At 43.5% G+C, this 57671-nt stretch carries 42 protein-coding genes (1 of these 42 running past the window's edge); 23 read left to right on the top strand and 19 right to left on the bottom strand.

Annotation, left to right across the window (positions count from 1 at the left end):
• Positions 1-116: 116 nt before the first annotated feature.
• On the top strand, positions 117-506 hold the full coding sequence (locus LZF95_RS18030; RefSeq protein ID WP_368670789.1) for a PIN domain-containing protein: 390 nt from the start codon (positions 117-119) through the stop codon (positions 504-506).
• Positions 507-538: 32 nt separating this feature from the next.
• On the opposite strand, the gene murF is transcribed toward LZF95_RS18030, so the two are convergent.
• Positions 539-1834: a UDP-N-acetylmuramoyl-tripeptide--D-alanyl-D-alanine ligase gene (gene murF / locus LZF95_RS18035; RefSeq protein WP_233756425.1), complete on the bottom strand. Its 1296-nt coding sequence runs from the start codon at positions 1832-1834 to the stop codon at positions 539-541.
• Positions 1835-1927: 93 nt separating this feature from the next.
• On the opposite strand from murF, the gene LZF95_RS18040 reads away from it, so the two are divergent.
• The 9 genes from LZF95_RS18040 to LZF95_RS18080 all read left to right on the top strand — a co-directional run bounded on the left by LZF95_RS18040 (position 1928) and on the right by LZF95_RS18080 (position 15217).
• Positions 1928-4012, top strand: coding sequence for a T9SS type A sorting domain-containing protein (locus LZF95_RS18040; RefSeq protein ID WP_233756426.1), 2085 nt, complete (start codon positions 1928-1930; stop codon positions 4010-4012).
• A 63-nt stretch (positions 4013-4075) separates the two neighbouring features.
• Positions 4076-5782 (top strand): amidohydrolase, encoded by a 1707-nt coding sequence (locus tag LZF95_RS18045; RefSeq protein WP_233756427.1) that lies wholly within the window; start codon positions 4076-4078, stop codon positions 5780-5782.
• A 481-nt stretch (positions 5783-6263) separates the two neighbouring features.
• Positions 6264-9197 (top strand): prolyl oligopeptidase family serine peptidase, encoded by a 2934-nt coding sequence (locus LZF95_RS18050; RefSeq protein WP_233756428.1) that lies wholly within the window; start codon positions 6264-6266, stop codon positions 9195-9197.
• A gap of 138 nt (positions 9198-9335) precedes the next feature.
• Entirely contained in the window at positions 9336-9917 is a 582-nt protein-coding gene (locus tag LZF95_RS18055) for a hypothetical protein (protein WP_233756429.1), read from the top strand.
• Positions 9918-10038: 121 nt separating this feature from the next.
• Entirely contained in the window at positions 10039-11430 is a 1392-nt protein-coding gene (locus tag LZF95_RS18060) for a mercuric reductase (protein WP_233756430.1), read from the top strand.
• Between the two features lie 140 nt (positions 11431-11570).
• A complete protein-coding gene (locus LZF95_RS18065) occupies positions 11571-12353 on the top strand; it encodes a hypothetical protein (RefSeq protein ID WP_233756431.1) in 783 nt (260 codons plus the stop codon).
• 11 nt (positions 12354-12364) lie between these two features.
• On the top strand, positions 12365-12916 hold the full coding sequence (locus LZF95_RS18070) for a lipocalin family protein (RefSeq protein ID WP_233756432.1): 552 nt from the start codon (positions 12365-12367) through the stop codon (positions 12914-12916).
• 210 nt (positions 12917-13126) lie between these two features.
• On the top strand, positions 13127-13693 hold the full coding sequence (locus tag LZF95_RS18075; RefSeq protein ID WP_233756433.1) for an NfeD family protein: 567 nt from the start codon (positions 13127-13129) through the stop codon (positions 13691-13693).
• A gap of 12 nt (positions 13694-13705) precedes the next feature.
• Positions 13706-15217 carry a flotillin family protein gene (locus tag LZF95_RS18080; RefSeq protein ID WP_233756434.1) on the top strand — a complete coding sequence of 504 codons (1512 nt, stop codon included), beginning with the start codon at positions 13706-13708 and terminating at the stop codon, positions 15215-15217.
• 84 nt (positions 15218-15301) lie between these two features.
• On the opposite strand, the gene LZF95_RS18085 is transcribed toward LZF95_RS18080, so the two are convergent.
• Complete coding sequence (locus LZF95_RS18085) at positions 15302-17008, bottom strand: M14 family metallopeptidase (RefSeq protein ID WP_233756503.1); 1707 nt, start codon at positions 17006-17008, stop codon at positions 15302-15304.
• Positions 17009-17047: 39 nt separating this feature from the next.
• A complete protein-coding gene (locus LZF95_RS18090; protein ID WP_233756435.1) occupies positions 17048-18655 on the bottom strand; it encodes a M14 family metallopeptidase in 1608 nt (535 codons plus the stop codon).
• A gap of 426 nt (positions 18656-19081) precedes the next feature.
• Between LZF95_RS18090 and LZF95_RS18095 the strand changes: the two genes are divergently transcribed.
• The 5 genes from LZF95_RS18095 to LZF95_RS18115 all read left to right on the top strand — a co-directional run bounded on the left by LZF95_RS18095 (position 19082) and on the right by LZF95_RS18115 (position 24502).
• A complete protein-coding gene (locus LZF95_RS18095; RefSeq protein WP_233756436.1) occupies positions 19082-19909 on the top strand; it encodes a universal stress protein in 828 nt (275 codons plus the stop codon).
• Positions 19910-19912: 3 nt separating this feature from the next.
• Positions 19913-21157 (top strand): cation:proton antiporter, encoded by a 1245-nt coding sequence (locus LZF95_RS18100; protein WP_233756437.1) that lies wholly within the window; start codon positions 19913-19915, stop codon positions 21155-21157.
• Between the two features lie 149 nt (positions 21158-21306).
• A complete protein-coding gene (locus LZF95_RS18105; RefSeq protein ID WP_233756438.1) occupies positions 21307-21804 on the top strand; it encodes a DUF4168 domain-containing protein in 498 nt (165 codons plus the stop codon).
• A gap of 155 nt (positions 21805-21959) precedes the next feature.
• Positions 21960-23000: a ferrochelatase gene (hemH, locus tag LZF95_RS18110; RefSeq protein ID WP_233756439.1), complete on the top strand. Its 1041-nt coding sequence runs from the start codon at positions 21960-21962 to the stop codon at positions 22998-23000.
• Between the two features lie 338 nt (positions 23001-23338).
• A complete protein-coding gene (locus LZF95_RS18115) occupies positions 23339-24502 on the top strand; it encodes an AIR synthase related protein (RefSeq protein ID WP_233756440.1) in 1164 nt (387 codons plus the stop codon).
• Here LZF95_RS18115 and LZF95_RS27590 read toward each other — a convergent pair.
• A complete protein-coding gene (locus tag LZF95_RS27590; protein ID WP_262912268.1) occupies positions 24499-24630 on the bottom strand; it encodes a hypothetical protein in 132 nt (43 codons plus the stop codon). The two genes, LZF95_RS18115 and LZF95_RS27590, sit on opposite strands and share 4 nt — an antisense overlap.
• Before the next feature lie 61 nt (positions 24631-24691).
• Between LZF95_RS27590 and LZF95_RS18120 the strand changes: the two genes are divergently transcribed.
• The 3 genes from LZF95_RS18120 to LZF95_RS18130 all read left to right on the top strand — a co-directional run bounded on the left by LZF95_RS18120 (position 24692) and on the right by LZF95_RS18130 (position 27462).
• The gene (locus tag LZF95_RS18120; protein WP_233756441.1) at positions 24692-26041 is read left to right on the top strand and encodes a neutral/alkaline non-lysosomal ceramidase N-terminal domain-containing protein; all 1350 of its coding nucleotides are present in this window, start codon (positions 24692-24694) and stop codon (positions 26039-26041) included.
• Positions 26042-26232: 191 nt separating this feature from the next.
• Positions 26233-26511, top strand: coding sequence for a DUF983 domain-containing protein (locus LZF95_RS18125; RefSeq protein ID WP_233756442.1), 279 nt, complete (start codon positions 26233-26235; stop codon positions 26509-26511).
• Positions 26512-26571: 60 nt separating this feature from the next.
• Entirely contained in the window at positions 26572-27462 is an 891-nt protein-coding gene (locus tag LZF95_RS18130) for an AraC family transcriptional regulator (protein WP_233756443.1), read from the top strand.
• Here LZF95_RS18130 and LZF95_RS18135 read toward each other — a convergent pair.
• The gene (locus LZF95_RS18135) at positions 27454-28047 is read right to left on the bottom strand and encodes a methyltransferase domain-containing protein (RefSeq protein ID WP_233756444.1); all 594 of its coding nucleotides are present in this window, start codon (positions 28045-28047) and stop codon (positions 27454-27456) included. The genes LZF95_RS18130 and LZF95_RS18135 overlap by 9 nt on opposite strands.
• 39 nt (positions 28048-28086) lie before the next feature.
• On the opposite strand from LZF95_RS18135, the gene LZF95_RS18140 reads away from it, so the two are divergent.
• Complete coding sequence (locus LZF95_RS18140; protein WP_233756445.1) at positions 28087-29445, top strand: acyl-CoA dehydrogenase family protein; 1359 nt, start codon at positions 28087-28089, stop codon at positions 29443-29445.
• Here LZF95_RS18140 and LZF95_RS18145 read toward each other — a convergent pair.
• Positions 29442-30281: a hypothetical protein gene (locus tag LZF95_RS18145; protein WP_233756446.1), complete on the bottom strand. Its 840-nt coding sequence runs from the start codon at positions 30279-30281 to the stop codon at positions 29442-29444. The genes LZF95_RS18140 and LZF95_RS18145 overlap by 4 nt on opposite strands.
• Before the next feature lie 234 nt (positions 30282-30515).
• Between LZF95_RS18145 and LZF95_RS18150 the strand changes: the two genes are divergently transcribed.
• Entirely contained in the window at positions 30516-31154 is a 639-nt protein-coding gene (locus LZF95_RS18150) for a GDSL-type esterase/lipase family protein (RefSeq protein WP_233756447.1), read from the top strand.
• Between the two features lie 1606 nt (positions 31155-32760).
• Complete coding sequence (locus tag LZF95_RS18155; protein WP_233756448.1) at positions 32761-35199, top strand: DNA-binding transcriptional activator; 2439 nt, start codon at positions 32761-32763, stop codon at positions 35197-35199.
• A 61-nt stretch (positions 35200-35260) separates the two neighbouring features.
• Here the strand turns inward: LZF95_RS18155 and LZF95_RS18160 are convergent, their stop codons facing one another.
• The 13 genes from LZF95_RS18160 to LZF95_RS18220 form a co-directional block, all read right to left on the bottom strand.
• Positions 35261-37465 (bottom strand): hypothetical protein, encoded by a 2205-nt coding sequence (locus tag LZF95_RS18160; RefSeq protein ID WP_233756449.1) that lies wholly within the window; start codon positions 37463-37465, stop codon positions 35261-35263.
• Between the two features lie 161 nt (positions 37466-37626).
• The gene (locus LZF95_RS18165) at positions 37627-38442 is read right to left on the bottom strand and encodes a DUF3823 domain-containing protein (RefSeq protein WP_233756450.1); all 816 of its coding nucleotides are present in this window, start codon (positions 38440-38442) and stop codon (positions 37627-37629) included.
• Between the two features lie 30 nt (positions 38443-38472).
• Positions 38473-40530: a RagB/SusD family nutrient uptake outer membrane protein gene (locus LZF95_RS18170; RefSeq protein WP_233756451.1), complete on the bottom strand. Its 2058-nt coding sequence runs from the start codon at positions 40528-40530 to the stop codon at positions 38473-38475.
• Between the two features lie 43 nt (positions 40531-40573).
• Positions 40574-43765 carry a TonB-dependent receptor gene (locus LZF95_RS18175; RefSeq protein WP_233756452.1) on the bottom strand — a complete coding sequence of 1064 codons (3192 nt, stop codon included), beginning with the start codon at positions 43763-43765 and terminating at the stop codon, positions 40574-40576.
• Positions 43766-43911: 146 nt separating this feature from the next.
• Positions 43912-45342, bottom strand: a complete 1431-nt coding sequence (locus LZF95_RS18180; protein WP_233756453.1) for a glycoside hydrolase family 76 protein — start codon at positions 45340-45342, stop codon at positions 43912-43914.
• Between the two features lie 33 nt (positions 45343-45375).
• On the bottom strand, positions 45376-47187 hold the full coding sequence (locus LZF95_RS18185; protein ID WP_233756454.1) for a carboxypeptidase regulatory-like domain-containing protein: 1812 nt from the start codon (positions 47185-47187) through the stop codon (positions 45376-45378).
• 507 nt (positions 47188-47694) lie between these two features.
• On the bottom strand, positions 47695-48567 hold the full coding sequence (gene atpG / locus LZF95_RS18190; RefSeq protein ID WP_233756455.1) for an ATP synthase F1 subunit gamma: 873 nt from the start codon (positions 48565-48567) through the stop codon (positions 47695-47697).
• A 65-nt stretch (positions 48568-48632) separates the two neighbouring features.
• The gene (gene atpA / locus LZF95_RS18195; protein WP_233756456.1) at positions 48633-50210 is read right to left on the bottom strand and encodes a F0F1 ATP synthase subunit alpha; all 1578 of its coding nucleotides are present in this window, start codon (positions 50208-50210) and stop codon (positions 48633-48635) included.
• 23 nt (positions 50211-50233) lie between these two features.
• Positions 50234-50791: an ATP synthase F1 subunit delta gene (gene atpH / locus LZF95_RS18200; RefSeq protein WP_233756457.1), complete on the bottom strand. Its 558-nt coding sequence runs from the start codon at positions 50789-50791 to the stop codon at positions 50234-50236.
• A gap of 9 nt (positions 50792-50800) precedes the next feature.
• Entirely contained in the window at positions 50801-51295 is a 495-nt protein-coding gene (locus tag LZF95_RS18205; protein WP_233756458.1) for a F0F1 ATP synthase subunit B, read from the bottom strand.
• A 72-nt stretch (positions 51296-51367) separates the two neighbouring features.
• Positions 51368-51628: an ATP synthase F0 subunit C gene (gene atpE, locus LZF95_RS18210; protein ID WP_092894836.1), complete on the bottom strand. Its 261-nt coding sequence runs from the start codon at positions 51626-51628 to the stop codon at positions 51368-51370.
• Between the two features lie 37 nt (positions 51629-51665).
• Positions 51666-52709 (bottom strand): F0F1 ATP synthase subunit A, encoded by a 1044-nt coding sequence (atpB, locus tag LZF95_RS18215; RefSeq protein WP_233756459.1) that lies wholly within the window; start codon positions 52707-52709, stop codon positions 51666-51668.
• Positions 52710-53155: 446 nt separating this feature from the next.
• On the bottom strand, positions 53156-53383 hold the full coding sequence (locus tag LZF95_RS18220; RefSeq protein WP_233756460.1) for an AtpZ/AtpI family protein: 228 nt from the start codon (positions 53381-53383) through the stop codon (positions 53156-53158).
• Between the two features lie 145 nt (positions 53384-53528).
• Here LZF95_RS18220 and LZF95_RS18225 point away from each other — a divergent pair, with 145 nt between their 5' ends.
• Complete coding sequence (locus LZF95_RS18225; protein WP_233756461.1) at positions 53529-56150, top strand: gliding motility protein; 2622 nt, start codon at positions 53529-53531, stop codon at positions 56148-56150.
• A 3-nt stretch (positions 56151-56153) separates the two neighbouring features.
• Positions 56154-57671: the 5' portion of a penicillin-binding protein 1A gene (locus LZF95_RS18230; protein WP_233756462.1), read on the top strand. It continues 789 nt past the right edge of the window; only the first 1518 of its 2307 coding nucleotides appear in the window; its start codon is at positions 56154-56156; its stop codon lies beyond the right edge, outside the window.

Genomic DNA, 57671 nt, shown 5'->3' on the forward strand with positions numbered 1-57671 from the left:
TTCTCTCCTGACAAAAACTGTTTTAATACTTTTTTCTTGAATGCTGATTCTTGTTCTTTCATACTGCTCTATCTTAAAAACTTTAACTAATTTTCAAAGTCTTAGACAGAGTTTAGATTACAGTCTCTACGTTATTAACTAGGGATCCATTTTCGGAAAAATCAAGTGCGGTTTTTCTTTTGGCTGTAAATGGAGATATTTCAATCTTCCTTTCAAGTCTCATGATTTCTAATTCATTTTACATTGCTAGAAAAGAAATCGGGAAAGAAATAGCAATAAAGTCTATACTTCAGATTTTGGAATATTGCCAGATTCTTTCTGTTGGGGATACCGAAATAAGAAATGCCTTCCGAAATGGATTTACAGACTTTGAAGATGGAATTCAATTCGAAACCGCAATTCAAAATCCAGCCATTGAGGCTATCATTACAAGGAATACAAAAGACTATAAATCATCTACTCTTCCCGTATATACTCCTGAAACTTTTCTCCAACTTTTTAAATAATCACGAGAAATTCAATTTCCAGAAAGTCATTTTCAAATAAAATCCACCAAGCCTTCCAGCTTCATACCTCTGCTGCCTTTGATCAGGATCAGATAATCCTCCAGTTTACTGTCAGCAAGCCAATTTCTGAAGGAAAATGGATCCGGAAAATACAAGGCCTTTGGCGCTTTGGTAAGAGCTGAGACAATCAGGTTTCCTGTAAAACAAACTTTATCTATTTCATATTCACTGATGATTTCTCCCAGCCTGGCATGCTCAGCCTCCGCATGCTTTCCCAATTCAAACATATCCCCCAGAATCAACATCTTGTGCTTTTTCCCGGTCATCTGTCCAAAAGTCCGGATAGCTACTTCCATACTGGATGGATTGGCATTATATGCATCCAAAATAATCAGATTGCTACGCTTCTCAATCAATTGAGACCGCATATTGGCTGGTTTATAATCTACTATAGCCTGAACAGCCTTCCGCATCTCCACCCCAAAAAACTTCCCAACCGTAAGTGCAGCCGCAATATTCCCGAAATTGTACGCCCCAATTAAGTGACTTAGATATACCTCCTCACTTTCTTCTGCTGAAAACTTCACAAAGGGATTGGCTTCCTGAAAAGTCACCTCACAAAAGTCCCCCGCTGCGGGATAAAGAATGGGATTTTCAAACCTCTTGCTCAAGTTGGACAGAATAGGATCCTGGGAATTGATAAAAACCTTCCCTCCACTCTCTTTCAAAAACTGAAACAATTCAGTCTTCGTCCTTAGCACACCTTCCGGCCCGCCCATACCTTCCAGATGAGCCCGGCCAATATTGGTGATCACTCCGTGAGTAGGTTCAGCTATTACGCAAAGCTCAGCGATGTCTCCCGGCTTATTGGCTCCCATTTCCACGATTGCGATTTCAGCTTCATCTCCTATGGCCAACAAAGTCAACGGCAAGCCTATGTGGTTATTCAGATTCCCAACAGTCGCTGCGGTTTTGAATTTCTTGCTCAATACAGCCTTCATCAATTCCTTGGTGGTCGTTTTCCCATTTGATCCGGTCAAGCCTATGATCGGAATTGTTAAATTCCTGCGATGATAATTGGCCAGATCCTGAAGCATCTTCAAAGCATCCTCTGCCAAAAAATAGCGCTCATCGTCCTCCACAAAACACTTGACATCATCGACCACCACGGCTGAAGCGCCCATTTCCAACGCTTGTGGGGCAAATGCGTTCGCATCAAAATTTGGTCCCTTGAGGGCAAAAAACAGATTGCCCTTTTCGATCTTGCGGGTATCTGTACAGGCTCCTGTACTATTTTTGAAAAGGGTATATAATATGGAGATATTCATCGTTTCTCAAGAAATTAATCCCAAAATAAAGGAATCATTCACATCTTTGAAGTGCGACTTACGTTTAATTTTTGACTTTCCCTTTCCCCATTCATGAGAGTATTCTTTATTATCACTTTTCTACTTATCAATTTCCAACTGAATGCACAGGAAATCTATCGACTAGATCAAGCTCCCCAGGTGGAAATAAACCGACAAAAACTTTCTTCTCCCTTCGCTGGGGGAATCAATTCCGCTCAATTCCAGACCATTGATCTCACGGCAGATGGGATAGAAGAATGGGTGACTTGGGACATCAATTCCCGACAACTGCTGGTTTTCAAAAAAGAAGGTGAAACCTTCACACACCTTCCAGAGCTCAGTTATTATTTTCCAGGCGATATCAGTGGTTTTTTGGTTTTGGCAGATTTTGACCGAGATGGCAAGAAGGACATTTTTACCTCCACTGCCCTAGGAATCAAAGCCTACAGAAACACATCAAATGGATCTCAGATTTCCTGGGAAATTGCCCAGGACTTCCTGAAACTAGATGGTTCAGGTAATATCCAAACCAATAACCTGGACACCCCTTTGATTCAAGACCTAGATGGGGATGGAGACTTGGATTTAGTGATTTTCAATTTTGCCGGAGGGGATTACATGGAGTTTTATAAAAACACCAGTATAGAGCGGAAAGGTACTGCTGATATTGATGGATTTGCATTTGCCATCACCCACTGGGGCAATTTTGAATTTTGCGGCTGTGGGGAGATTTCTTTTGGAAAAACATGCCTGGGCCAGGATCTAAACGGCAGGAAACTTTATGACGAAAACGGCAAAATACTTCATGCCGGGGGACACTCCCTCCTATATCAGGACTTGGATCATGATGGCATCAATGACCTTTTGCTCGGTCGGGATGAGTGCGACATTCTATATTTCCTCCCCAATTCCGGCACAAACGAAACGCCAATCTTCACCACATCCAGCAACGAACTGCCAGGGTTTGGCGAGTTGCCCAAATTTCCCATTTTCCATATTGGAAAGGTTTTGGAGGATGATTTGATTGTCTCGCTCAACACCAGTGAACCAGCAGTGAATTATTCCATTGATTTTGAAAGGTCTATCGTAAGAATCGATTCCGAGGGCAGATCCAACACTACTTTTTTACAAGATCAGATGATCGATCTGGGAGAAAACGCACGACCTATTTTCCTTGGGAATAAGCTTAATGGAGAGCTTCTAGTCACTGCCAATGTGCTGGAAAATGGTCAAATAAAATCCCAGCGCTCAAGGTTTCAGGTATTCAACGGAGAGTTTACGCTTACTGAAGGTGAATATATCAATCTTTCCCAGCTTAATCTGGTTGATGCCCAGTACATACACTTCAGAGATCAAAAGGGGGAACTGCATGTATTAGCCTCAGGCATTGATTACAATGAAAGCATTCCTACCCAGGTAATTTATGATCTGAACGATATGGGGGAGCCTCCCCTTGTTTTCCCCGGATATACGCCGAGACGTGGGGATTTCTTGCAGTTTTTCAATTATCAGCAGCAAGACTACCTTCTGGTAGCTGCGCAAAATGGAGGCCTGGATCTTTACCGTTTCGATTTTGAGGACTATTCTGCAGCCCTTATTCAATCAGATTTCTTAGGTTTCACCGATAATCCTGCCAATAGAAATCTAGCGGTGGCAGTAGAAAACCTCCCAAATCCAAACCTCTATGCAATAGATCAAAACGGCCTACTCAGGAAAATTGAAGATTTTATGAATTCATCTATCTCTCAGGATATATTGGTAAAAATCGGTAATAGAAACCTGCCTACCAAACTAGGGAGAGACACTTGGATTACTCTAGTCGAGGCTCCACTGGGAGGATCCCCTGATTTAATTCTAGGCACTAGAGGGGGAGGCTTGATCTACCTCAGTTCGGACAATTCAGATCCGATTCCAGATGGGGAATACCAGTTTAAACTCTATCCTAATCCAACGGAAAGCCCTCTCAAAATTATCACAAACGCTTCAGCCAATGTACAGATGATCAATGCCATGGGACAGGTTTTGCTGACTGATCTCTCTGTACCCGCTAATACCGAAGTAGAACTTCAAGTTGGCCTTTTACCTCCCGGCCTATATATTTTGGTTTTTGATTTTGAAGGTAAGGCCACCAAGTCAGGGAAGTTCTGGGTCAGGTAATTACAGGATCGGCTTCCCTCCTTCTTTAAAAAAACGTAGCTTTCTGGACAGAACTATAAATCCATGAAAGCATTTTACCTACTAGGGATTCTGGGGCTTTTCCTCATTTCCTGCTCTTCAGAGAAGGGCGAACCAGCAGATCTAATTTTCACCAATGGCATTATTTACACCGTAAATGATACCCAACCCAAAGCTCAAGCTGTCGCCGTGAAAAACGGAATGATACTAGCCGTCGGAACTGCCGAAGAAATCGAAATACACAAGACTGAAAATACAGAAGTGATCGACCTTCAAGGCAAAACCATGACCCCGGGCATTATTGAATCACACGCTCACCTGATGGGGATCGGCTATAACAAACTGGAACTGGATCTGATGTATGTAAAATCATACGAGGAATTGGTAGAAAAAGTAGAAGAAGCCATCGCCAAGGCTAAGCCAGGAGAATGGATCACAGGACGCGGCTGGCATCAGGACAAATGGATCGAGAAACCAGAAAAGATGGTGAAAGGATTTCAGACCAATGATCAACTGAATGAAGTATCCCCCGACAACCCTGTTTATCTGTCCCATGCGAGTGGCCATGCCGCTTTTGCCAATGGAAAAGCGCTGGAACTGGCCGGAATCATCAACTTAAAAGGTGAAAGACCCGGTGAGGTTGAGGGAGGGGAAATCATTCTGGATGAATTGGGAAATCCGACTGGAATTCTTTCCGAAAAAGCAGCTGGGCTGGTAGCCAAATTGATCCCTGCTGAGACTCCTGAAAGAGCAGAGCAGGCACTTACGCTGGCTCTACAGGAACTTAACGAAAAAGGCATTACAAGTTTCCACGATGCCGGAAGCGGGCAGAATGTGATTGATTTGATTCAGAAATTCAAAAATGAAGGCAAGCTTACCGTCCGCCAATATGTGATGCTGACAGGTACGCAGCCCGCTCTTTTGGAGGAATGGTATCAAAAAGGCCCAATGATCGATACTGCGGATCACTTACTGACAGTACGTTCGATCAAACTCAACTGTGATGGCGCACTTGGTTCCCGTGGTGCCTGGCTTCTGGAAGATTATTCAGATCGTCCAGGACATAGAGGCCATGAGACTTTACCTATGTCGGTTGTTTCTGAAGTATCCGAAAAAGCCATTCCCACAGGCTTTCAGGTTTGCTCCCATGCCATCGGCGATAGGGCCAACCAAGAGATTCTTGATCGGTATGAAGCTGCTTTTGAGAGCTTCCCGGATGCTGAAAACCTAAGATTCCGCATAGAACATGCCCAGCATATCCACCCAGATGATATCCCTAGATTTGGGGAATTAGGTGTAATAGCAGCCATGCAGGCTATCCATCTGAGTTCGGATAGACCCTGGGCAATAGATAGATTGGGTGAGAAAAGGATTATTGACGGTGCCTATGTATGGCAGAAACTGATGCAAACTGGAGCCGTGGTTACTAATGGAACGGATGCGCCAGTAGAGCCAGTGGATCCTATCCCGTCATTTTATGCTTCTGTGACCCGCAAAACCTTACAAGGACTGCCAGAGGGAGGCTACGAAGGAGATCAGAAAATGACAAGGGAAGAGGCATTAAAGGCTTATACTTTGGATGGTGCCTATGCGGAGTTTGAAGAGGATTTTAAGGGATCAATTGAAGTAGGCAAAGCAGCTGATTTCACCATATTCGACAGGAATATCATGGAAATACCAGAAGACGAAATTTTAGAGACCAAAGTCGCTATGACGGTGGTAGGCGGAAAAGTGGTGTATAGTAAGAAGTAATCAGTGGTCAATGGTCAGTGGTCAGTGGTCAGTGGTCAGTGGTCAGTGGTCAGTGGTCAGTGGTCAGTGGTCAGTTAAGCCAAGACGAAAGCAGGTCAAATTAAGTTGTGTCGCTCATACGGAGCCGCACCAATTACTTTCCTGTCAATTATCTACAAAGATATAGCTCCTATGAGCACATAAGGCAGGCTACCGAAACTGATAATTATCAATCCAAGCGGGCCGACATCCCTGCAACATAAAAGCGGAAAGTAGCATTAAAAAACCCAAAGGGTGGATGCCTACAGTCCGCACACCGTTAAAAATTCTAACTACACCTTATTTCAATACCCGTAAACCCATTTTAACCCTCAGACTCATTATTTTTCCCTATTTTCAAATCTGAAGAAATCAATTTAAAAGCTGGGACGAATATATACAGCGTGAGATTCCCCGTCCGGAGACAGGCATTAATGACAGTTAAAACTCAAATTTTCAGCAGATGAAACAACACTTTACCTTTTTATGGCTTTTTTGCCTATTGTCCAGCGTGGCGATAGCTCAGGAAGAAACCCCGAAACCCATTACATGGAAGGACATCCCCACTTGGAAATATATGCAGGGCGGCACATTCAACATTTCCCCTGACGGAAAATGGATCGCCTATGGAATGGTCACGCTGGAAGACGATGGAGAAATTATCCTCCAATACGTCAATGACCCGGATTCCACACAAACGTTCAAAATCGGTTTCACCAACTATCCTTCCATCGCATTCAGCGAGGACAGTAAGTGGATCGCATTCAAGGAGCATCCTACCTTCAAGGAAAAAGAAGCCAATAAAAAATCAAAAGGCAAGCCTCTTCACGACAAGGTTACCTTGATCAAACTTGGCTCAGACGACAAAGAAGACAAGAAGACCTTTGAAAATGTCAGCAATTTTTCATTTAACGGAGAGGCCTCATCAGTCTTGGCAATCAACCTGACCAAAGATGGAGGTGGGGATGCCAAGGGCTCTGACCTTCTGATTTACCATCTTGCCTCTAAAAAGGCACAAAACATCGGAAATGTAGCTGAGTTTTCCTTCAATAAAAGCGGAAAATACCTGACCTATTCCGTGGATGCTGCCAACCAAACGGGTAATGGCATTTACTTATTGGACTTGACCAACAACAGCACTTCTGTGCTGGACTCTGATAAGGCTTCTTACAAATCCATCAGCTGGACAGAAAAAGGTGATGCCTTTGCAGCCTTGAAACTGGTCAAAGACAAAAAATACAAGCAGGATCAAGGGAAATTGGTAGGAGTTAAAAACCTAACTTCTCCAGCAGTTACTGTGTATGATCCTGCCGCCGATTCTACAGGTTTTTCAAAAGAATATACCATTAGTCCAAATCGACGTCCGATGTGGTCTGAAGATTTAACAAGGCTATTTTACGGGATCCATCCTTTGGTATTGGCCAAAAAGGAGGAAATAAAGAAAGAACTGGATAAGGACTCAGTGGCAGCCGCCGAGTCAGAAGCTATCAAAAAGATCATGTCTGATACTTCCCTGACTTCAGTGGCAGACCTGAAAAAAGCACTTTCCAAATTAGATTCCGGAAAAGTATCCAAGAAGGAAAACGATGCCGACAAACCTGACATGACCATCTGGCACTGGAACGACAGCCGACTTCAGTCACGTCAGCAAGTTCTGGAAAACCAAGACAAAAACTACAGCTTTTATGCAATGTATGATGTAGCTGCGGGCAAGCATATCCAGCTTCAGGATAGCAGCATGCGGGATCTAAGTATTCTCGACAAACAGAAATATGCAATAGGTTCAGACAATCAATCCTATGAATTGCAAAACAACCTTGACGGACAGAACTATCGTGACTTTTATATTGTAGATCTGAAAACCGGTGAGAAAAAAACACTCTTTACCAACTTTTATCTTCCTGGCTACACCTCCTACCCACGTAGCTCACCCGATGGCAGCAAGCTGATTTATGGAAAAGACGGAAACTACTATGCGTATGACATTGCCAGCGGTCAGGAAACTAACCTCACCGGCGACCTACCAGTAACATTCGTCAATGAAGAAGATGATCATAATGTGAAAAAACCACTTCAAAGCTCTCTAGGCTGGAGCAGTGATAGTCAATATGTGCTGGTACGGGATGGATGGGATATCTGGCAGATCCCGGTAACAGGTAAAACAAAAGCTGTAAATCTTACCCAAAACGGAAGAACGGATAAAATCAGATACCAGTATAGATTCTCACTGGATCCGGATGAAAAAGGGATAGACCTCAATAAACCCCAATATTTCAGAACATATGGGGAATGGACCAAAAAGAGCGGGATTTCCCAAATCAATCCTGCTAAAAATGGGTTAAAGCCAGGAGCCGCTCCTCTGATATGGGAAGATGCAGCCATCGGCAATCTTCGAAAGGCAAAAAAAGCTTCGGTTTATTTCTTCCACAAAGAAGATTTCAACACACCTGACCAAACTTATGTAACCGATGCCACACTTTCTTCTCCACAGAAAATCACGAAAAATGCCCCTGAGGCGGGTAAATTCTCATGGTCATCAGGTACCCGATTGGTTGATTATGTCTCTGACAAAGGCGATACACTTCAAGGAGCATTGTTTCTTCCTGCAAACTACAAGGAGGGTAAAAAATATCCGACCGTAGTATATTACTACGAAAAACTATCTCAGACACGACACAGCTGGTCTAACCCTGGCTTTAGTGGTACCGGCTGGAATCCCAATTTATATACCAGCAATGGCTATGCGGTTTTCATTCCAGACATCGTCTATACCATGGATGATCCGGGCATGTCAGCGGTATGGTGTGTCATTCCGGCTGTCAAAGCAGCTATAGCAACAGGCATCATCGACGAAAATAACATAGGAATACACGGACATTCTTGGGGAGGTTACCAAACCTCATTCCTGATCACACAGACCGATATGTTCAAAGCCGCAGCAGCAGGGGCGCCATTGACGAATATGATCTCCATGTATGACCTGATCTATTGGAATTCCGGAGGAGGAAACATGTCTATCTTCGAAGCTTCTCAGGGAAGGTTTACTGGCGGGCCATGGGAAAACTGGGAAGCTTATGAGCGGAATAGCCCGGTGTATCATGTCAAAAATGTAAAAACCCCCCTTCTCATGCTTCACAATGACAAGGACGGAGCCGTGGATTTCACGCAAGGGATTGAATATTATTCTGCCTTAAGAAGGCTGAAAAAGCCGGTGATCCTGGTACAATACAAAGGAGAAAACCATGGACTAGGTAAACTCGAAAACCGCAAAGATTATTCGGTAAGAATGATGGAATTCTTTGACCATCATCTGAAAGGCCTAGAAGCACCCGACTGGATGTCCAAGGGAATAAACCGCTTAGACCTGGATGAACATCTGGAAATGAGAAAATTCTAACGCGGGAGGAGCTGTAAAAGGCTCCTCTTTTTTGTGAAGAGGTGGATCAATTTCACCTCTCATCATCATCATGTTTGTGATAAGCCACACTTTCGCTTTCTTTAAACCAAAATTGCCTAAAAGCGGATAATTAAAAACATGTCAGAAACCTCCGGAGAAAAAAATATCAACTCAGAATTTGATTTTACCAAGCTATCTTCAATTTGTTATCAGGACGATGACCCCAGCTATCATAAGCATTTAGAGACCTATACCTATGATGCTGACTTAGACACTGTTTGGGATGCCTATGTCTCCATTTCACCCGAAAAAGCATGGAGTGGGAAAATGATCCATTTTCATAGATTGTACAATAGGGCTACAGAAGAAGAGGTTTTCCCAGGTCAGGTATATACCGGGGGAATGGGACAAGGACAAGTCCTTATCTTAAACCTCCATGTATTCAAGGGAGCTATCAAATTGCAGGTAGGCCACGAAGTCAAAGAAATAAACAGGAAGAAAAGATTGATCCGAATCTGTTATCTGGAAAACTCAAAATCCGAAGGTTCGCAGTTTATCACTTTCAAATCTTTACCAGATGGAAAAACCTATGTTTCCCATAAGACCTTCTATAGGAGTGGGTCCATGTTTCGCGACAAAATCATCTACCCGTATTTCCATACCAAAGCAATTAACGAGTTCCATGGAAATGTCAGCAAATGGGTGGATTCGAAGATTTAAGTCAAGATTACTCTATTAACCGCTAACCGCAGGGGATCTGGAATAGCAAACTTCCTTTTTTATTTGACTTTCAGTTTGTAACTTCTATAAAAATGAAGTTCAAGCATAAAACTTTTTGGCCATGCCTAAACAGAAAACAGAAACTTTTGACGCAATAATAATAGGAGCCGGACAAGCAGGAAATCCGCTTGCCTTTGCTTTGGCCAATGAAAAATGGAAAGTCGCTGTGGTGGAAAAGGCAGCAGTAGGGGGAACCTGCGTCAATACCGGATGCACTCCTACCAAAGCTTATGTAGCAAGCGCAAGAGCCGCCTGGGCAATTTCCAACGCGCCAAATTTGGGAATCCAATTACCCAAACCGCCCAAAGTGGATCTTAAAGCCATCCGGCTAAGGAAAGATAAGCTGGTCAGTGCATCCAGGCTTGGAATTAAAAAATCCCTTACCGATTCCCCCCAAATTACCCTGATCCGCGGAACAGCCACATTCATGGACAGGATCAGCTTGAAGGTAGGTTCCAGAGTATTAAAATCTTCCAAAATTTTCATTAACGTAGGTGCCAGGACACGGATTCCAGAGGGATTTGAAGCAATGGAATACCTGACAAATTCGACCATTTTACAGCTTGACAAAATCCCGGATCACCTGATCATCATAGGCGGAAGCTACATAGGTCTGGAATTTGCGCAGATTTTTAAAAGGTTTGGTTCGAAGGTGACCGTACTGGAAATGGGAAACTATCTGATATCCAGAGAAGATCAGGATACTTCTGAGTTGGTCAGAGGGATTTTAGAAAAGGAAAACATCAAGGTCATCTGTGGTGCTAAATGTCTCCTGGGAAAAAATTCAAAATCCGGAGGCGTAACTGTCACTTTTCAACGAGAAGATTCTGAGAAGAAAATAAGTGGCTCGCACTTGCTGATTGCCACAGGAAGAACGCCCAATTCAGATTTGTTAAACTCTGAAAAAGCAGGCCTTCAGTTGGATAAAAGAGGATATATAGAGGTGAATCCCAAACTTGAAACGAATGTAGAGGGGATCTTTGCTCTGGGAGATTGCAATGGAAAAGGAGCATTTACGCATACATCTTACAATGACTTTGAGATTGTGCAGGATCAGCTTTTCGGAGAAAAGAAAAGAACATTAAAAGACCGGATCACCAACTATGCGCTTTACATCGATCCCCCGCTGGGACGGGCGGGCATGACTCTAGAGCAAGCCAAGGCATCAGGCAAGAAACTCCTGTTTGCAAGCATGCCAATGGGGGAGATCTCCCGGGCAAAGGAGAAGGGAGAAACCTATGGAAAGATGGAGGTCATTGTGGATGCGGATTCAGAACAGATTATGGGAGCAGCGGTTTTGGGAACGGGAGGGGATGAAATCATCGGAAGTTTTCTGACAGCGATGTATGGAAAAATCAGCTATAAAACCCTTATGAATTCAGTGCAGACACATCCTACAGTGACCGAACTTATCCCCACTCTTCTCCAGCAGCTGAAGCCATTAGAAGAGTAATTTACAATACCGACTGAGGGTCTAACAAACTGTAGCCCCAGAAATGCTGTCGATCAAAAGAGTTCCTCCTCAAACCAGCATGCATGACGTCAGACAGGATCGGAACAGGAATGTGACCGATAAAATCAAAATATAAACCCATGAAAGCATCGCATAAAATCTACTCCATCATCAACCTGATAGTTTTGCTTGCGGTTATTTGCTGGAACTATTGGGTAAATGCTAAAGGGCTGAATGGAAATACCGTGAGCTCGCTCAGTGAGGAATATCAAAATCTATTTACTCCTGCAGGCTATGCCTTTTCTATATGGGGACTGATCTTTCTCTCACTCATGGTTCAGGCTGTATTCTTCATTATCAGAGCCTTCAACCCATCCAAAGACTCAGATTTTCTGACCCAAATCGGCCCATATTTGATCATGGCGAACATATGCAACGGACTGTGGCTATATATGTGGCTCATGGAAAATACAGGCATCAGTGTGATTGTCATGCTGGGGATACTAGCCTCATTGGTTATCGTAATACTCAATACCAACATGGAAAGATGGAATGCTCCCCGTCCTATAATATTCTGGCTCTGGTGGCCCATTGCACTTTACAGTGGCTGGATCGCCGTAGCCACCATTGCGAACATTTCCGCCTATCTGGCTAAAACAGGCTGGGGTTATGCTGATGAAATCACCTGGACGATTGTGATGATTGTAGTAGCTGTGCTCCTGAATCTCTTTATGATAGCGACAAGAAACCTCAGGGAATTCGCTTCCGTGGGAATTTGGGCTTTGGTTGCTATCGCAGTAAGGCATTGGGGAAGTATTCCCGCTTTACAATGGACAGCACTTGGTGGAGCAATCATCCTGTTCCTTGCTGCCGGCTACCATGGCTACTTAAATAGAAAAACCGCACCATTTAAACTTAACTAAACCAACCTTACATGAGAACTTTAAACAATTCTGAAAAATTTGCACTGGCAATGCCAATCCTAACTGCCGCGGGTATTTTGCTGTTGTCCCAATCAAGCAAAGCACAAGATCTGGAAACCGTACCCTATGTAGATCTGGAGAAGTATGTGGGTGAATGGTATGAGATTGCCTCCATTCCCCAATCCTTTCAAAAGGGCTGTACCTCCACAAAAGCAATTTATACTGCCAATGAAGACGGCACTATCCAGGTAGAAAATACATGTTATCTGCCAGCTAAAGGCAAAACTAAAACTGCCAAGGCCAAGGCTTTTGTAGAAGATGGGTCTGGAAATGCCAAACTGAATGTACAGTTTTTCTGGCCCTTTAAAGGAAAATACTGGGTCATTGAATTAGCTAAAGATTATTCATACGCAGTAGTAGGCCATCCGAACCGAAAATATTTGTGGGTTCTTTCGAGGACTCCAGAAATGGATGGAAATCTTTATCATCAACTTCTCGAAAGTTCCGCTGAAAAAGGCTTTGATATCAGCAAACTCGAAAAAACAATTCAAACTGTATCCTAAACAAGTTGAAATCCCGGAAATTAAATCTCCGGGATTTTTTATTCCCGCCTAAATCCTACCTAGATATTTTGGTTCACCAAATCATTGAGCAATTGAGAATTTAGCTTAGGCACCTTTAAATACCCCTGATTTATTCCAAAACAGAAAGTAAGTAATTAAAGTTTTTTTGATATTTTGAGCCTAGTTAAGACGGCTATAACCTATATCGACATGGAATTTTTGGATGGATTGGATCCTCAACTCAAGCTTTTCTGGTATATCGCTATACCTGTTTCATTGGTTTTCGTACTCCAGACGATCTTGACATTTGTAGGATCTGGAGGCTCAGACGGCATCGAAGCTGATTTTGATGGAGATTTGGATGGTGCTGAAGCTCCTTTCCAGCTTTTCTCTTTGCGCAACCTGATCAATTTCTTGCTTGGGTTCAGCTGGGCAGGGATTTCTTTCTACACGATCATCCCTAATTACCCCCTAATCCTGCTAATCAGTTTGGTCATCGGATTTGCTTTTGTTTACTCCTTTTTTCTGATAATTAAGCAAATTCAAAAGCTGGGAGAAGACAACACTTTTCGCCTGGAAAAAACATTGAATAAAATTGCTGATGTCTATCTGGCCATCCCCGGCAATATGCAAGGTAAGGGAAAAATCATGGTAAGCCTGAATGGTTCTGTGCGCGAACTTGATGCCATGACCGAAAAAAACAAAATAGAAACAAATGCTACCGTAAGGATCTTACGGGTAGAAAGTGGCAATATCCTCATCGTAGAAAAGCTTTAAACCAATTCTTTTATGGATCCATTAATTCTTATTGTCGTTGCGACAGTTGTTGTCTTCGTGACTATACTGGCACTTGTCTCCCGTTATAAGCGCTGTCCTTCTGACAAAATACTTGTCGTCTATGGAAAAACAGGTGGTACCTCAGCCAGATGTATTCATGGAGGAGGAGCATTCATCTGGCCTGTTATTCAGGATTATGCTTATCTGGATTTGAAACCGATTTCCATCGAAGCTAATCTGACCAATGCACTAAGCCGTCAGAATATTAGGGTGGACGTGCCCTGTAGATTCACTATTGCTATTTCTACAGACACTGACACGATGAACACCGCTGCTGAGCGTTTACTAGGCTTGGCCCACGAGCAAATACAGGAGCTTTCAAAAGACATTCTTTTTGGTCAGTTGCGTTTGGTTATTGCCACGATGACCATTGAAGAAATCAACTCTGACAGGGATAAATTTCTTGAAAGTATCTCCAAGAACGTGGATAGCGAACTGAAGAAAATCGGATTGAAACTGATAAACGTCAACGTAACGGATATCAAAGACGAATCGGGGTACATCGAGGCTCTTGGGAAAGAAGCTGCCGCAAAGGCAATCAACGAGGCAAAAATCTCGGTAGCTGAGCAAGAGAAAATCGGTGAAACGGGAAAAGCCCTTGCAGATCGGGAAAAAGACGTGCAGATCGCAGACACCCAGCGTGACCGCGATGTAAAAATAGCGATAACCAATAAAAACCGGGAAGTAAGTATTGCGGAGGCAGTAAAAGACGAGAGTATCGGTAAAGCAGAAGCGCAACGGGACACTCGTGTAAAAACATCGGAGGCAAATGCCATTGCCATCAAAGGGGAAAATGAAGCCAAAATCTCCATTGCCCAATCGGATGCACAACGTAGAGAAAAAGAAGCAGAGGCTTTGAGGATAGCGCTTGCTTCTGAAAAAGTCCAAAGTGCAAGGGCTCTAGAAGAAGCCTATCTAGCGGAGCAAAAAGCAGAAACGGCCAGAGCGGAAAGAGAACGTTCCACTCAAAATGCCAACGTGGTGATACCTGCGGAGATTGCAAAACAACGGGCAATCATCGATGCTCAAGCAGAGGCTGAACGTATCAGAGAACAGGCAAAAGGTGAGGCTGATGCGATCTATGCAAAGATGGAAGCTGAGGCAAAAGGGCTTTTTGAAATATTGACCAAACAAGCGGAAGGCTACCGGAAAGTTGTTAGTGCTGCGGGCGGAGACCCTACCAAAGCATTCCAATTACTCTTGATTGAAAAACTGCCTGAACTGGTAAAAACCCAAGTGGAAGCGGTGAAAAACATCAAGATCGATAAGATCACAGTTTGGGATTCGGGTCAGAGTGAAAACGGAAACGGCTCCACAGCTAATTTTGTCTCCGGAATGATGAAGACAGTTCCCCCTCTAAATGAATTGTTCAACATGGCGGGCTTGAATCTGCCTACTTACCTGAAAGGAGATGACTTAGAAGAGCCGTCCCAAACCAAAGAGGAGCCGAAATCTGAAGAGTAACAGCAACCTACCAGTCAAAAAAATAGAGGCCAGATTAAAAAAATCGGCCTCTATTTGGTAAGAGTTATGTTAAATTGTCAACCTTCATTTATTTTTCTTCCAACTTGCTTTGCCTCCTTTTGCGGAGTCCACGGTGATGGAATAATCAGCTCCTGAGGACACAACCCACCTCACTTTTACACCAGTCATCCCAGGGATGTTATCCACAGCGATTTTTTCAGGTGAGTTCTTCTGCTCCTTGACTTTGTTGAAATCTTCGTCTTCAACCACAAACCCCGCAAGTACTTTTACTCCCGAGATAGTGACATAATCAGGTCTTTCTATTTTATACTTTAGATCCTGACTAGCATGAGTAGGCATTAGCCGCTCATTGAATATGGTAGCGGTAATGGATTTCAAACCTCCACCCAGCTCTTCCTCCTTCACATCCATAACTGATAATTTTGGAGTATGATAAGCATGATAGATCGTAAAAGCGGTGTTTCTATGTGCATCCTGCTCCAGTAGGAACCCGGGATGCAAACGTCCAAAGTTCTTTTTAAAACCACCGATTTCTACTGTTCCAAACTGTGGGTGTTCAAACTCCTTCCAGTTTACAAAGGCATCCCCCATGGTCAGTAGCTCATCTACACTGAACTGTTCATTCTGACCTCCGGATTCTTTATTAAAGTACAGATACGGAACCATCAATTCATTGGAAAAGGTAAATACCCCCCTCACTCCATAAAACCAATCCAGTTCACCTCCGAAGACGGAGTAAAGATCTTTGTAAACGGTCAAATACCGATACCCGGGAATCATTTCCTCTCCTTTACGTCCTAGTGCATCATAGATTCTGATATCGTCACGGTTATAAGTATTCACGTCCTCTTCCGCACCCGGCCCCCGCAGGATCATCCCTCCTGAATTATGAAAACTCTGGGCTCCGGCGATATTCGGATGTTTCATTACGAACTCCATTACCGAACGGTTTTCCGGCAGTGTAAAAGGGTACTTCAATGCCCCACGCTGGATGTAGTCAGGCTGCCAGTTCCATCCCCAATCCCTGTTTGGATCATAATAGCCTATTCCGTCATCATTTACACGACCATCTCCGTCACCATCAGTACCCTCCTGTCCCAGCATTTCGTATTCACCTACTTTGTCAGCAGCTACCATAATCAATTTCCGCGGGTCTTGTGGATCTTTGATATAGCGCCCTGTAGGCGACTTTCTGATCATCATGGTGATGTGACCGTCTCCATCCAGATCGTCCATCATATCTTCACCGGCCACTCCATCACCATCATTGTCCAGGATCATCATGCCTGACCTCGGGGAATGTGCGGTATTTGGCTCTAGAAAATAGTTGTTTCTAGCGTCTGGATTAATGGTAGGGGTAATGTAAAACGATTTATCCTTAAGAAGTTGCCGGATGAATTCATTATCAGCGAACATTTCTGTAAGATACCAAGCTCCATATAGCGAGAACTCCCCTCCCTGTACTTCATTGGAATGTATGTTCCCATCAATCCACATTCCCGGCTTGTCAGTATCTTTTCCTGTAGAAAAGTCCGTGATAGTCAGCGTCATGATATCACGTCCCTCGTAAGACTTACCGATAGATTCCAACTTGGCAAGATTAGGATGTGCTGCTGCAATCTTTTTCATATTCTCCACCAGTCCCTCATAGGTATAGTACCGGTTGAAGGCTATTTCCACTTTAGGGTTGTGAGGGGTACCTACGGCGCGGAAAAATTTCTCTTGCGCATCTGCATGATTACTGCTCAGGCAAAATGCACAAACAGCCATTGCAAGAAGTGATTTTATTGGTCTGATCTTTTTCATGGCTTAGAGTTTTATAGTTTGGGAAGTGAATCCGGTGTGTGAAGCACCTGCCTTTACCGTTACATTTCCTCCTCCTTTTATGATCCAGCTTAGACTGGTTTTCTCATACGCTCCTATGGAATTCATCAGTTCGATTTTATTTCCCGAAACAATGTTTTTAGGATCAGCATCTATATCTATTCTGATTTTGCGAAGCCATCTGGATCTTTCACCCATCTCCGAATGCGTAGGTATTGGGGAATTATTGAATAAATCCATCGTGATCCGGGTCAGTCCATTGCCCAAGGACTCTGTCTTTAGATTATGAAGCTCTAGCTTTGGCTGCATCGCCGCCAGCTTTAGGATAAACTCAGTATGCTGACCAGCTATCTCATCCACTTTTTCATAAGGAGGATTACTCATCACAAATGGCTTGATTCCACCTACTTCAACTTTTTTTCCAGGAAAATCAGGGTGCTGAATCTCAGCCCATGGGACAAATACATCCGATCTACCAAGAGAATCTGCCCAGGCTAAGAAATTCACTTCAGCTGTTGACTTCCCCTTTCCTGTCGAATCCTTGAATTCCGGGATCCAATAGCCAGGGGTACTGAAGCTCAATCTCGCAAAATGAAAATATGCCCACTGAAAGAAATCACCGTCAGTACCTTGATTATCCTGATGATAGGCTTTTTGATCCACTGTCTCTTTGTAAACTTCAGAAACCATCGCATTGATGGCTTGGTCTTTCTCCAAAATAGATGTTACCACCCGCTTCCCTGCATTGCCGGCGTTGTACTTAAGCGGGGAGGACAGATTGTTGGCGGGGGAAAATGTGACAAAGGCAAAAATATTCCACTGATCGAACAGATAATCCAGCATAGCCCTGGACTCCTTCTGTGTCACTGGCATATCCCCGGCCAAAGGTTCAAAGACGGGGAATTTATAGGTCAGGGATTTGTTGAAGGCAATTCCTTCTTTCAGATCTTCCGCAAACTCCCCGTCTTTGTCATCATCTTTGGATTCCTTATACAGCAAATATTTTCCTGCCTCACCTTTCGATTTGTCGGCTTTCACAAGCACTCTCTCATCTTCCTTAGATAGGATATAGTCCCCCATAGAATCCTCTATCCGCATCATGGTGATGAATCCGTCTCCATTCAGATCTGTGTAGCCACTTCCTCCCGGCGTACCGTCACGATCATGGTCTATAGAGGCGGCATTTCCTCTTCGCTCATATTTCAGCGCAGCATGATATTGCCCATATGCATCTGGAGACATATTTGGAAAAATGTAAAAAGTACTGGCCGCTAGTGCATCTAGATGATCTGCTATCAGCTTTTCGGCAAACTGAACAGCAAGCTCCACGCTTAAAACCTCATAGCCTTCCACTCCCCCTACAACCGCTATTGCGGGTTTTTCGTCCAGCTTACCTGAACCTACCTTCAGCACCCAGATATCTTTCCCTCCTTCCGTTTTGGTAAGTGAGGTAAGTTCTGCTGAGCCATGAGAGGCTACCTGCTGAAGACGCTGATCGAGCTGCTGAAGAGTGGGATAATCTGACTGCGCATAAGAAGGCAGCGCAATCCCTATCCCTCCTGCCAGCAACCAACTGAGTAATGTTTTTTTCATGTGTTTATTTTTGATTTTTATAGGTAACATGGAATCTCGCATAGTAGATAATCATCTCTCTGTGTGTCGTCTGCGACATGCTTGATTTCATATGTTTGTAATTTGTCTTTCCAAGGTCCACCCGAATGGTCGGGGCAGGCCATGATCTCACTTGATAATCATCACTCTACGTTTTGATCATCTTCATGTCTCCCTGTCCGGTTGGCAGGCTCGATTTCATAAATCTCTTGGGTTATAGTTTCTGAATGATGGGTTTTAAGAAAACCGACATCTAAATTTTAACAAAAAAAGGGAGAAAATGAGCTTTCATTTTCCAGAAAGATCAAATAAGAAGTGAATGGAAATTGATCAGGATAAGCGGGGAATAGAAAGAGATGTTGGACAGATGGGGAAAATTCGCTTATTTAACAGCATTACCTTTTCAATATGTATAATAAAGTAGCACTAGCCATAGCTTTTTCCCCTAGGATGGAAGCTTTGATTTCTGAAACCAAGCGACTTGTCCAACTTTTTGGCTCGGAGTTGATCCTAATACACATAGGAAAAAAGACCGAAGAGCTGGAAATGAAACTTGATGAAATCATTGTAAACGCCGGTTTGGATAAACTTAAAACCAAACTCATCTGGAAGGAAGGAAAGCCAGTAAAAATGATCGTACAGGCCTGCAGGGAAGAAGACGCTGATCTACTGGTGGCCGGCGCCCTGAAGCGGGAGAAGATGCTGACCTATTACATGGGTTCTGTAGGGAGAAAAGTAATCCGAAAGTCTCCATGTTCGGTTCTGACACTGATCAATCCTCAGATAACACCTAATAAATTCTCTAAAGTAGTAATCAATGGCACGCAGCTGGAAGTGACTCCCAGAGTGATAGAACAAGGGCTTAAATTCTGCCAAATTGAGGAGACCTCACAAGTGCATATCCTAAATGAAATAAAACTTTATGGCTTGAGAATGGCGACAGCTTCGGAGGGATCTGAGGACGAAGTCTCCAACACCCGGAGAAAACTTGTTCAGGAAGAAATCAAGTACGTCCAGGAAATATTAGATGGTCTGGATCAAACCGGACTGAGAATAAATATAAAGGTCACCGCGGGCAAATGGGCTGTGGAATTAGTCAGATATTGTGAATCAATAAATGCCGACCTGTTGATTATGGGCAATTCGGATAGCCATACATTTATAGATAGGCTATTCCCCCATGATCTCGAAGAAGTCCTGACAGAACTTCCTTGTAATCTTCTCATAATTAAATAAGGCATGGAAAGCTTAGCGCACAAGGATGTCATCAATTTGCTCCTTCAGCTTGCCAGCATGCTGCTGCTGGCCAGGGTATTTGCTGAAATAGCCCAGAAGTTTAACCAACCCTCGGTGGTCGGTGAGATTCTGGCAGGAGTTATTTTAGGGCCGACTATACTTGGCCATTTTGGCCCGGAGGTCTTCGAGTTTTTGTTTCAGAGTAATCCCGCCTCAAATCTTGCACTGGACGGTATCGTGCAAATGGCGGTAATATTGTTGCTGTTTGTGGCAGGATTGGAGGTGGAACTCCATCTGGTGTGGTCTCAAGGAAAGTCCGCTTTAGCAATAAGCTTATTGGGACTGGTCATACCGTTTATTCTAGGATTTATATTCCCTTACTTCTTTTCCCAGTTTTTCGGCTTGGGCGAGGGCAATCGACTGCTGTTCTCCTTGTTTATGGGGACTGCCATGTCGATTACCGCACTTCCGGTAGTGGTAAGGATACTCATGGACATGAACCTGTTCAAGACCAAAATGGGAATGGTGATAGTGGCCGGAGCCATGGTGAATGATATTATTGGCTGGCTGATTTTCTCGGTTATTCTGTCCTTTATGGGACAAACCGCCAATCTTTCTCTTTTCAACACCATTGGGATCACATTGCTCTTTACGGCCTTTATGCTCACCTTGGGTAAGGCGTTGATCAACCGGGTTTTGCCTTGGATCAATAAAAAACTTGCCTGGCCTGGAGGGCTTTTATCCCTTTCAATGGCCTTTTGCTTCCTGGCAGCGGCCTTTACAGAATGGCTGGGAATTCACGCAATATTTGGCGCCTTCATTTTCGGAGTGGCATTGGGAGACTCGGATCATCTATCAGAAAAAGCCAAGGAAATCATTCACCAGTTTATCAACAATATCTTTGCCCCGCTGTTCTTTGTGTCAATTGGTCTCAAAATTGACTTTGCTGCCAATTTCAATATCTTCCTAATATTGGCCATTCTGGCTATTTCATTTGCTGGAAAGATCGTCGGGAGTGGCTTTGGAGCCTATAGATCAGGATATAAGTTTAAGGATGCCCTTGCGGTAGGATTTGGGATGAATGCCCGGGGAGCTATGGAAATTATCCTGGGTATTATAGCCCTGGAAAATGGACTGATCGATGAAAAGCTTTTTGTGGCCTTGGTGGTCATGGCACTCGTGACCTCCATGACAAGTGGACCGCTTATGAAATGGGCACTCAAAGACACCATGTATAAAAGCCTTTAAAGTAATTCCTTGAATAATTACAATATAGGATAGAATCATCCAACCCACTTGTTAAAACAGGTTAAAAACAAGAAAAAATAGGATTTAAATTATGAGAATGTTCATTGGTTCGTTAGGTTAGCACAAATATAAACCAAATCAACAACCACATGAACAAGCTAAAGACATTAAAACTATTCTCATTGGCATTCGTGGCTGCTTTTGTAATGGCCAATATTGCAGTAGCACAACAACAAACTCTTCCTCCTAATGTGCAGCAAGGCACGCAGGAAGAGTTCTCTGATGAGGAGATTGAAACCTTTGTAAAAATCAATAAAGAGATCATGCCTCTGCAGGAGGATATCCAGACGGATATGATCAGTACTATTGAGAAAGAAGGCATGGAAGTACCACGATTCCAAGAGCTGGCCCAGGCACAGCAGGGTGGGAAACTACAAGAAGTATCCCAAGACCCAAAAGAATTGGAGAAATTCAATGCGGCAGGACAAAAGATCATGAAACTACAGGAAAATCTCCAAGGAGAAATCGAGAAAGTAATCGACGATAACAAGATGTCCACGGAAAAGTTTGAAGCAATATATATGGCTTACAACATCAATCCTGAGGTAAAACAAAAAGTAGATAAGCTGATATCTGAGGACACCTGAGATGTATAATAGAAACAATTCAACTAAAGCCTGGTGAAAGCCGGGCTTTTTTTGGTTGAAACTTTCAATGAGGATTTGGTCTTTTCAATGGAGAAAAACAGAACCAAAACGCTACTTTTGGGTTCTCAATAGGAAATCCTTACAACAAAGCACTCATGACTAAAACCGGAAAAACCGGCATTTTGCTAGTGAATCTGGGAACTCCAGACAGCACCTCCACCGGAGATGTAAGAAAATACCTTCGCGAGTTCCTAATGGATGGCCGTGTCATAGACATCCCTTATATCAATAGATGGCTGCTGATCAACCTTATTATCGCCCCTTTTCGCGCCCCAAAATCAGCCCATGAATACCGGAAGCTCTGGACAGATCGTGGTTCACCCTTACTTTTTCATACAGAAGATCTAAGAGATAAGCTGATCCAGAAGTTGGATTCCAAGCAGTACCAAGTGGCAATCGCAATGCGCTACCAAAGCCCATCTATCGAGGCGGGACTGGAGAAACTGAGAAAAGCCCATGTAACCAAAATCATCGTCTTGCCACTTTTCCCTCAATACGCTTCTGCCTCCACTGGCTCCGTCCAAGACAAAGTGATGGAAATTGTAAGAGGATGGCAGATCATTCCGGACATTTCATTTATCAGCAATTTTATAGAGCATCCCCTATTTGTGGAAGCCTGGGCAGAAAGAGGTCGGGCCATGCTGGACATAAAAGCGTACGATAAAATCCTTTTCTCATACCACGGACTTCCCGAGCGACAGATTCTAAAAGGCTCAGTGGATGGCTATTGCCAACTAGGTGCTTGCTGCAATAAATATGGGGCTAAAAACCACTATTGCTATCGTGCACAGTGTTTTCAAACCACACGCCTGATCTGTGAGAAGCTGGGTATTCCAGAAGATAAAGCGGTAAACTGCTTCCAGTCAAGGCTTGGGAAAGACCCTTGGGTGAAGCCTTACACCGATGAAGTGATCGATGAGTTGGCGGCTCAGGGAGTGAAGAAAGTACTTGCCTTTTCCCCGGCATTTGTTGCTGATTGCCTGGAAACTACGGTGGAAGTAGCGGGAGAATACCGAGATAAGTTTTTGGAAGCGGGCGGAGAAGAATGGGACTTGGTGCCTAGCCTGAACTCGGAGGACACTTGGGTGGAATGCGTGAAGGAGATGGTCTTGGAGCATTCTGGCACTATTCAATAAGCGTTTTTTAACTGCGGGGAGTGCAGAGTTTTACACGGAGAACATGGTTGTCCTGCTTCTCTAGAAGCTGGACTTTTATATTCAAAACATAAAGCAGTCTGAAGACTGCGATAATTTAAGTCCAAGCCTGCCTGCCCTCCGGGAGGCGGGCCTATCGGTCAGGCAGGTCATGAGACTCAACTAATCTCAACTTGAACCGAATTCTCGGATTATATTCAATTGCGCTCTCTGCGAAAACCTCCGTGTCCTTTGCGGTTGAATTCATTCTCCTCAGCTGCCGATTCAACTTTACACTCCTTATTCATCCAATTTGCTGAGAACCTGTTAACTTTGCCCCCATGAACGAGCGATACATGCAGCGCGGAGTTTCCGCCTCCAAAGAAGATGTGCATCAGGCCATTTCTAACCTTGACAAGGGACTTTATCCAAAGGCATTCTGTAAGATCGTGGAAGACACCCTGGGCAACGATCCGGACTACTGCAATATCATGCATGCGGATGGAGCCGGCACCAAATCCTCTCTGGCATATTCTTATTGGAAAGAAACTGGTGATCTGAGTGTGTGGAAAGGGATCGCACAGGATGCGATCATCATGAATACAGATGATCTGCTCTGTGTGGGCGCTATCAATAACATCCTCGTATCCTCCACCATCGGCAGAAACAAAAACCTTATCCCCGGTGAAGTGATCTCTGCCATCATCGAGGGCACCGAAGAGGTACTTCAGATGCTTCGCGACAATGGCGTAAATGCCGTGCTTACCGGCGGAGAAACTGCGGACGTGGGCGATTTGGTACGTACGATTATCGTGGATAGTACCGTCACTTGTAGAATGCGCCGTGATGAAGTGATCTCCAATGACCAGATCCAAGGTGGTGATGTCATAGTAGGTTTGGCCTCCTTTGGTCAGGCTAAATATGAAACGGCCTACAATGGTGGGATGGGAAGCAATGGCCTTACTTCTGCCCGACATGATGTCTTCAACAAACTATTAAAAACAAAATACCCTGAGAGCTTTGATCCATCTGTGCCTGAAGACCTTATTTACTCAGGAAAATACAATCTTACAGATCCTGCTCCAGGTTCTCCTGTGAATATCGGCAAACTTGTGCTCTCACCTACCCGTACTTATGCTCCGATAATGGTAGATGTGCTCAATTATATGAGGCCAAGGATTCATGGTTTGGTCCATTGCAGTGGTGGAGCTCAGACTAAAGTGCTTCACTTTGTGGATGATGTGCATGTGATCAAAGACAATCTTTTTGAGACGCCACCGCTTTTCCAGATCATCCAGGAAGAAAGTGGAACGGATTGGAAAGAAATGTACAAGGTTTTCAACATGGGACACAGAATGGAAGTTTACCTTGATGAGCGCTATGCTGAGGAAATCATAGACATTGCCGAATCGTACGGTGTAGAAGCGCAGATCATCGGTAGAGTTGAGCCACATCAAGGCAAAAAAGTAACAATTAACAGCCCTTACGGCACGTTTGAATATTAATTTGTCTGATCAACCGAGATCATGTCAGTGACAGTATCATCTTTTGCTTTCCAGGCGGAAAGCCCCCTGACCAACGACAGGAGAGGATAACGGGTGACCGATGTGTCGGCAAAGCTAGTGTTTATCATTTATTAAGTCACTTTTTTGCCTTTATCTAATACAATCGTGGATATCCATATTTAAATGGCAATGAAAGGGAAAAGCATCTTATTAAAAACAACAAAAGTCCTAAGCTGGACTTTTGTTGTTTTGGTAGTATTCGGGGTGATCACCTTGACCACAGTGGACCGTTCGCCGGTTCAGGACCAGGACTTTTACAAGGAAACGTTAACCCGTTTAAACAACACCGCATTTTCTGAATCAAAAGGGGAAGCCTGGCTTGCAGGCTGGTCCAGCGTCAATATGACCCCGGACGAGCCTGCGGACTTGGTAGGCTATGCGCCCAGAGGAAAATATGAGTTCGTACAGGACAGCAGCTACGTCAAAGCACTGGCCATTTCCAACGGCAAAACCAGAGTGGCATGGCTGAATTATGAATTGCTGATTGTTCATCCCTCACTGGCAAAACAAGTCCAAGAGGCTATCTCACAAGCTAAACTCCCGATAGATCAGGTAATTTTCACAGCCACCCATACACACTCCGGCATGGGGGGATATATGCCTGGCCCCATGGGAGAAATGGCTTTTGGAGGGTACGACCAGCGTATTGTAGATCTGATGGTTTCGAGTAGTCTTTCAGCTCTCCAGAACACTATTGACAATCAGGACAGCGTTTCCATCACCTTCCGAAAGTCAGATGCAGGAGAGTTAGTGGGCAATAGGTTTGTGAAGGAAGGTCCTACAGACCCTTTTGTACGTCAGCTTATTTTCTCCAAAAAATCCGGGGAGAAAGCCACTTTTCTAACCTACTCTGCCCATGCTACGGCGATGAGCACTAAGTTTATGGGTTTGTCGGGTGATTATCCATTTTATCTGACCAAGGAATTGGAAGCAGATGAATTCGATTTTGCTATGTATGCCGCAGGGACGGTAGGAAGCCATATGCCGTTACGACCGGGGAATTCTCCTGAGATGGTACAGAAATATGCACATCAGCTGGATTCTACACTGAGACTGCGCATGACGTATTTTTCTACCGTCAATAAGCCAGAAATAAGAATAAGTTCACTTCCTCTCTCACTTAGATCACCGCACTTACGTGTGACCGATAACCTCCGTCTGCGGCCTTGGTTGTTCAATTACCTCCTGGGAGACACCAATGCCCATCTGGACATTACCCAGATCGGCAGCACCCTGATGATCTCCTCTAGCGGGGAACTTTCCGGTGTTTTTTATAAAAAGTGGGAACAGCTGGCTCAAAGCAAAGGCTTGAATCTGATTATCACCACGTTCAACGGAGGTTATATCGGCTATATCACACCGGATGAGCTCTATGATGAAAACTACCATGAAGTACGGGAAATGAACTGGTACGGACCCGGAAACGGGGGTTATTTCGATGAGTTGATTTTGGCAATTATAGAAAAATCACAACCATAACAGTCCTAAAAGTCCTATTGAAAGGATGTTTTATCCAGTTGGAAAAGAGCCGTACCCTTTAATTTTGTGAAAATTCGAAAGCAATGAGATTTTCCACTCTGAAAAGTGTTTATCAATGTAAGTGCCCCCGATGTCACCAGGGAGACATGTTCTTACGAGGTAAATTACTAAACCCCGCCCAGTTTTCTGTCATGAATAAAAACTGCTCAAATTGTGGACAGTCATTTGAGCCCGAGCCTGGCTATTATTTCGGCGCTATGTTCATCAGCTATGGGATCAACACCGCTCTATTCATAGCGGCATGGGTGGCTTTGTCTGTCATTTATCCGGATTATTCTCTCAAGCTTCTTCTAGCACTCCTTGGTCTCACCGTTCTGATCTTCTTACCCTTTATTTACCGGGTGAGCAGATCTATCTGGATTTCAATCTTTGTCAGATATAAAGACGAGGATCTGCCCAGCTCAGCTTGATTGCCATACATTTCAGGAGTGGGTATATTTGAACTATCTTTACTATTGAAGATAGCCACTATGCCCAAAATTCCCCTTCCTATATTTCATATTCCCGATTTTGAGTCTGACAGGCTGGATTCCTCTCATTTCTACTATTCCGGGTTGAAAAATCATTTGGCCAAACATCAGTTTATCCAAAAGCCCCACAAGCATGATTTTTATATCATTGTGGTTTTCACTCAAGGCAAAGGAAGTCATACCATAGATTTCAAATCCTTCACTGTGGAGCCGGGTTCAGTGTTTTTCTTGAGCCCGGGACAGGTTCATTCTTGGGACCTTTCGGCTGAATCCGATGGTCATATCCTATTCTTTAGTGCAGACTTTTACACTGCTATATTTTCTCGAAAAAGGCTGAACGATTACTCCCTTTTCACTTCTAGTCTAGAGTTTCCCAGACTGGAAATTAATGGATCAGAAGCATACGAGATTTTGTACATTTTTGACAAAGCGCATCAAGAGACACAAAACCCGACGTGGGCGAGCATGGATTTGTTGAGAAACTTCACAGACACACTCCTAATTTACTTTTATCGGCATAAAGGCAAAAAAACTTCTTTTTCACATGAAGAGAAATTAGTGTATGATCAATTCGAAAAGTTTGAAATCCTCGTTGACAACTATTTCAAGAAACATCGGGAGGCTAGTTTCTACGCGGAAAAAATGAAGCTGAGTATGAAACAGCTCAATGGATTATGTAAAAAGGCTGTAGGAAAAACCATCTCGCAGCTCATCCTGGACAGAGTTGTGCTGGAAGCAAAAAGACTCCTGACCCATGCGGATCTGAACATATCCCAAGTCGCTTACGAATTGGAATTTGATGACCCCTCCTACTTCACCCGGCTATTCAAGAAAAAGACCAGAGTCACTCCCGAGCAATTCAGAAGGCAATTGGAAAGTCATTCAGCCTAATTGCCATATCTGCGCCTTCACCCAGCCCACCAAAAATTCCTCTTCTGAGCTTTTCAGCCAGTTTTCCGTAAATAAAATCTTTTCATAATCAGGAAGGTTTGCCCTTCTATGACCCGTTATTGCCCTGAATAAAGAAATCATGCCACAGGTTAAAATTCTCTGATATCTTTTTTTGGGAGAAAAGAAATCAGCCAAAAAGATCCTCCCTCTTGGACTAAGGCTTTTCTTTATCTCTACTAAAAAAGACGTTATCTCATCGTCCGGCATCGTATCCAACACAAAATGAAGCCAAACCTCATCAAACTTTTTCCCAGCCTTGAAATTCCCAAGATGAAAATCCAGTTGACTCAATTGGAGATTTGCCTTTGCTTTCTTCAGCATACTGCCTGACAGCTCCCAATATTCCCCGGAAATATCAGGTGCGATTTCAGTGTAATCCAGCCCGTCCCCTCCCCCGATAATCAATACGTTCTTGGATGCTGTGTTCTCTAATAAACACAGTTTTGATTCCCTTAGCTTTCCACCAAAAATGAGCTTCACCAAAGAAGAATACCAAGGGGCAAGTAAACTATACCGATCTTTCACTAGTTTAAAGGAATGAACTAATTCCCAAAATACCTTTACATGAAAAATGTTTTTAAAACCCTCAGTGGCTTACGCCAACTTTTATCCAGTGTCGATCTCGATCAAATCTCCAAACTTTCCCAAAAAGTAGATCTCTCAAAAATGGTCGGGCTGGTGTCCCAAATGAGCGAGGAAGACCTTTCAAAAATGATGGGAATGCTCAAAGGAGGTAGCAAATCCAAAGTAATTCCGCCCATCAATGGAGATTTCTATGAGCTGGGAAAAACCCTTCCCCATCATGAGCGTGAGATCCAGCTTCGCGTCCGGGAGTTTATGGAGCGGGAGATCAAGCCAATTGCAAATGATTACTGGAACCGTGGAGAATTCCCTATGCACATCATCCCCAAGATGGCTGAACTCGATATTGCCGGACTCACCTATCAAGGCTATGGATGTCCCGGCCATTCAGCCTTGCTGGAAGGATTTATAGCCATGGAAATGGCCAGAATAGACACCTCCATTTCCACTTTCTTTGGTGTCCAGAGTGGATTGGCTATGGGGTCAATTTACCTATGTGGATCAGAGGAACAGAAGAAAGAGTGGCTTCCTCCCATGCAGAAGCTGAAGAAAATAGGTGCTTTTGGCTTGACCGAACCTGAAGTAGGATCCGGTGTGGCCGGAGGACTGACCACCACGTGCAAGCGGGAAGGGGACACTTGGGTGCTCAACGGCCAAAAGAAATGGATCGGAAACGCTACTTTCTCAGATATGACAGTGATATGGGCCAGAGATCTGGACGATCAGCAGGTGAAGGGTTTCATCGTGAGAAAAGAGAACCCAGGATTTAAGGCAGAAAAGCTGGAGGATAAGATGGCGCTGAGAATAGTGCAGAATGCGCTCATTACGTTGAGCAATTGTGAAGTACCAGAATCTGATAGGCTTCAGGAAGCAAATTCCTTCAGAGACACTTCCAAAGTACTTCGTATGACAAGGGCAGGAGTAGCGTGGCAGGCGGTAGGATGCGCCCGTGGAGCATATGAGCTGGCATTGGCTTACACCAATGAGCGCAAGCAATTCGGAAGACCGATTGCGTCTTTCCAGCTCGTTCAGGATCTTTTGGTGACTATGCTCGGCGATCTCACAGCAATGCAGACCATGGTATTCAGACTTTCGGAGATGCAGGACGATGACTTATTGAAAGATGAGCATGCTTCATTGGCTAAAGTATTCTGTACGCTTAGGATGCGGTCTATTGTGGATCATTCCCGTGAGCTATTCGGAGGCAATGGCATTTTGCTCCGCCATGATATAGCCCGGTTTGTGGCAGATGCAGAAGCCGTTTATAGCTACGAAGGCACGAAAGAAATCAACTCACTGATCGTAGGCCGGGCTATTACAGGACACAGTGCTTTTGTCTAAAGTACAAGCAAGATCGCAGGGATCAGAAATGCGATTTCCATTCGCATTCTTATTTGTTCAGGATTTAATTCAGCTTTATAAAAGCTTAGGTAATGCACAAGCAGCATAACTAACAGTAAACACAGAAGAATTCTATAAAAAGAGCCAACCAAAAGCAACCCCAAGAGAGAACACAGAATTAAGCCAATTGCCAACTTCCGAATGCTTGAAAGAAGTCTCTCTTGGGGCATTTTGGTAGCTATTGACACAAAGCCAGCTTCCTTGTCCGATTCTACATCCAAGTAGGAGAGCATGATTAGATTCAAATAGGCCAATCCCATATAAAGAACAGTAAGCCCAAAAGCTATCCAACTATAGTCTATTTCAGGCGTTTTATACCAGGGAAGCCAAGATATACCAATCACATAGAATATCGCGGAGCTGAGTTCCTTCAAGCGAGTCTGCTTTTGCGATAATTTCCTCACCGTAAGCATAATCCCCAAAATCACCACTCCCAGACTCGCTCCAAAAAACAGTTCCCGGGAAAATCCAAAAAAACGTACCGCCCAGAATAATCCCACAGTACCAACTACCCCTAGAATAATGAACAATAATCTCTGGTGAACAAGATGAAAATGATGCCTGTCCTCTCTATGAAACGAGGTAAGCTTCCTTGCATCCATCAAATGATCAGCGGTATAAATACACCAAACCGCCATTCCCAGCAGTGTATATCCCTGCCAGTCCAATTCAGCCCGCAGCGCTCTGTCAAAAAAAAACATCCCGGCCATAGCCCCGAAGACTACGTCGAGAGAAAGCCAGGTAAGCCGTTGGTAGATTTTGAAAAGAAACTGCACGGATTAAAGATAGCCCGAATAGGCAAAAGTCCATAGTTGGCATTTAGATGTTAGGTATATTTGGTATTTTAAGGGCGTTGTAACCTTACCCCCTCGACTCTGCTTTGGACCCAAAATCCAAAATGAAAAGTTGGAGTAGGGGAAACAACTTAAAAACTGGTGGCCGAGCGAAGCCAAGGCCCTGATTACACATCAAATCCTTAAGTCGATAAACCTAAAATCAAATTCTTGAACATGAAAAAACTGAACTTACTTTTAGCCACTCTTCTTGCTTTCGCAAGTGCATCTATGGCCCAAGCCCCCATCAAAATCGCCTGCGTAGGCAACAGCATAACCCAAGGCCCGGGCAGAGATAATCCTGACAGTTACCCGCTTCAGATGCAGGCCATTTTGGGTGAAGCATATGAAGTAGTCAATTTTGGGGTAAGTGGGAGAACACTGCTCCGCAAAGGAGACTATCCGTATTGGAATGAGCCACAGTTCCAGCAAGTCAAGGATTTCAATGCGGACATTCTGATCATCATGCTGGGCACAAATGACTCCAAGCCCCAGAACTGGCAATATGCCTCCGAATTCAGACAGGATTACCTATATATGATCGCGGAATTCAAGAAAACCATGCCTGCGGATGGCAAAGTGTATGTAATCATGCCGGTGCCGGTAACCCGTGAGAACTTCGGAATCACTCCTGAAGTGATGAACAATGAGCAGCGCATGATGATCGTGGATATCGCCAGGGATTCCGGTTCCGAGCTGATTGATCTCTACACTCCACTAATGAATAAAACAGAATTGCTTCCTGATGGCGTGCATCCAAATACAGAAGGCTTGGGGATCATGGCTAGTGTGATTGCGAGGGCAATACGATTGTAAGTATATATCATCCTAATAGCAATGACGGGGAAAGTTTAATTATCCACTAGTCCCATTGTTTAATTGCGACGGAGAATTGGGCGGGCTGTATGTAGATGGAAGCCTTATAGCGGCTTGGAGTTTTGGCACACGTGCTCTTCTGATTATCCATTCACATACCAGTCCCGTTTATGCCAGCTATTTAACCATAGTTTTATGTATATTTAATACACATCTCTTTTAAATTTGATAGAATATGACGCAAAAAGTAATGGCTTTTGAAGTTGAGTCGAATGACCGAAAACTTGTCGGAATAGGCGAAATAGGACTGCCGAACATGCCAGAATAGGCGAAAAAATTGTTATGGAAAGAGAATTTACAAAGGTTTATCAAATTATTGATATTCATTATAATGAGGATGATGGAGAGATAACAGTCCCCGATATATATTTAAAATTCATCGGTAATATCTCAGTAGTAAAAGAGTCATACTTTGGCTAATTTTAACTTAGCTGTAAGGAATGTTTTTCGACTATTAAAAAAGTATGAAATATATTCCTTTTGAACCTGCATCACAAAGAAGAGACGGCCAAAGTGGTTCAATTATGAGACTGCTTCTGCTGACCGCCTTGCGATGATGGAAAAAGTTCAATCCTTTCGGGGTTGCCATTTCTATCTTCGATTTCCCCATCCCCCGGTTGCACCGGGGTCTATCCATGGTTTGATCCTTTCAGGATCATTTGACCAGGAATGTGCAAATATAAATGATCCCGAAGTGGTCAAACATTTCAATAGCCATGGGCGCAACCCATGGTTTATATATTTCATGACCATCCATCCCCACGTCCCCGAAGGCGGTCAAACTTTTTACCTTCTCTCATTTTCACCTATTGTGCGCGTCAAAATGAACATCCGCCCACAATTTTCTCTTTTTGGCTGTCACAGGTGATTTCCTATATTTACCCAGTCAAAAAACCCAAAATATGAATATTCTAAAAGGAAAAGAAGTCTTGGAGTTCGGTACACGAATTCAATCATACCGGAAATATTTAAACATCCCAAATGGCCGAAATACTTGCCCGGCAGAAAGCGTGGTCTTCACAGTCACCAACTTCGAGCGGAGTAATTAGACAATTCCTTTGAACCGAAGAATGCAAAAACAGCGGAAGCAAGACACCCTATTTCATTAAGTCCAATTTGGGATTGTAATTCAAGAACGCCCTAGTTGTTTTGAAATTGAACGCTTGAAAAAGGCAATAGCTCAGAAGCCCTAAGAGAGTATATGCGCTATAATTTGTCACTCGATATTCTCCCTAACAGCAAGACTGTTCATGGAGAATTCAAGCCAAAAGTGCCCATATGAAGCAAGATCTATGTAGTAGAATCCATCACTACAGGACAATCAACCACTTTAGTAAACACAACAACTAGATACAAAGTTTTGTTTTCTGCATTCACCCCCTTTTTTGTAAACACTTTAATAACAGTTCATTTCTACCAGTTAATAAAAAAATATCAGTAATTGCAACGATAGGAGTTTGTTTTAGAAACCTCACCAATGTCCTTATTTATTCAAACATATTGCTTTTTATCGATGATTTTTGGCTTTATACCTCAACAGTCACCTTTGCCGGGAGGATTAAAGTTCCATGGAAGTGAGCAAGCGATAAATCAGCGGACATCCTACACTATCTTTGGAGACAATCCCAAAGAATTTTCAGAGTATTTTGCTATTGAGTGTAGTTTATCTTTATACCCTACGACAGAAATCGGATATATCGTCCGCATCAAAAACCGGGAAAGCAATAGAATCTTTAATCTTTTCTATGATGGCCAAGGAGACAATATGGTTTTTAAGTTCAACGAAGAAGGCAAAGATAACCTAATAATAGCTCAAATGAACAGGGATGAATTGCTCAGTATGCAGTGGTTCAAAATGAAAATCTTATTTGATCTTAAGAAAGAATCCATCACCCTGACCCTAAATGACCAAACCTTTACAGCTGGCGATCTAAGGCTCGGAGGCGCCTACCAGCCTATCATTCTGTTCGGCAAAAGCGATCATGTCATTGACGTGCCGTCTTTTGCTATAAAAGATCTTTCCGTTCAAAGTAAGGAAACTTACAGATTCCCCTTACTGGAAAACGAAGGCAACGTCGTCCACGACATACACGGAAAACCCGTGGGCAAAGTATCAAATCCTGACTGGCTTAAGAACTATGCATACCATTGGAAACACCAAATTTCCTTTAAATCGCAGGCCATTGCAGGTGCAGGCTACAATCTCAAAAGAAAAGAAATATACTATTACAACAGAGACTCAATACATATATATAATGTAAGATCAGGAGCCACCAGAATTGAAGTTTTTAAGGAAAAATGTCCTGTAGAGCTGATTTTAGGCACAAATTTCATAGACACAGTACGAAATAAACTTTACACCTATGAGGTATATTACGACACTCCCTACGATGGCCCCACAGTAGCGAGTCTTGATCTGGACACGTTCGAATGGACTGTGGAAAGCTACGAGCAACTTCCGACCCAGCTTCACCATCACGGCTCATATATAGACCATACTGCTTCAGAATACACCCTTTTCGGGGGCTTTGGGAATATGAAGTACAGTAAGAGTTTCTTTTCTTTCGATCTAACTAAAAGAGAATGGGCTAAACTTGAAGACTTTAAAGGTGATTTTTTATCCCCCCGATACTTTTCTTCCTTAGGCTATCAGCAGCAGAATAATTCACTTTACATCTTGGGCGGCATGGGTAATGAATCGGGTGAGCAAGCCGTCGGCAGAAAATACTACTACGATTTATATCAGGTTGATTTGGGCACGAATCAGGTCATTAAACTTTGGGAAATTCCCTGGGAAAATTACAATGTAGTTCCGGTGAGAGGGATGGTACTTCCCAATGATTCCACTTTATTCACATTGCTATACCCTGAACATTTCTCCCAGTCAAAGCTTAAACTCTATAGGTTTTCCCTGAAGGATGGCACATATAAAGTACTTGGCGATTCTATTCCCATTATCTCGGACAAGATCACCACAAATGCCAATCTGTATTTTGACGCTGGGCTTAATAATTTGTATGCTGTCGTCCAGGAATTTGAGGATGATATTTCCTCCGAATTAAAGGTTTATTCTCTCGCATTTCCAGCCATTACAGCAACTGAACTGTCGGATTTTCCGATTGACAAAAGCGATGCGGAATTGTGGCAAATTCTCCTTTTATGTGCATCAGCGATTGGCATTGGATATCTATTGCTCAAAAAGAAAAGGCCAGCTGAGAATTATACTGCTGAAGAAATCAGCGTAGAAGCTATTCCTAGAACAGAAAAAACATTCCGCCCTAATTCCATCTATCTTTTCGGCAACTTCACGGTAAGAGACAGGAAAAACAGGGATATCACTTATATGTTCAGCGCCCAATTAAAACAGGTTTTTTGCCTGATATTACACTACAGCAGCACTGAAGACGGGATTACGTCCCAGCATCTCAGCAATTTGGTATGGCCGGACAGACCAGCGGATAAAGTAAAAAACTCAAGGGGTGTCACTATAAACAATCTACGCAAAACTTTAAGTGAGCTTGATGGAATAGAATTAATCCATGAGAAGGGCCATTACAAAATAATCCTCCACCAAGAAGCCTATTGCGATTATATGAGATGCCTGGAAATAGCTTCCTCGCATGAAATGGATGTATTCAGAGATGAATTTGCGGAAATAGTAAGCCGCGGTAAATTCTTGTATCTGGCAGATGATTACTTGTTTGATGAATTTAAAGAAGAAGCAGAAGCTAAACTTGAGCCCGTTCTATTAGTCGAGCTTGAAAACAGTTTCGATACAGGAGCCTATCAGACAACCATTGACTTGGCAAAAGCTATATTCAATATTGACCCCCTAAATGAAATAGCTTTGGCTTACGAAATTAAGGCAATGCAGAAGCTAAAAGCGCATGAAGATGCCAAAATTAAATACCGGGCGTTTGCCATTGAATACAAGAAAGTAACAGGAAATGAATATTCCCGCACTTACACGAGTTTAAGCAATTGAGTATCTGTTCAATCTTAAAGAAGTATCGCCAGACTGGAATCCTCACCATCAACGCTCGAAATCACCAACTCAGCGCTACATGGACTCCATCAGGATTGTTTTCAAAACTCAGAAAACAGGTTTTGCTAGATTCGTCCCATGAAATCGTTGATTCCACCGGGTGGCCATCTCCATCCTGCACGGCTATTTCTTGGGCTTCCCTGGGTAAAAGTACCCTCATTACATTGGTTGTGTTTAAGGGGCTTTTGGCTACAAAAGCATAGGATTTCTTAGTTATTGCTTCTTCATAGATCCTTGCTGCCGTTGCCAAAACCTGCGGTGTCTCCGGGTTTTTCACGCTTCCGATATTGTAAAGAAATGCCTGCTCTCCCGGGTTCACCTGTTTTACATCCAGAACAGGAATGGTAGGGTCAAACAGATCAATCAATTTTCCCTCAATGGTGTAAGGGGACTGATCGACGTTTTCATTTACTACAGAAATAATTTCATAGGGACCCCTGGTAAGAGAGAAGTGATTTTTGAATTCTAGTTCTTCAACATTAGTCCCTGCCTCAAATAATTTTTTGACAGTATTGACGAATTCAGTATCACTATTTGCTTCTAGGACGAACTCTTTCGGATCCTTTCTCAAAATCACAACCTTTCCCTTTCCATAGGAATATTCACCTTCACCAAATGGAGGTTTTAGCCCAAGTTTCCCGAACAAATCTTCCGAAGGAGCCTTGAAATTATTTCCATCAGTATTCCACCATTCCTGTACAGTTTGAAAGGGATCATCGTCCCTACCACTGTACACCAGAATACCGCCGTTCTTTACCCATGCAGCAAGATGATCATGTGCTGCCTGCTCCATAGGTTTCATATTGGAATAAGACATGATCAGGATTTTTATATCCTCCAAAGTCTGGGTGAATGAAACATTTTCTATATGGACTGTTTTCACAGGAACTCCTCGCTTCAGCAAGGGCAGAGCCTGGCCATAGAAGTTTGACAACTGGGGATCATCATAGCCCTGATGGGTAGGAAAGCGCTGGAACATGAGGGAATTGGACATGAGAATCCCTATTCCCTGTGATCCGCTCACTTTATTTTCAGATAAAGGCATGTCGTTTAGCGTATTGATCATGACCTGCATCTGGGTGGAATAAAAGCGGGGAATCCGCTCCTTCTTCTCACTGTCGGCTCTTGTACGATAGGTACCTTCATATATCCTGTCCGGCCACGGCATCACTTCATAGTCAGCGATCATAGGGTAAAGTAGTTGAGCTGCAAAAGTAGCCTGGTAGTTTTTCTTATAATCAGCCCAGTCACGTGGCCAATCTTCAATAGGATCGGTCAGGAAATACATTTTTCTCCCGGTAGGCGCGGTCATTGACTCCATAGATCCATATTCCAGGAAAGCAGTCTCGAAGACTCGTTCTTTTTCCTGTCCGTTATAGTAATTGGGCTCGCGGGAAGTACCTGTCCAAACTTGGGCAATGTAGCCATCCACACTTGGCAAAGATGCCAAGCTGGCCTCCGGACTTACAATCATCCACTGGGAATAATTCACAAGTGAATGTGTAGGGACGTAGCATCTTACGTCCAGCCCTTTGCTTTTACCGTATTCTTTTGCATAAGAAAAGCATTCCTCTACAGCCCGATAGTAAAGATGGTATTTCAGTTTGTTTGACAGGTAGGTGTTTTCTGGAGATTCGTGCTGTGGCCTCCAGTCAAACCCATAGTACTCTTTCCACTCCCTTTTAAAAGCTTCGCTATAGCCGGCACGGGCCCAGAATTCTGGTTCTTCAAGATATATGGCACCAATTCCGGCATCAATTGCCCGTTTGACCACCTTTTCTTTCATGTACTTTATAAAATTGCTAGTAGGCACAATATAAGGCACCATACGTCCATGCCACAAGGTGTCTCCCCTCTGTGTCACCTGCCCTTCATCGAGATGCCACTCCCCATCCCATTCACCCGTAAAATATTCCTGGTATTCTCCCCATGCGATCCCACTCATGAAATGGGTGATATAGCCTCTGTCACGCCAGGTCTGCACGCGCTCCTCAAAAGTCAAATTTCCTTGCCTATGATGGTCTTTCACACTGTAAATAATCGCAACGTCTGCCCTCACATCTGTCACGGGCTTCCAAGGGTTTGAAGTTTGGAAAGCAGTCTTTTCTCCTGCTCTATCAATTGATTCCCTTCTTTTTTGTTGGGAAATAGAACATCCATAAAAGAAAAGGGCTATGAGCAGAAGTAATAAGGTCGTTTTTCGCATGGGTATAAAAATTCTTTGAAAATTGGGCACATCGTCCCATATAGCCAATTGGAAATAGGTAGTCAAGGAGGCATTTCGACCTCAGCTTAATAGGGTAATCTTTTGAAAAGATGAAAGTTTAAAGCCATTTCAATGGAAGTGGCTTTAAACTTTGGTAAAAATTAGTAAACCAATACTTGGCGAGGCTCATTGTAGTTCCATCGTCTAGTACCGCTACCTCTAGGGGTATCGTAATTGATCCGTGCTGCTGCACGAACAAAGACCATCCTTCCTTCAGGAATAGTTCCATTGGATTCGATGGTAATAGTCTCACCCAGCATGGAATTGAATGAGGCACCGGAAAATTCCATCTGACTGGACCATCGCTCATCACGTGCCCTATAGCCTACTGTGGAAGAATAGCTCACAAACAGCTGAATGTCTGTAACATTGGTAAAACTGTTGCTATACCCGCCCATTGGTTCAATTTTGGCCCGAAAATCCTCCTCTGTTACACCCCGGGTGACGCGCACCTGTGCTCTCACTTTTCCGTTGATCACTTCCGGTTCTTTTACCCACTCCACATTCAAGAAGGGCTGAACTTCGAACCTTACGTTGGCCTGCCCATTGAGATCTATTGTCTGTGTATCATCCGCTATCGGAACCCCACGGTCATCCTCCCGAATCAAGGGAATGAACGGGCCGTCAATCCGGACATTATAGGTTCCGGCAAACAGCTTGGTATTCTGAAATGTACCATCAGGCATACAAAAGAAATCCGGGTTGGGAACAACATTCTCCCCCCAGCTCACTTCAGTCAGTCTCACGCGTATGCCTTCACTTCCCTGATCGGTAAGTATTGGCTGGCCTGTTTCGACATCCACCACTTCTCCTATAAGCGTTTCATCTGGTAGATCATAATTGTCCAGCTCAAACATGCTGCAGGAATTAAGGGAAAACAATGCGACTATTGCTAAGTAGATTAATATATTCTTCATCTTCTATAAATCTTGGTTATTGATAATTTCTTATCTGTTGGGTTGCTGATCTATCACCGGACTCTTGGATACCTCTCCTCCAGGAATAGCAAAATAATAGTCGATTATATTGTACTCAAATGTCTTCAAGCTCACCCACTGAAAGCGGGCATCGAAGAAGTATTTTCCGCTTTCGGCAGACAAAAACGGGTAAAGGCCACGGAATCGATAACGGGAATTCATACTAAAATCTTCCTTATCCCGCTGCTCACCCCAGAAACCATCTCTTTCTTCGTAGTGCTGCACTCTCCACCTGCGTAGATCCCACTTTGTCTTGTGCTCCAGCGCAAGTTCTTTCCGACGTTCTTTCCGTACTGTGTTTCTCCCTTCGATACTCGGAGAAACCCCGCCGTTCAGCAAAGTCGCACCTGCTCTTTCACGGATTTCATTTATACCAGAAGTGGCTACCTGTAGCATATCAGATCCATCCGGAGAAGATTCTCCAGCCAACGCAAGCTCTACTGCCGCCTCGGCTGCATTAAGCAATACATCCGCATAACGCATCAGAATAAAATGCTGTGCCGATCTACCTTCTCCAGCTTCAAAAGCAGGATCGGGGTTCAGCCACTTTCTACCATATAAACCTGTCAGACAGCTTTCTCCATTATTAAAAAATGGCCCATTGGCTCCAGCCGCAGTAATCTGACCACCCTGGAAAGGAACGAGCTCCTGACTACCACCTTCCCTAGCACTGAGAAAAAGACGCTTTGGAGTTTGTGTATAGGCAGGTAATTGCTGATATCTGGTTTCGGCAGTTGCGTAAGAATAATCATTAAACAGCGGGCGGATCGGCTCCGATCCTGTATATACCCCTGCGCGAATTTCGATTTCCGTATTCTTGAAATCATCCCCTGGAAATATGACATAAGCCCGAAGACGTGGTTCGGCACCTTTGAAAAAATCCATGGGTGTATCGTACATCAGGTAATTTCCTTCCGTGTTGGTAGAGCCATCTGTCACCTTTATAGTACCATCAGGGTATCGGTCAAAACCTTCAAATAGTTCTAAAAAATCCAATGTAGGACAAGTACCGGAAGCCAATGGCGCTTTGAAAATAAACGGGGCACTATAGGCATCATATCCATGGGTCGCCACCGGAAAATCGTACTGCTTAACATAGATATTCTCGGGACTTGTGGGATCACTGAACATATCCACCATGTTCTGGTATTGGGCTTCAGGATCATTTGCCGCCCATCTTCTCCTATACAGAGAGTATTGGCCACTTGCTATCACTTCATTTGCGGCCAGATACGCTTCTCTGAAATATCTTATAGAGGCCGACTGAGCGCTCTCTTCAGAAAATCCGATGACACGCACACCTGTTTTCAAGCCCATTCCGGTAAGTCTCCCCGGAACTGTTTCATTATATTTAGCAACGCTTCCTGCATATAGCATGGCCTCGGATTTGAAGGATAAGGCTACATACTTGTTTGAGTATCCACTTTTAGGGCTACTCGGCTGAAGCAGTTCAGCTGCCCTGTCATAATCAGCAAGCACCTGATCCCATGTCTCTTCCTCAGATGCTCGTGGAATTTCCAAACTTCCTTCCTCTGCTGGATAGCGGAGCACACTTGTCACCAGTGGCACTCCTCCAAATCGCCGTGCCATTGCGGAAAACACGGTGGCACGTACAAAATAAGCCTCTCCCAAATAATGATTGAAGGTCACTTCGGGAAAAACACTTTTATATTCAGGCAGTTTTTCCAACAGATAATTGGCTTCACGTAACAAAGAAAGTGCATGTCCCCAATAGGGAGTTCTTTCGCCTGTAAAAGCCGAACTTATTCCATCCCGGTTCAGTGCTTCTCCTGTACCCTCTATTCCCAATGCTCCAAGCCACGAGTTGTACTCCACACCCCATTGAGCCATGTATTTGAAGTCCTCAAAAGGCATCTTACTATACATGCCTGCGATATAGACGTCCATACCGGATTCACTTGTCATGAGCGTCTCATCGCCAATGACATTTGGAGGGGGCACGTCCAAATCAGTACAACCGGAAAAATACACCAAGCTGATCAGCACTAATATGTTTCTTATTTTCATAGTATAATTCATTTTTATGGTTCTAATTATCAACCACTGATATTTAAAATCTTGCGGATATACCTACCGTATAGGTTTTGGTAAGCGGATACATCCGTCCAAGCTCATCACCGGGGTGCTCCGGATCTACAAACTTTACCCCGGTGAAAGTCAATAGATTATAAGCGTTGGCAAAGAACCGGATGCTCGTTGTGGGATTATTGAGTGGTTTTAAAGTATAGCCAACTTCTATACTTTTAAGACGGAGATAATCGGTGCTGACCCGGTTAAAATCCGAATTCCCGAAAGGGTAATTACCGGTATATCCATAGTAGCCACTTACCCATTCGGTAGCCGGATCGTAAGGATCTGCCAATGGATCTACTGGATGCCAGCGGTCAAGATACTGCTCCAAGGCACCACCCCCATTACTTCCCCAAATCGAATAAAGTGGTTCTTGATACTCCATGGAACCTAGAGCTGATCCTTGCAACAGCATGCTAAAGTCAAAATTCTTATAGTTGGCATCTAATGCCAAACTGAAGTTTAACCAAGGAGTTTGATCGTATGCAAATGGGTGCTGATCCAAACCGTTGATTTCCCCATCCCCATTCCAGTCTTCATATTTATAATTTCCTGGAAGAATTCCCCTGTCTTTGTAAATAGGGAATGACCAAATATCTTCCCAATCTTCATATCGTCCAGCAGATTTATACCCGAACTGCACCCCTTGATATCTGTTGGTCAGGTTATCATTGCGCCAGCGATCATAGGAATTTCCATAAGGCCCCTTTTCGGCAGCTATCAAATGCTGCCTACGGGTAATGGTGGCTATGCCTTTTAACCCGTAAGAAAACAACCCTACTGTATTGCGGTGAGAAAGTTCAAGATCGATCCCAAACTGTCGGTCGCTATTGGTGTTTTCTCTCGGAGCACCTGTGCCCACCACAGTTGGCACTTCCCCAGATCGGGTGGAGAACAGCCCTTCCCTACGTCGGTCGAAATAGTCCACAGAAAAACCAAACAGCCCGTTCCAAGCTTCAAAATCAACACCTACGTTAAATGTCTTTGCTGTCCACCACGTGATATTCTCATTGGGAACAACCAAAGATGCTCCATAGACGAACTCATCTCCCAACATATAACCCGGGGCATATTGATTATAATATCCTCCCTGTGCATTTCCGCTAGTTGCAGGATAGATATATCCTGGATACCAGTCGTATTGAAGTGAACCGTCATCAGCAGTCATACCATAGCTGGCTCTGAATTTAAGTTGGCTGACAAACGAAAGAGCCGAAATTGATTTGAAGAAAGACTCCTCTGATAGACGCCACCCCACTGATGCGGAAGGAAACCACCCCCAACGATTGTTTGCAACGAATTTTGAAGAACCATCATATCGAAACTGCACCTCTGCAATGTAGCGGTCCGAAAAAGCATAATTTAACCTGCCGAACATAGCCGAATTGGTAATCTCGTAGAGATCTCCTGAGCCACCCTGCATTCCACCCTGTTGGTTTTCATTCATCCCTCCTATGAGATATTCCATGGCAAATGCAAGATCTCGCTGTGCGTAAAAATTGTCCCCCTTTCGGCTTTGTGTCTCAAATCCAAGCAATCCCGATACATCATGCTTGGTGCCAAATTTCCGCTTATAATTAAGAAGGAATTGGCCTAGTACCTGCTGCTTGCTGAAGATTTCACGCCTGATTTGATTTGGAGAGCTATTGTTGTAAAGTTTCGACGTATAGGAATCCGTCAAGGGTTCGTACATATATTGGTAATATTCCCTACGATAAATATCATTGTCGTCGCCACGATAATCGTAGCTGATCAACGCTTTGGCGGTTAACCCTTCCAATAAGTGAGCTACCGTTCCAAAATCGTAATCTAACGATGCTGAGGACTGGAAATATTTTTGGCGGAATTTTCTATATCCTGACACATCTGATTGCATCATAGCTATTGTATTCTGCTCCAGATCCAGTCCTTCATAGTTCAGCATGGTATTTTCCGGATCGGCATAAGCAGGGAATAAGACCCCTTGTCTCCAATAATTTCTAATAATATCCACTGCGCTTGAGTAAGGGGTATTACGCTGATCGGCGACACCACTTAGGTTTAGATTAAACTTCAATCCCCTGGCTATCTCTGTGGTAATATTAGATCTCAGGTTGACCTTATTATAGTTCATATCACCTGATTTAAAGAAGCCTTCCTGATATAGATATCCCCCTGCTATGTAATATTGGGTTTTCTCAGTTCCCCCGGTAATACTTATATCATGCTGACTTTGAGGAAAAAATTTATTGATCAATAAAGAATTCCAATCCGTAGTACGTCGTTCCCCCGTGCGAAATGCCTCAAAATCACTTTCCTGATAGATTAGATTCCCCCCATTTATATTATTCATGGCCATCTCATTATAGAGTGTCATGGTCTGGTAGGGATCGGCTAGCTCAGGAAATCCAGCCGGAGATTGTAAGGTGAAAGAACCATTGTAAACTACTGTAGCCCTTCCACTCGTCGTACCTTTTTTAGTCGTCACCAACACCACTCCATTTGCTGCCCGTGCTCCGTATATCGCTGCCGAAGCATCCTTTAATACAGACAGATCTTCAATATCACTGGGATTTAAGCGCTGAAAATCCCCCATGGTACGCTGGATCCCATCGATAACTACCAATGGAGAACCTAAGCCCCGTATATCAAAGGTTGCATTAAACGTCCCCGGCTCAGCACTTCTTTGCCATACGCGAACACCGGCAACTCTACCTGTAAGCATGTTTTGCGGGTTTTCATTCTTCGTCCGAAGCATTTCATCGCCCTTTATACTAGCCACAGAGCCAGTCAACGTAACTTTCTCCTGCATACCATAGCCTACCACCACAACTTCACCAAGCTGCTGGGTATCAGGCACCAGGGCGACATCAATCACAGATTGAGCTCCTATCTCTATCTCTTGGGTCACATAGCCAATAAATGAAAAAGTTAAAATAGAATTCCCGTCAGGAACTGTTAGTCTATAATTTCCATCAATATCCGTGGTGGTACCAATCGTGGTCCCCTTAATTACCACATTCACCCCAGGCATCGGAGCCCCATCTTCTGAAAATGTGACATTTCCTGTCACTGTAACTTCGCGTTGTACCCCTTCAGTGAAGGAGTAATCCGCAAAGGTATTGATCTCTTTCTTTACTCCGGAAGCAAAACCGGAAGCAAAGAGAAAGCACTGTAATATTATCCCTAACATGGAATACTTTATCAGTTTTCTGGAAAACTTTTTGTATATATTATGCATATGTTCAACAATATTTTATTTAACCATTACCTCGTCGAGGTATTTACCGTGTCTAAAAACAATGGCGCCCGATGGATACCGGACGCCAAAACCTAAACTCATTTTTCCAGCTCATATCGTGACAACACGGCATATTCTGCTGCAAAAGCGAAGTTGAACATTCCTTCTGTTCTATTATTGTTATTGTCAAGGCTCCACCCTACCAGTAAATTGGTTGGTAGAAAACCTTCATAAAGGAAATTATCGTACCCGTGGTCAAGGTTCTTTTGGAAGGAATCGATATAGTCGGATGTAGCGGCATAGGAAGGATGTACATCTACATATCCGCGCATTAATACACCATTAAACCAATTTCTGAATCCGCTTATATCGTATGTGTAATATCCAGGTTTGTTCTGTCCTAGTTTTGCGAAGTAGGCAAAACTGGCATCAGACAATTCCTTGGCATCTTCGAGGAATTTGCTTTCACCTGTCATTCTGTATAGATCAGCTGCTCCCGAAAGCATTGTCCCGCTGTTGTAAGAAATAGCCGGGCCTACTCGATCTTGGCATGAAATGCCTCTACGGTATACCGCTCCATCAATGGTCTCCGTTTGAGGACTGCCGGGGGAGCATCCGCCTCTCATATCATCATACACGCCGTCTGCGCGGAGCAATTGACTTTTTTGCCAATCATATACTTTCTCTGCAAAATCTGCGTAATAGTCACTTTTTTTAACCTCCATTGTTTTACGGGTTTCCTTATCCGCTTCATCAATGTACCTATAGGTTATTTCGTCGTTTTTATCTTTGTACAGCTCATGCAACCACACCAAGGGGCTCACCATCGGCCCATTGCTACAGGCGTGTTTGGTCACATAGCCAGGTCCCCAGGGTATTCCTCCACGCTCTGTTCCATCAGGATTGCGGGTGCTATCCCATCCATCCAATACGTAGGCTGTTAAATATTCAGCTTTATCCAAATAAGCTTGGATGCCGGTAACTTTATAAGATTCGAGCAATTCACGTATGAGCCACATCTGATCGTCATACACGTTTTCGATTCCCTCTACCTTGGCTGTACCTTTTGCATTTCCCCTATTCACACCGTACACCGACCATTCTTTTGTTTGGGTGTAAGAGACCAACTCGAAGGTTCCCTGGTAATAATCCACATTGTCATACAGCTCCCCCAGCAAGTCGGAGTACCTATTGAAATGCTCCTCGTAAAGGGCAGAATTACCCTTTTCCTTTTGGGCGTGAAGCGCATGTAGAACAGCATTTACAGCTTCTATAGCAGCTGAATACATCCATACGCTGCCTATTTCATCAGAACGAACACCAGTGTAAGGATTATAATATCTAGCCATAGCCATCCCCGCCCCAGTGAAATGGGCAGAGACTGCTTTGTCGGTGAGTTCCATGGCGCGAAGAAGGTTTTGCTCAGAAAGAACAACCTCTTCCAGAGGAGGCCCAGTTGGGTTAGTATCAGATACATTTTCGGCACATGCTGTCACGAGCAGCAGCAGTAAACTATAAATAGTGATCATAGAGCGATATATTGTCATAATAAGGTTCATTGTTTAGTTCAAATCAATTTGATGTATGACCAGTTTATTTTCTCCAGATTCAGCTTCCCCGTTATATACACCCAATGCGAGTGTTATATTTTGGCCGTTAAACGGTGCTAAGTCATACACAAATGAGGCATAGCCCTCAGGATTTCCTGCACCACCGTCGCCATGCCTAAACTTCCAGCAGCCATCTTCTGCGGCAATGGCTTCATCTGCAGTAGTTGACTTAGGATCTAAATGGGTGATTGTCCCGTCATCGGCTATAGCGGTAAGCTTGAAGTAGGTGAAATTGTCGCTGAAATTCCGCGTACTCAGAGTCAACTGATTGCTGCCTGCATTTATTGAGAACTTTGAATACAGATATGCCTCTGGTACTTTGGTGTCAACTTCAGGGGTATTACGGGTTTTTATCAGATAGCCTTCAGAGGGGAAGACTTCAGGATCTTTCTTTAGAGGGACAAAAAACCATTCTGCTGCCACATGATCAACCCCACGCCAAGCACGATAAGCATCCACATAATTATCCCGGTTACCATTCACTGGGCTGATTCCTGTGAAGGAGGTTTTGGTATGCGCCATAGTAGAGCGCACCGTCTCCTGAGTAAGCTTCCATCCTTCAATAACTTCTGTACCTGGCAGCCAATCCCAGTTTTCTACTTTCTTGTCCGCAAAACGAATAGCGCGGAGTACCAGCTGCTTCCAATAATCCCCGGTAGATTGGCGGTATATGCCTATAGCGATGACCACTTCTTTACCTACATATTCACCCAGGTCAAACTCAAAGTCGGCATAGCTCCCTGATCCATAAGTTCTATTCTCTCCTATTTTAACGGCAGTAGGTTGAGCAGCGGAAAGATCAACTACCTGAACACCAAAATATGCGGGATTTGCCTCGTCCGCATTGTGTGTGCTTAGCCTCAGTGACAAAATCTTGTTTTCTTCCGTAATCAGCTTGCTTCCGTAAACGTAGGAATCAAAAACGTTCAGATCCGCCGGGTTGCTGCGATCCTCTTCATTATTGCGAATTTGTAAAGTGGTGCCTTCGTTTTGCTCTTGCCATGCTCCTTGGAAATCAAGTGCCGACATATAGTTGCACGCCCAATCCCAACGAGGATAAACGTCAGCATTTCGCCCACCCCGATATTCGTTGTAATACCATTTGTCGGCGTCTAACAGATCAACAGTGGTAAGACCCCGGAGAATTTCGTTGCTCCCCATTCCTACTTCTAAAGTAGCGACACCATTCACAAAATCAGACTCACCTACCGTTCGTGTTACGGTCTTATAGTTTGCTTTGGTAAAGGTAACCGTGTATGTGTCAACGATCAGATTCTCTAAAACGAATGCACCGTCGCTTCCACTGGTTACTGTGCCTGCTACCCCTACACTAACAGTCACACCTTCGAGGGCGGCATTATTGTTTTGTGCATCCGTAATCACTCCGCTGATTTTAGCGGAGGCAAAGATCATGGTCATGTCTGCGGTCGCAACCCGATTAGCATCAAATTTTTCAGGATTTACAGTTACACTGACTGTCAGCCAGCCCGCTTTGGAAAATTTAACTGCTCTTGTTTTCAAGGTTACATTCTCGAAGGAATAGTTCCCATCTCCTCCGGTAGTCACAGACACTTCTTCTTCACCTATACCGGCAAGCGTTACTTCTACATCTGAAATAGGTTGGCCTTCCCCGTCTGTAACAGTGCCTGTAATAGTTCCTCGAGGCTCCTCGATGGGTTCGTCTTCATTGACGCATGAGGTTACCGAAGCGATAAAAGTACTTAGCAACGCAACGTAAATAATCGTACGTAATTTCTTACTCATTCTGTTGGCTATTATGGGTTTGGTAGAATAATTAATCGCCAAATGGGCAAATTACCTTATAATCTCACAAATTGGCGTAGAGGAAAAATAGATTGGATCAGGTTAAATTCTTGGTTAAATCAGGGTTAATGACTTAGAAAAATCTATTAATCTGGCAATTGCCATCTTCATTGCACACTGACAAACAGTGGGCAATTGGAACAAAGCCCTTTAAAAACACATGATTAATCACAGTAGGTAACCACATATTATACCGAGGCTATTCTATACACAACTTCAAAGAGCACAGATCAAAAAAAATGAATGGAAATGAACGGAAAAAATTATGGCACTCTAATGCAGTTAGTCCTGGTTTCTACGTGTTACATTCTACTGTGCTGGAAATGCCTACCCAAGACAGCTGAAAAAAAGCTACATAACAATGAATTTTGATGTTTCTGCTTTGTGATTGACATAAAAAAACCACAACCCTTGCGAGCTGTGGTTTGAAAGTAGGTCTATCGTTTATTACTTACTCTCAAGTGCGTTTGCACCGGAGACTATTTCAAGAATTTCATTGGTAATTGCCGCTTGACGGGTTCTGTTATACATCAATCGTAGTTCTTTCAGCAACTCACCGGCATTCTCGGTAGCCTTATCCATGGCAGTCATTCTCGCACCATGTTCAGAAGCATTGCTTTCAAGAATTGCTTTATAAAATTGGATCTTCAAAGAAGTAGGCACCAGCTCTTCGATGATATAAGCACGGGAAGGCTCTAGGATGTAATCAGTCTCAGAAGTTTTTTCCTCGCTAGAGTCTTCTTTTGACATTGGCAAAAACTGCTCAACGATAACTTCCTGAGTTGCCACGTTTTTAAATTCATTAAATACCAGAGCAACCTGATCGTATTCTCCAGCAACAAAAGAGTTCATGGCATATTCTGCGGCATTTCTGGCATTATCGAAATTCAGATCCTGAAACAATTGATAATAATCAGAAACCATTTTAAAGTCGCGTTTTTTGAACGCTTCAAAAGCCTTTTTCCCTATAGGAAGTATGGTGACATTTTTGCCGGCAAAATTGGTGGCTATGGCAAGATTTACAGCTTTGATAATATTAGAATTGAAAGCACCACAAAGTCCTTTGTCCGAAGTGACAGGAATGATCAATACATTCTGTACTTCACGCTTTTCAGCAAAAACAATATCTGCCGCTCCTTCAGAAGCAGCTGATACGTTGTTCAGGATTTGGGTCAACTTCTGAGAGTAAGGACGCATCTGCACGATTTTGTCCTGTGCTCTTCTAAGTTTGGCGGCGGAAACCATTTTCATGGCCTTGGTAATCTGCTGTGTAGAGACTACTGAGGTTATCCGTTCCTTTACTTCCTTAAGATTAGCCATCTTGCTTGCTTTGTGCTAAGGTATTAACTAACCGAAAGACTTTCGTCTTCCGGTATTCAAATCAATTATTTAGAAAACTTAGGTGCTAATTCAGCAGCTGCCTTAGAAAGAACTTTACCAGCTCCATCCACATCACCTTTCAGGATTAGTTGAAGTGCTTCCGGATAAGATGTATCCAAAAGCGTGTAGAATTCTTTCTCAAATGCTCTTGCTTTCTCTACAGGGACAGTATCCATCAAGCCTTTAGTGGAAGCATATATGATCGCTACCTGATGCGCTACAGATACTGGAGAGTACTGCGCTTGCTTCAAGATCTCCTGGTTTCTTCTACCTCTTTCGATCGTACGCTTGGTAGTTGCATCCAGATCAGATCCAAATTTGGAGAATGCTTCCAATTCACGGAAAGCTGCCTGATCCAACTTCAAGGTACCGGCAATTTTCTTCATTGACTTGATCTGTGCGTTACCACCTACTCGGGACACTGAGATACCTACGTTGATCGCAGGACGGATACCAGAGTTAAACAGGTTGGTTTCCAAGAAAATCTGACCATCGGTAATCGAAATTACGTTAGTCGGAATATAGGCAGAAACGTCACCAGCTTGAGTTTCGATAATCGGAAGTGCTGTCAAAGACCCGCCGCCTTTTACCAGATGCTTGATAGAATCCGGCAAATCGTTCATTTCCTGAGCGATTTTGTCTGACTTGTTTATTTTGGCAGCTCTCTCAAGCAATCTTGAGTGAAGATAGAATACGTCACCCGGATATGCTTCACGTCCCGGAGGTCTTCTCAATAGAAGAGATACTTCACGGTAAGCTACAGCCTGCTTAGAAAGATCATCATATACCACCAAGGCAGGGCGACCTGTATCACGGAAGAATTCTCCTATCGATGCACCTGTAAACGGAGCAAAGAACTGCATAGGAGCAGGATCAGAAGCGGGAGCTGCTACAACCACTGTATAGGGAAGGGCACCGCCTTTTTCCAACGCCGCAACTACACCGGCAACGGTAGATGCCTTCTGTCCGATAGCAACATAGATACAGAAAACCGGCTCACCTTTATCGTAAAATTCTTTTTGGTTCAAGATAGCATCGATCACAACCGCAGTCTTACCTGTCTGACGGTCACCGATCACCAATTCTCTTTGTCCTCTACCAATAGGAATCATCGCATCAATAGACTTGATCCCTGTCTGAAGAGGTTCTGTTACCGGCTGACGGTAGATTACACCAGGAGCCTTTCGCTCCAAAGGCATTTCGTACAAGTCGCCGGAGATGGGACCTTTACCGTCAATAGGATTACCCAAGGTATCCACTACACGGCCAAGCATTCCCTCACCCACTTGAATGGAAGCGATTCTTTTTGTTCTTTTAACAGTATCTCCCTCTTTTACAGATTTGGAATCACCGAAGATTACAGCTCCTACATTGTCTTCCTCAAGGTTAAGTACCATTGCTTTCAGACCATTGTCGAATTCTAGCAATTCACCGGACTGAGCCATAGAAAGTCCATAGATACGGGCGACACCATCCCCCACTTGAAGGACTGTACCCACTTCTTCGAGTTCAGCTTCGGTTCTTGCACCAGAGAGTTGCTCTCTTAAAATTGCCGAAACTTCATCAGGTCTTACGTCTGCCATGATATATTAATTAATGCTTTTTGTTAGATTTTACTTTCGTAATGATTTTGGACAAACTGGGTCTTCAATTGTCTCAGTTTGCTACTCAAAGACTCGTCAAGCTGACGGTCATTTACTGTCAAAATATATCCGCCTATAAGATCTGGATTTATTTTTTCCACCAATTGTACAGATTGCTTGCCCGAAATTTCCTTCACTACATCGGCAAACTCCTTACGGAGCTTGTCATCAATAGGGAAGGTGGTGATCACCTCAGCCACTTGAACAGAATGGTGTAGATTATACTGTGCTTCGAATTCCTTCGCAACGTCAAGAAGAATTTCCTCTCTGTTCTTACGGGACACAATCTCGAAGAAAGTCATCGTAAGAGGATCTGATTTAGGGAATAGTGCTTTTAGCACATTCAGTTTCTTTTCAGAACTGACCACAGGGTTTTTAAGGACCAGTGCCAGCTCATGATTGCTAGCTGCCAAAGCAGTCAGCCGTTGAAAATCTTGATGCACCTCCTCCAATCTTCCTTTTTCCAAAGAAAGTTCCATGATAGACTTGGCATAGCGGGATGCTACTCTCTGGTTTGACATGGAGGTGTATTAGTTTAGCTTAAGTTCCTTGATGAAACCATCTACCAAATTCTTCTGGGACTCATCATCAGAAAGATTTTTCCTCAACAATTTCCCCGTAATGTCCAAAGAAAGGACCGCTACCTGATTTTTGACATCAGCCAAAGCTGCCTTCTTCTCAGTTTCTATTACTGCCTTGGCATTCTCGATCATCAAAGCACCGGCTTTTACAGCTTCCTCTTTTGCATCATCGATCATTTTCACAGAAGTGTCTTGGGCTTTCTTAAGGATAATATCTCTTTCCAATCTGGCTTCTGCAAGAAGCTTCTCATTTTCAGCTTTCAGATTTGCCATCTCATTTCTGGCGGTTTCTGCTGCTTTCAATGCGTTATCGATGCTGGTCTCTCTCTCTTCAATAGCTGCAAGCATTGGCTTCCAAGCAAACTTGATTAGGATAAACAAGAGAGCCAAAAAGCCAAACAACTGCCAGAAGATCAGTCCGGAACTAGGTAAAATCAGATCCATTAGATATATATAATTTCGTTATTGTTCAAAAAGAGGGATTGACCATTCAGGCCAATCCCGATTCATTTGTTCTTAGAAAGCGATACCACCTGCATTCAATGCGATAAGTAAACATACTACCACTGCAAACAGGGAAACCACCTCGATCAAAGCTGCGATGATCAACATAGCAGTTTGGATTTTACCAGCAGCTTCTGGCTGACGAGCAATAGATTCCATAGCCTGTCCACCAATACGACCGATACCAAGTCCTGCGCCAATCGCAACAATACCTGCACCGATACCAGCACCCATAAGTGCCATTCCAGCTGACAATAAGATTGAAGTTAACATACTTTTTTTTTTATAAATTGAACAAAGAAATTCCTAATTAATGCGCTTCGTCATGAGCATGCTCTGCTACAGCGGAACCAATATACATCGCCGTAAACAACGTGAACACATAAGCCTGAATAGTCGCCACCAGTAATTCAATCATATTGATGAAGGTCACCATCAAGGTACTTACCACTCCGATAGAATAAGATTGAAAAATGAAAACCAAGGCGATAAATGCCAAGATCACAATGTGGCCAGCTGTGATCGCCACAAATAGACGGACCATCAATGCAAACGGTTTGGTGAACAAACCGATTATTTCCACAGGCACAATTACCAGTAACAAAGGAATAGGAACACCAGGAGTCATAAACACGTGCTTCCAGTAATCCTTGTTTCCATTCACATTAACAATAATAAAGGTCAATACCGCGAGGGTGGCCGTCACCGCTATGTTTCCTGTTAAGTTAGCAGCACCAGGCAAAAGCCCGATCAAGTTACCTATCCAGATAAAAAAGAAAAGTGTAAGCAGGTAAGGGACAAATTTTTTGTACTTAGGTCCTATTGCCTTGTGTGCTATCTCATCTCTAACGAAGACAACAATTGGCTCTACAAAAGACGCAGCACCCTTTGGCGCAACCGCACCGTTCTTCTTATAGTGCCCTGCTGCTGAAAGCGTAAAAATCAAGACTACCGCAATCACTAAAAACATCATGGCAACGTTCTTGGTAATCGATAAATCTGTAAACGCAGCACCATCAACTCTCCCCATATGATCGTGGGAATCGATGAAATAACCCTCGTGGGCATATTCCTCCCCAAAGGCATGTGTCTCTGGATTTTGAAAGTCGGAAGAATTAAAAATCTCCAGACCTCTATCCGCCGAATACACGATCACCGGCAGGGAAAGAGTCACATGGGTATGCCCAATATTGAAAAAATGCCACTCATGGGAGTCCTTGATGTGATGCATGATGAACCCCGTAGGATCTTCACCTCCATCTTCGATATCAGCCCCAGCAGCAAATGACATACTGGAGAACATCAGCAAAAACACTGACAATAAAACACTTAGGGAAAGAAATTTACGCGTCATCTACTCTTTTTTTGAGGGCTACTTCGAAATCGGGCGCAAGTTAGCCAGAAACACGTAGATATCAAAAACCAGATAGAACAAAAAAAGGATAAAGAAATTCATTACAAACAAAAGAATATTCTCCGTACCCAAAAAAACCATGATTGCTATGAAAGATAATGAGGCTAATATCCTTGTGATCATGCCGAGTAACTTTACCTGCAGTAGGTTTTCAGAGGAGCCTTTTAGCAGCCAGATGCTGATTATTCCTACCAAATAGGATGTTGCCGCCAGAAAAGCCAAAATTATCCAAACATCATTATGGATAATCGATGGCAGGAGCCAACCCAATAAAAGTATCAGTAAACAAAATATCCCTGTCAACAGGAAAAATTTTAAATGAAAGTTCGCTTTCTGCATTAGGTTAATATTTTTCTGCAAATTTACCCCCAATTTTCTTTTGTAGGTTACTTATCCTGACGGATAGAAACCCAAAGTTGGTAAAAAGCTACTGCGGTGGAGAGAAAACAAAAAAACAGTAACCATGCCGGGAATTTAAAGCCACTTCGCTGGTGAAGCCACCAGCCCAGCCAAGTTCCTGCACCAATTATTCCAAAAAGCTGGAAAGAAAGCCCAATGTATTTTACATAGACCGGAGTATTCTTTGGTTTGGTATCTTTGCGTTTCGGATCCATAGAAATAAGGGTGGAAACTTTAATTTATTAAAAATTGTGGTTTAAATGTTCCCAGTCGCAAGTGATACAAATAATAGAACATTGAATTCGTTCTCTAAGTAATGCAAAAAAGCTATTTTGCTACTTGAATTGGGCCAAACAACTCATGAGGAAATTTTCCAGACTTGCCTTAGTCATTTTAATTTTCTGCGTATCCTGTTCTTCGGAGCGTAACACCTTTGTAAACAGGACATTCCACAATGTTACCTCACATTACAATGCATACTATCTTGCCGATGTAAGACTAAAAGAGGTGGAGGAGGAAGTGTATCAAAATTATAAGGAAGACTACACCCAGGTACTTCCGGTCTTTATTCCTTTTGACTCGGCAACTGTCCAGGCCAATGAAGAAAAACTTAGTTCTTCCCGGGAATTGGCTTCCAAAGCTATAGAGTGGCACAAAATCAGCAATTGGGTTGATGACAGTTATTTTCTACTTGGAAAAGTCGATTACTACCAGTCTCATTTTGATGATGCTAAAAACACCTTCAAATATGTCAATGTAAATTCCAAAAGCACTGATCTGAGACACCAAACGCTGGTCACCTTACTTCGGCTGTACGTGGATCTGAATGAATTCGAAAACGCCAATTTCACAATTGACTATTTTTCCAAAGAAGTTAATATTTCCAAAGAAAACAGGTACGACTTGTATAGAACGCTGGCATATTACTACGAGAAAAGAGGCGATAGAAGTGGTGTCATCGGAGCTCTTGATAAAGCGCTGGAATATTCCAAAGACAAAAAAGAGGCCTCTAGGATCAACTTTATACTTGCTCAGCGATATCAACGGCAAGGATTTGATGCCCTTGCGTATGAATATTATGGCAAAGCTCTGGCAGGAAATCCACCTTATGAACGAAGCTTCTATGCACAACTATACGCCCAGCAAGTGGCGGAACTGAATGCCTCTAAAGACCTGAAAAAAGTACGGAAATACTATGACGACCTCTATGAAGACCAAAAAAACCGGGATCTGAAAGATGTTGTAATTTATGAAAAAGCACTTTTTGAAGAAAAGCAAGGCGACACCCAACTTACCCTTGACTTGCTGCATCAAGCAGCCAAAGAACCGGGAAGCAATCCCAGAGTGAAAGGGTATATTTACCAAAAGCTAGCAGAGATTAACCTTGATACCTTTCAGGACTATCGCGCCACTAAATATTACTTGGATTCAGCACTCACTTTCATCAGTGAAAATGATCCTGTTGCATTAGATATCACCAGCCAGAAGGAATCCCTAGACCAATATGTTTTCCATACAGAGCGGATTCAGGGCAATGATAGCTTGTTGAATTTGGCCAAGCTCTCACCCGATCAGCAAAAATTAACTGCAGAAAATTACATTAAAGCAGAGGAAGAGCGGCTGATCCGCGAAGCAGAGGCCAAACAAAAACCGAAAAGCACTAGCATTTTCGACAACCTTCTGGCCTTCAACGACAGAGGTTCTGGCTCTACCTTTTATTTCGACAATAGTGCCGCAATGCAGCAAGGTGCCATTGATTTTAGGCGTACCTGGGGAAATCGGCCATTGCAGGATAACTGGAGAAGGAGCGCCGCCAGCTTTCAAAATTCCAACCCTACTACTCCTGAACAAAAACCGGGAGATTCTACCGCCATAGAACCCCAAGCACTCTTAAATCAACTACCTACACTGGAAAATTTACTTTCCGAGATACCTAGTTCCCCAGAACAGATAGAAACATTGAACATCCAGCTGGAAGAATCCTATTTTGAACTAGGGAAACTGCTCTATTTTGATCTGAAAGAGACAGAACTCAGTATCGGCAATCTGGAAACCCTCGTGCGGGAATATCCAAATTCATCCAGAAAACCCGAGGCCTATTATCTCTTGTATCTGGCTCAGAAGGATCTTGGAGGTGATTCGCAGCAGTACATCAATAGGCTGAACAGGGAATTTCCTGAATCACAATATACATTTTCTGTAAATAACCCAGATGCTGCCTCCGGAAATCTCGCCTATGTAGAGTCTTCCAAACGATATGAATTAGCCTATAAAGCCTATTATGATGGGAATCACCAGGAAAGTAGAAGTATCATCAAATCGGCGCTGGAAGAATACCCCTTGACACGTAATACTGAACGTCTCCTACTGCTGGACATCATGAATACCGGAAAAACCCAAAGTCGGACAGTGTACAGGGAGAGACTGGAAAATTATATACGTAATACCCAAGATGAAAATTTGGTAGATTTGGCAAGGAATATGCTGAAACCTCTGCTAACGGCATCAGAGCTGGCAGAGCTTAATCCCCCAAAATTGGAGGAAGGAGATTCCACGAAAACAGATAACAGTGTATTGGAAAGATCAGAAGGTGATGAAGATTTAGCGGAATCCCCATATAAATACAGTGAATCCACTACCCATATCTTTGTACTGGCAATGGAGCCCGGGCAGGCTGAGTCAGCCAAAAGCCTTTTGGCTGATTTGGAGAGTTTTCATTCTGCAAATTTCTCCAAAGAAAAGCTAAGAACCGGAGAGATGAATATGAACAGCGAAAATGCGATTTACATCATAAGCCCATTTTCAAACGCTGAAAAAGCAAAAGAGTATTATAGAAAATTTCAAAAGGGGTTCAATTCAGAAGACCTGCCTAAGGAAGTGACAGCTAATGCTTTCGTGATTTCCATTGAAAATTTCCAGGTATTGCATAAGAGTAAAAATTTAAAGGAATATAGGGCTTTTTTCAAGTCCGCTTATAAGTAAACTATGAGTAAAAAAGCAAATCCCCAAACCTCCGCCTGGGTATCCAAGACAGTAAAATATTTATGGATAGCCTTCATAGCTGGGATTTTTGGCTTCATCCTGTTCGTTTGGATGATCAGCATTAATTTTCTTGGGCTTTTTGGATCTCTTCCAGACTTCAAAGCTTTGGAAAACCCCGATTCACAAATTGCTTCTGAGCTCTATTCATCCGATGGGCTACTGCTGGGACGGTACATACGCGAAAACCGTAGCCCTGTAAATTACGATGAGCTTTCCCCAAATCTGGTCAATGCGCTTATAGCCACAGAAGACGTGCGGTTTGAAAGCCACTCGGGAATTGATATGCAAGCCATGGTGCGCGTATTTGTCAAATCCATCTTGCTGGGTCAAAATGCAGGCGGTGGTTCCACACTTAGCCAACAGACAGCGAAAAACCTCTTCAAAACAAGGACGGATTCCAACAATGGCCTGCTCAGCTCTATACCGGGACTTCGCATGCTTATCATTAAGACCAAAGAATGGATAGTCGCCACTCAATTGGAAAAAGCATACACCAAAAACGAGATCTTGACGCTATATCTGAATACATCAGACTTTGGATCCAACGCATTTGGGATCAAAACCGCTGCAGAAACCTTCTTCAATAAAAAACCTGCGGAATTAGCCATCCAGGAATCAGCGGTTCTGGTAGGTCTCTTCAAAGCTCCTTCTTACTACAGCCCTGTATATAACCCTGACAATTCATTAAGGAGAAGAAATACCGTGCTCGCCCAGATGATGAGAAACAATTACCTGACAAGGGAGGAATTTGATTCTTTATCGGCTTTACCCATCGAGTTGAATTATAGTGTAGCCAACCAAAACAAAGGATTGGCAACCTATTTCCGGGAGATCGTAAAAGCCGACCTTGTAAAATGGACCAAGGAGAACCTCAAATCAGATGGAAGTGCTTACGACCTGTATGGGGATGGGCTGAAAATCTACGCTACCATTGACAGTAGAATGCAGCGGTATGCAGAGGAAGCTGTAGCAGGGCATATGAAGGAGCTTCAAGCAGCATTCTATAAAGAAATGGGCAACAAAGATCCCTGGATAGATGAAAGTTTCCGGGTGATCCCAAATTTCATTGAAGACGCTGTAAGGAGAACTGAAGCCTATAGGCTACTGAAGGTTCGATATGGAGATGATACCGACTCCATCAATATCAAACTGAATGAGAAAAAGAAAATGAAGGTCTTCTCATGGGAAAAGGGAGAAGTAGATACCCTGATGAGCTCCATGGATTCCCTTCGGTATTATAAGAAATTCCTACAGACAGGGTTTATGAGTATGGATCCGCATACCGGCCAGATCAAAGCCTGGGTGGGAGGATTAGACCACAAATATTTCAAGTTTGACCACGTCAAAAGAGGAAAGCGGCAACCGGGATCCACATTCAAACCATTCGTCTATGCAGCTGCCATAGAAAACGGCTACAGTCCCTGCTATAGTGTGATCGATCAGCCGGTAGAAGTGTATATA

Origin of the sequence: Algoriphagus sp. AGSA1, from assembly GCF_021390545.1 — a bacterium.
Lineage (GTDB): Bacteria > Bacteroidota > Bacteroidia > Cytophagales > Cyclobacteriaceae > Algoriphagus.

Bases quoted from the DNA above. Each gene is read 5' to 3' on its own strand.
- LZF95_RS18160 (WP_233756449.1), bottom strand. From the start codon at position 37,465: ATGCGAAAAACGACCTTATTACTTCTGCTCATAGCCCTTTTCTTTTAT.
- LZF95_RS18080 (WP_233756434.1), top strand. From the start codon at position 13,706: ATGGATCCATTAATTCTTATTGTCGTTGCGACAGTTGTTGTCTTCGTG.
- LZF95_RS18075 (WP_233756433.1), top strand. From the start codon at position 13,127: ATGGAATTTTTGGATGGATTGGATCCTCAACTCAAGCTTTTCTGGTAT.
- LZF95_RS18220 (WP_233756460.1), bottom strand. From the start codon at position 53,383: ATGGATCCGAAACGCAAAGATACCAAACCAAAGAATACTCCGGTCTAT.
- LZF95_RS18060 (WP_233756430.1), top strand. From the start codon at position 10,039: ATGCCTAAACAGAAAACAGAAACTTTTGACGCAATAATAATAGGAGCC.
- LZF95_RS18175 (WP_233756452.1), bottom strand. From the start codon at position 43,765: ATGTTAGGGATAATATTACAGTGCTTTCTCTTTGCTTCCGGTTTTGCT.
- hemH (WP_233756439.1), top strand. From the start codon at position 21,960: ATGACTAAAACCGGAAAAACCGGCATTTTGCTAGTGAATCTGGGAACT.
- LZF95_RS18065 (WP_233756431.1), top strand. From the start codon at position 11,571: ATGAAAGCATCGCATAAAATCTACTCCATCATCAACCTGATAGTTTTG.
- LZF95_RS18140 (WP_233756445.1), top strand. From the start codon at position 28,087: ATGAAAAATGTTTTTAAAACCCTCAGTGGCTTACGCCAACTTTTATCC.
- LZF95_RS18055 (WP_233756429.1), top strand. From the start codon at position 9,336: ATGTCAGAAACCTCCGGAGAAAAAAATATCAACTCAGAATTTGATTTT.
- LZF95_RS18040 (WP_233756426.1), top strand. From the start codon at position 1,928: ATGAGAGTATTCTTTATTATCACTTTTCTACTTATCAATTTCCAACTG.
- LZF95_RS18115 (WP_233756440.1), top strand. From the start codon at position 23,339: ATGAACGAGCGATACATGCAGCGCGGAGTTTCCGCCTCCAAAGAAGAT.
- LZF95_RS27590 (WP_262912268.1), bottom strand. From the start codon at position 24,630: ATGATAAACACTAGCTTTGCCGACACATCGGTCACCCGTTATCCTCTC.
- LZF95_RS18050 (WP_233756428.1), top strand. From the start codon at position 6,264: ATGAAACAACACTTTACCTTTTTATGGCTTTTTTGCCTATTGTCCAGC.
- LZF95_RS18085 (WP_233756503.1), bottom strand. From the start codon at position 17,008: ATGGCTGTTTGTGCATTTTGCCTGAGCAGTAATCATGCAGATGCGCAA.
- LZF95_RS18090 (WP_233756435.1), bottom strand. From the start codon at position 18,655: ATGAAAAAAACATTACTCAGTTGGTTGCTGGCAGGAGGGATAGGGATT.
- LZF95_RS18185 (WP_233756454.1), bottom strand. From the start codon at position 47,187: ATGAGTAAGAAATTACGTACGATTATTTACGTTGCGTTGCTAAGTACT.
- LZF95_RS18120 (WP_233756441.1), top strand. From the start codon at position 24,692: ATGAAAGGGAAAAGCATCTTATTAAAAACAACAAAAGTCCTAAGCTGG.
- LZF95_RS18180 (WP_233756453.1), bottom strand. From the start codon at position 45,342: ATGATCACTATTTATAGTTTACTGCTGCTGCTCGTGACAGCATGTGCC.
- LZF95_RS18070 (WP_233756432.1), top strand. From the start codon at position 12,365: ATGAGAACTTTAAACAATTCTGAAAAATTTGCACTGGCAATGCCAATC.
- LZF95_RS18125 (WP_233756442.1), top strand. From the start codon at position 26,233: ATGAATAAAAACTGCTCAAATTGTGGACAGTCATTTGAGCCCGAGCCT.
- atpG (WP_233756455.1), bottom strand. From the start codon at position 48,567: ATGGCTAATCTTAAGGAAGTAAAGGAACGGATAACCTCAGTAGTCTCT.
- atpB (WP_233756459.1), bottom strand. From the start codon at position 52,709: ATGACGCGTAAATTTCTTTCCCTAAGTGTTTTATTGTCAGTGTTTTTG.
- murF (WP_233756425.1), bottom strand. From the start codon at position 1,834: ATGAATATCTCCATATTATATACCCTTTTCAAAAATAGTACAGGAGCC.
- LZF95_RS18105 (WP_233756438.1), top strand. From the start codon at position 21,307: ATGAACAAGCTAAAGACATTAAAACTATTCTCATTGGCATTCGTGGCT.
- LZF95_RS18130 (WP_233756443.1), top strand. From the start codon at position 26,572: ATGCCCAAAATTCCCCTTCCTATATTTCATATTCCCGATTTTGAGTCT.
- LZF95_RS18205 (WP_233756458.1), bottom strand. From the start codon at position 51,295: ATGGATCTGATTTTACCTAGTTCCGGACTGATCTTCTGGCAGTTGTTT.
- LZF95_RS18170 (WP_233756451.1), bottom strand. From the start codon at position 40,530: ATGAAAATAAGAAACATATTAGTGCTGATCAGCTTGGTGTATTTTTCC.
- LZF95_RS18045 (WP_233756427.1), top strand. From the start codon at position 4,076: ATGAAAGCATTTTACCTACTAGGGATTCTGGGGCTTTTCCTCATTTCC.
- LZF95_RS18100 (WP_233756437.1), top strand. From the start codon at position 19,913: ATGGAAAGCTTAGCGCACAAGGATGTCATCAATTTGCTCCTTCAGCTT.
- LZF95_RS18225 (WP_233756461.1), top strand. From the start codon at position 53,529: ATGAGGAAATTTTCCAGACTTGCCTTAGTCATTTTAATTTTCTGCGTA.
- LZF95_RS18095 (WP_233756436.1), top strand. From the start codon at position 19,082: ATGTATAATAAAGTAGCACTAGCCATAGCTTTTTCCCCTAGGATGGAA.
- atpE (WP_092894836.1), bottom strand. From the start codon at position 51,628: ATGTTAACTTCAATCTTATTGTCAGCTGGAATGGCACTTATGGGTGCT.
- atpA (WP_233756456.1), bottom strand. From the start codon at position 50,210: ATGGCAGACGTAAGACCTGATGAAGTTTCGGCAATTTTAAGAGAGCAA.
- LZF95_RS18165 (WP_233756450.1), bottom strand. From the start codon at position 38,442: ATGAAGAATATATTAATCTACTTAGCAATAGTCGCATTGTTTTCCCTT.
- atpH (WP_233756457.1), bottom strand. From the start codon at position 50,791: ATGTCAAACCAGAGAGTAGCATCCCGCTATGCCAAGTCTATCATGGAA.
- LZF95_RS18150 (WP_233756447.1), top strand. From the start codon at position 30,516: ATGAAAAAACTGAACTTACTTTTAGCCACTCTTCTTGCTTTCGCAAGT.